The 57,671-nt window shown below is 68.8% G+C and carries 49 protein-coding genes and 1 tRNA gene (2 of these 50 cut by a window edge); 21 read left to right on the top strand and 29 right to left on the bottom strand.

Annotation, left to right across the window (positions count from 1 at the left end; genetic code table 11):
• On the bottom strand, positions 1 to 619 hold the beginning of the coding sequence (locus ABXS86_RS04615) for a hypothetical protein (RefSeq protein ID WP_353665765.1). 737 nt of this gene lie to the left of the window's left edge; the window shows 619 of its 1,356 coding nt (coding positions 1–619); its start codon is at positions 617 to 619; its stop codon lies beyond the left edge, outside the window.
• A gap of 274 nt (positions 620 to 893) precedes the next feature.
• Here ABXS86_RS04615 and ABXS86_RS04620 point away from each other — a divergent pair, with 274 nt between their 5' ends.
• The 8 genes from ABXS86_RS04620 (at position 894) to ABXS86_RS04655 (ending at position 12,506) form a co-directional block, all read left to right on the top strand.
• Positions 894 to 2,369 carry a DUF3375 domain-containing protein gene (locus ABXS86_RS04620; RefSeq protein ID WP_353665766.1) on the top strand — a complete coding sequence of 492 codons (1,476 nt, stop codon included), beginning with the start codon at positions 894 to 896 and terminating at the stop codon, positions 2,367 to 2,369.
• Entirely contained in the window at positions 2,362 to 3,063 is a 702-nt protein-coding gene (locus tag ABXS86_RS04625; protein WP_307210295.1) for a DUF4194 domain-containing protein, read from the top strand. The genes ABXS86_RS04620 and ABXS86_RS04625 overlap by 8 nt, the downstream gene beginning before the upstream one ends.
• Positions 3,060 to 6,407: an ATP-binding protein gene (locus tag ABXS86_RS04630; RefSeq protein WP_353665767.1), complete on the top strand. Its 3,348-nt coding sequence runs from the start codon at positions 3,060 to 3,062 to the stop codon at positions 6,405 to 6,407. The genes ABXS86_RS04625 and ABXS86_RS04630 overlap by 4 nt, the downstream gene beginning before the upstream one ends.
• 273 nt (positions 6,408 to 6,680) lie before the next feature.
• Complete coding sequence (locus ABXS86_RS04635; protein WP_353665768.1) at positions 6,681 to 8,456, top strand: Na+/H+ antiporter; 1,776 nt, start codon at positions 6,681 to 6,683, stop codon at positions 8,454 to 8,456.
• A 244-nt stretch (positions 8,457 to 8,700) separates the two neighbouring features.
• Positions 8,701 to 9,621 carry an iron-siderophore ABC transporter substrate-binding protein gene (locus tag ABXS86_RS04640; protein WP_353665769.1) on the top strand — a complete coding sequence of 307 codons (921 nt, stop codon included), beginning with the start codon at positions 8,701 to 8,703 and terminating at the stop codon, positions 9,619 to 9,621.
• The gene (locus ABXS86_RS04645) at positions 9,618 to 10,658 is read left to right on the top strand and encodes a FecCD family ABC transporter permease (RefSeq protein ID WP_353665770.1); all 1,041 of its coding nucleotides are present in this window, start codon (positions 9,618 to 9,620) and stop codon (positions 10,656 to 10,658) included. Before ABXS86_RS04640 ends, ABXS86_RS04645 begins: the two co-directional genes overlap by 4 nt.
• Positions 10,655 to 11,686 (top strand): FecCD family ABC transporter permease, encoded by a 1,032-nt coding sequence (locus tag ABXS86_RS04650; RefSeq protein ID WP_353665771.1) that lies wholly within the window; start codon positions 10,655 to 10,657, stop codon positions 11,684 to 11,686. Before ABXS86_RS04645 ends, ABXS86_RS04650 begins: the two co-directional genes overlap by 4 nt.
• A complete protein-coding gene (locus tag ABXS86_RS04655; protein WP_353665772.1) occupies positions 11,679 to 12,506 on the top strand; it encodes a siderophore-interacting protein in 828 nt (275 codons plus the stop codon). The genes ABXS86_RS04650 and ABXS86_RS04655 overlap by 8 nt, the downstream gene beginning before the upstream one ends.
• Before the next feature lie 12 nt (positions 12,507 to 12,518).
• Here the strand turns inward: ABXS86_RS04655 and ABXS86_RS04660 are convergent, their stop codons facing one another.
• Both ABXS86_RS04660 and ABXS86_RS04665 read right to left on the bottom strand, forming a co-directional pair.
• On the bottom strand, positions 12,519 to 12,914 hold the full coding sequence (locus ABXS86_RS04660; RefSeq protein ID WP_353665773.1) for a ribonuclease inhibitor: 396 nt from the start codon (positions 12,912 to 12,914) through the stop codon (positions 12,519 to 12,521).
• Complete coding sequence (locus ABXS86_RS04665) at positions 12,911 to 13,702, bottom strand: helix-turn-helix transcriptional regulator (protein WP_353665774.1); 792 nt, start codon at positions 13,700 to 13,702, stop codon at positions 12,911 to 12,913. The genes ABXS86_RS04660 and ABXS86_RS04665 overlap by 4 nt, the downstream gene beginning before the upstream one ends.
• A 97-nt stretch (positions 13,703 to 13,799) precedes the next feature.
• On the opposite strand from ABXS86_RS04665, the gene ABXS86_RS04670 reads away from it, so the two are divergent.
• Positions 13,800 to 14,186, top strand: a complete 387-nt coding sequence (locus tag ABXS86_RS04670; RefSeq protein ID WP_144831708.1) for a DUF2000 domain-containing protein — start codon at positions 13,800 to 13,802, stop codon at positions 14,184 to 14,186.
• 7 nt (positions 14,187 to 14,193) lie between these two features.
• On the opposite strand, the gene ABXS86_RS04675 is transcribed toward ABXS86_RS04670, so the two are convergent.
• Both ABXS86_RS04675 and ABXS86_RS04680 read right to left on the bottom strand, forming a co-directional pair.
• The gene (locus tag ABXS86_RS04675; RefSeq protein ID WP_353665775.1) at positions 14,194 to 14,859 is read right to left on the bottom strand and encodes a response regulator transcription factor; all 666 of its coding nucleotides are present in this window, start codon (positions 14,857 to 14,859) and stop codon (positions 14,194 to 14,196) included.
• Positions 14,856 to 16,049, bottom strand: coding sequence for a histidine kinase (locus ABXS86_RS04680; RefSeq protein WP_353665776.1), 1,194 nt, complete (start codon positions 16,047 to 16,049; stop codon positions 14,856 to 14,858). Before ABXS86_RS04680 ends, ABXS86_RS04675 begins: the two co-directional genes overlap by 4 nt.
• 132 nt (positions 16,050 to 16,181) lie before the next feature.
• Between ABXS86_RS04680 and ABXS86_RS04685 the strand changes: the two genes are divergently transcribed.
• The 3 genes from ABXS86_RS04685 to ABXS86_RS04695 all read left to right on the top strand — a co-directional run bounded on the left by ABXS86_RS04685 (position 16,182) and on the right by ABXS86_RS04695 (position 18,803).
• Positions 16,182 to 16,889, top strand: coding sequence for an ABC transporter ATP-binding protein (locus ABXS86_RS04685; RefSeq protein WP_353665777.1), 708 nt, complete (start codon positions 16,182 to 16,184; stop codon positions 16,887 to 16,889).
• Positions 16,886 to 18,190 (top strand): ABC transporter permease, encoded by a 1,305-nt coding sequence (locus ABXS86_RS04690; RefSeq protein ID WP_353665778.1) that lies wholly within the window; start codon positions 16,886 to 16,888, stop codon positions 18,188 to 18,190. The genes ABXS86_RS04685 and ABXS86_RS04690 overlap by 4 nt, the downstream gene beginning before the upstream one ends.
• A gap of 400 nt (positions 18,191 to 18,590) precedes the next feature.
• On the top strand, positions 18,591 to 18,803 hold the full coding sequence (locus ABXS86_RS04695) for an alternative tryptophan synthase beta-subunit (protein ID WP_307210268.1): 213 nt from the start codon (positions 18,591 to 18,593) through the stop codon (positions 18,801 to 18,803).
• Between the two features lie 19 nt (positions 18,804 to 18,822).
• Here the strand turns inward: ABXS86_RS04695 and ABXS86_RS04700 are convergent, their stop codons facing one another.
• Positions 18,823 to 19,170, bottom strand: coding sequence for a YnfA family protein (locus tag ABXS86_RS04700; protein ID WP_307210265.1), 348 nt, complete (start codon positions 19,168 to 19,170; stop codon positions 18,823 to 18,825).
• Between the two features lie 135 nt (positions 19,171 to 19,305).
• Here ABXS86_RS04700 and ABXS86_RS04705 point away from each other — a divergent pair, with 135 nt between their 5' ends.
• On the top strand, positions 19,306 to 19,545 hold the full coding sequence (locus tag ABXS86_RS04705) for an alternative tryptophan synthase beta-subunit (protein ID WP_307210263.1): 240 nt from the start codon (positions 19,306 to 19,308) through the stop codon (positions 19,543 to 19,545).
• Here ABXS86_RS04705 and ABXS86_RS04710 read toward each other — a convergent pair.
• The 3 genes from ABXS86_RS04710 to ABXS86_RS04720 all read right to left on the bottom strand — a co-directional run bounded on the left by ABXS86_RS04710 (position 19,542) and on the right by ABXS86_RS04720 (position 22,278).
• Positions 19,542 to 20,483, bottom strand: a complete 942-nt coding sequence (locus ABXS86_RS04710) for an alpha/beta fold hydrolase (RefSeq protein WP_353665779.1) — start codon at positions 20,481 to 20,483, stop codon at positions 19,542 to 19,544. The two genes, ABXS86_RS04705 and ABXS86_RS04710, sit on opposite strands and share 4 nt — an antisense overlap.
• A gap of 154 nt (positions 20,484 to 20,637) precedes the next feature.
• Positions 20,638 to 21,744: a fatty acid desaturase family protein gene (locus ABXS86_RS04715; protein WP_353665780.1), complete on the bottom strand. Its 1,107-nt coding sequence runs from the start codon at positions 21,742 to 21,744 to the stop codon at positions 20,638 to 20,640.
• Between the two features lie 219 nt (positions 21,745 to 21,963).
• A complete protein-coding gene (locus tag ABXS86_RS04720; RefSeq protein ID WP_353665781.1) occupies positions 21,964 to 22,278 on the bottom strand; it encodes a hypothetical protein in 315 nt (104 codons plus the stop codon).
• A 132-nt stretch (positions 22,279 to 22,410) separates the two neighbouring features.
• Here ABXS86_RS04720 and ABXS86_RS04725 point away from each other — a divergent pair, with 132 nt between their 5' ends.
• Positions 22,411 to 23,370, top strand: a complete 960-nt coding sequence (locus ABXS86_RS04725; protein WP_353665782.1) for a hypothetical protein — start codon at positions 22,411 to 22,413, stop codon at positions 23,368 to 23,370.
• Between the two features lie 853 nt (positions 23,371 to 24,223).
• Here ABXS86_RS04725 and ABXS86_RS04730 read toward each other — a convergent pair.
• Positions 24,224 to 25,438 (bottom strand): hypothetical protein, encoded by a 1,215-nt coding sequence (locus ABXS86_RS04730; RefSeq protein ID WP_353665783.1) that lies wholly within the window; start codon positions 25,436 to 25,438, stop codon positions 24,224 to 24,226.
• A 460-nt stretch (positions 25,439 to 25,898) separates the two neighbouring features.
• Here ABXS86_RS04730 and ABXS86_RS04735 point away from each other — a divergent pair, with 460 nt between their 5' ends.
• From ABXS86_RS04735 to ABXS86_RS04750, 4 genes are all read left to right on the top strand, one after another.
• Positions 25,899 to 28,514, top strand: a complete 2,616-nt coding sequence (locus ABXS86_RS04735; RefSeq protein ID WP_353665784.1) for a hypothetical protein — start codon at positions 25,899 to 25,901, stop codon at positions 28,512 to 28,514.
• On the top strand, positions 28,511 to 29,596 hold the full coding sequence (locus ABXS86_RS04740) for a hypothetical protein (RefSeq protein WP_353665785.1): 1,086 nt from the start codon (positions 28,511 to 28,513) through the stop codon (positions 29,594 to 29,596). Before ABXS86_RS04735 ends, ABXS86_RS04740 begins: the two co-directional genes overlap by 4 nt.
• Positions 29,593 to 35,181: a DEAD/DEAH box helicase gene (locus ABXS86_RS04745; RefSeq protein WP_353665786.1), complete on the top strand. Its 5,589-nt coding sequence runs from the start codon at positions 29,593 to 29,595 to the stop codon at positions 35,179 to 35,181. Before ABXS86_RS04740 ends, ABXS86_RS04745 begins: the two co-directional genes overlap by 4 nt.
• A gap of 413 nt (positions 35,182 to 35,594) precedes the next feature.
• The gene (locus tag ABXS86_RS04750; protein WP_353665787.1) at positions 35,595 to 36,401 is read left to right on the top strand and encodes a PD-(D/E)XK nuclease family protein; all 807 of its coding nucleotides are present in this window, start codon (positions 35,595 to 35,597) and stop codon (positions 36,399 to 36,401) included.
• Here ABXS86_RS04750 and ABXS86_RS04755 read toward each other — a convergent pair whose 3' ends face one another.
• From ABXS86_RS04755 to ABXS86_RS04765, 3 genes are all read right to left on the bottom strand, one after another.
• The gene (locus tag ABXS86_RS04755; RefSeq protein WP_353665788.1) at positions 36,402 to 38,360 is read right to left on the bottom strand and encodes a Druantia anti-phage system protein DruA; all 1,959 of its coding nucleotides are present in this window, start codon (positions 38,358 to 38,360) and stop codon (positions 36,402 to 36,404) included.
• Positions 38,357 to 39,814 carry an ATP-binding protein gene (locus tag ABXS86_RS04760; protein ID WP_353665789.1) on the bottom strand — a complete coding sequence of 486 codons (1,458 nt, stop codon included), beginning with the start codon at positions 39,812 to 39,814 and terminating at the stop codon, positions 38,357 to 38,359. The genes ABXS86_RS04755 and ABXS86_RS04760 overlap by 4 nt, the downstream gene beginning before the upstream one ends.
• A gap of 486 nt (positions 39,815 to 40,300) precedes the next feature.
• Positions 40,301 to 40,374: transfer RNA gene (locus tag ABXS86_RS04765), tRNA-Pro, on the bottom strand.
• A 123-nt stretch (positions 40,375 to 40,497) separates the two neighbouring features.
• On the opposite strand from ABXS86_RS04765, the gene ABXS86_RS04770 reads away from it, so the two are divergent.
• Both ABXS86_RS04770 and ABXS86_RS04775 read left to right on the top strand, forming a co-directional pair.
• Positions 40,498 to 41,076, top strand: coding sequence for a GNAT family N-acetyltransferase (locus ABXS86_RS04770; RefSeq protein WP_353665790.1), 579 nt, complete (start codon positions 40,498 to 40,500; stop codon positions 41,074 to 41,076).
• 42 nt (positions 41,077 to 41,118) lie between these two features.
• Positions 41,119 to 41,502, top strand: a complete 384-nt coding sequence (locus tag ABXS86_RS04775) for an RNA-binding S4 domain-containing protein (RefSeq protein ID WP_307210226.1) — start codon at positions 41,119 to 41,121, stop codon at positions 41,500 to 41,502.
• 426 nt (positions 41,503 to 41,928) lie between these two features.
• On the opposite strand, the gene ABXS86_RS04780 is transcribed toward ABXS86_RS04775, so the two are convergent.
• Complete coding sequence (locus ABXS86_RS04780) at positions 41,929 to 42,831, bottom strand: NUDIX domain-containing protein (RefSeq protein WP_353665791.1); 903 nt, start codon at positions 42,829 to 42,831, stop codon at positions 41,929 to 41,931.
• An 86-nt stretch (positions 42,832 to 42,917) separates the two neighbouring features.
• On the opposite strand from ABXS86_RS04780, the gene ABXS86_RS04785 reads away from it, so the two are divergent.
• Positions 42,918 to 43,331: a GNAT family N-acetyltransferase gene (locus ABXS86_RS04785; RefSeq protein ID WP_353665792.1), complete on the top strand. Its 414-nt coding sequence runs from the start codon at positions 42,918 to 42,920 to the stop codon at positions 43,329 to 43,331.
• A gap of 315 nt (positions 43,332 to 43,646) precedes the next feature.
• On the opposite strand, the gene ABXS86_RS04790 is transcribed toward ABXS86_RS04785, so the two are convergent.
• From ABXS86_RS04790 to argH, 15 genes are all read right to left on the bottom strand, one after another.
• Positions 43,647 to 44,093, bottom strand: coding sequence for a DUF805 domain-containing protein (locus tag ABXS86_RS04790; protein ID WP_353665793.1), 447 nt, complete (start codon positions 44,091 to 44,093; stop codon positions 43,647 to 43,649).
• Between the two features lie 105 nt (positions 44,094 to 44,198).
• Positions 44,199 to 44,636, bottom strand: a complete 438-nt coding sequence (locus ABXS86_RS04795) for a DUF805 domain-containing protein (RefSeq protein ID WP_353665794.1) — start codon at positions 44,634 to 44,636, stop codon at positions 44,199 to 44,201.
• 338 nt (positions 44,637 to 44,974) lie between these two features.
• Positions 44,975 to 46,498: a ribosome biogenesis GTPase Der gene (gene der / locus ABXS86_RS04800; protein ID WP_144828164.1), complete on the bottom strand. Its 1,524-nt coding sequence runs from the start codon at positions 46,496 to 46,498 to the stop codon at positions 44,975 to 44,977.
• Positions 46,488 to 47,246: a (d)CMP kinase gene (gene cmk, locus ABXS86_RS04805; protein WP_353665795.1), complete on the bottom strand. Its 759-nt coding sequence runs from the start codon at positions 47,244 to 47,246 to the stop codon at positions 46,488 to 46,490. Before cmk ends, der begins: the two co-directional genes overlap by 11 nt.
• Positions 47,239 to 48,372, bottom strand: coding sequence for a prephenate dehydrogenase (locus ABXS86_RS04810; RefSeq protein ID WP_353665796.1), 1,134 nt, complete (start codon positions 48,370 to 48,372; stop codon positions 47,239 to 47,241). Before ABXS86_RS04810 ends, cmk begins: the two co-directional genes overlap by 8 nt.
• A gap of 54 nt (positions 48,373 to 48,426) precedes the next feature.
• Complete coding sequence (locus tag ABXS86_RS04815; RefSeq protein ID WP_307210210.1) at positions 48,427 to 49,263, bottom strand: pseudouridine synthase; 837 nt, start codon at positions 49,261 to 49,263, stop codon at positions 48,427 to 48,429.
• Complete coding sequence (gene scpB, locus ABXS86_RS04820; protein WP_353665797.1) at positions 49,260 to 49,886, bottom strand: SMC-Scp complex subunit ScpB; 627 nt, start codon at positions 49,884 to 49,886, stop codon at positions 49,260 to 49,262. Before scpB ends, ABXS86_RS04815 begins: the two co-directional genes overlap by 4 nt.
• The gene (locus ABXS86_RS04825; protein WP_409988241.1) at positions 49,876 to 50,808 is read right to left on the bottom strand and encodes a segregation and condensation protein A; all 933 of its coding nucleotides are present in this window, start codon (positions 50,806 to 50,808) and stop codon (positions 49,876 to 49,878) included. Before ABXS86_RS04825 ends, scpB begins: the two co-directional genes overlap by 11 nt.
• Positions 50,792 to 51,694, bottom strand: coding sequence for a ParA family protein (locus ABXS86_RS04830; protein ID WP_230704418.1), 903 nt, complete (start codon positions 51,692 to 51,694; stop codon positions 50,792 to 50,794). Before ABXS86_RS04830 ends, ABXS86_RS04825 begins: the two co-directional genes overlap by 17 nt.
• A gap of 299 nt (positions 51,695 to 51,993) precedes the next feature.
• A complete protein-coding gene (locus ABXS86_RS04835) occupies positions 51,994 to 52,785 on the bottom strand; it encodes a DUF4184 family protein (RefSeq protein ID WP_353665798.1) in 792 nt (263 codons plus the stop codon).
• A gap of 1 nt (position 52,786) precedes the next feature.
• Complete coding sequence (gene tyrS / locus ABXS86_RS04840) at positions 52,787 to 54,100, bottom strand: tyrosine--tRNA ligase (RefSeq protein ID WP_353665799.1); 1,314 nt, start codon at positions 54,098 to 54,100, stop codon at positions 52,787 to 52,789.
• A 53-nt stretch (positions 54,101 to 54,153) separates the two neighbouring features.
• The gene (locus ABXS86_RS04845) at positions 54,154 to 55,104 is read right to left on the bottom strand and encodes a DUF2510 domain-containing protein (protein WP_353665800.1); all 951 of its coding nucleotides are present in this window, start codon (positions 55,102 to 55,104) and stop codon (positions 54,154 to 54,156) included.
• Between the two features lie 63 nt (positions 55,105 to 55,167).
• Entirely contained in the window at positions 55,168 to 55,932 is a 765-nt protein-coding gene (locus tag ABXS86_RS04850) for a hypothetical protein (protein ID WP_353665801.1), read from the bottom strand.
• On the bottom strand, positions 55,929 to 56,576 hold the full coding sequence (locus tag ABXS86_RS04855) for a SatD family protein (RefSeq protein ID WP_307210195.1): 648 nt from the start codon (positions 56,574 to 56,576) through the stop codon (positions 55,929 to 55,931). The genes ABXS86_RS04850 and ABXS86_RS04855 overlap by 4 nt, the downstream gene beginning before the upstream one ends.
• 51 nt (positions 56,577 to 56,627) lie before the next feature.
• On the bottom strand, positions 56,628 to 57,671 hold the 3' portion of the coding sequence (gene argH, locus ABXS86_RS04860) for an argininosuccinate lyase (protein WP_307210193.1). 387 nt of this gene lie beyond the right edge of the window; 1,044 of the gene's 1,431 nt are visible here — the last part of the coding sequence; the start codon falls outside the window, past its right edge; the stop codon is at positions 56,628 to 56,630.

Raw genomic sequence — 57,671 nt, forward strand, 5'->3', positions numbered from 1 at the left:
GCAGCAGGAAGGTCGCGTTGCCCGAGGGCGACTCGACCAGCCGGCCCACGGCCGCGATTCCGGTGGCCACGGCCCCGGTTCCCGACTTGTAGAGCACGCCGCCCGCGAGGAAGTAGTCCTGGCCGACGGGGGTCGATCCGACCGGGATGCTGGTCGCGTTGGCGACGCCGCTCGGCGAGGTGAGGATACGGGCATCGGATGCCGTCAGCGTGGCCGCCGCGCCGGTGGCGCCCGACGACGAGGCCGACAGCGTGCCGGTCGCGCCGGTGCCGGGCACATGGATCGTGCCGCACGACACCGAGCCGTCGGAGCCGGTGACCACGGTCGCGGAGGTGCCGCCTCCGTCGAAGGTGTAGCCGCCGGACAGCTGCAGGGCGATGCTGACCCCGGCCGCGGCCGCTGCCCCGTTCGCCGCCTTCACGACGGCGGTGGTGATCGTGCTGCACGTGAGGCCGGAGTACGACGCCGCGGAGAACGACAGGGTCTTGCCCGAGGCGGCGAAGGCGGGGGTCGCGGCGACGAGGGCCACCGCCGGCACCGCCCAGGCGGCACCGTGCAGGATGACGCGGCGGGTGGGGTGGGCGGGGAGGTGGAGCGGGCGATCGACGGAGTGTCGCACAGGTCGTCCTTCCTGACGGGCCGGTGGGCGTCACGGCTGAGGACCCACAACGTGCGGGTGACATTTCCGTATGCGTCGGCGAGGTGCGCGCTGGGAGCGCGGTCCTCGAAGGGGGTGAAGGCCGGGGGCGGCGGCATCCGGTCGCCGTTCTGTGCGGATCGGATCGCGCAGACGACCGCGCGGGCGATCCGCGTGCGGGGCTCGTGCTCACCCGTGCTCTCACCTGCCCGGTGCTCGCCGGGGCACGCCGCGCGCCCCCGGTAGACTTCAGCCAGTGACCAGAACCCGAGCCGAAGCCGCGTATCTGCGCTCGGCGACCGCGTTCAAGAACCCCACGCTCGACCTGCTGCACGGGCGATTCGCCCCCTTCGTCGTCGCGGTGCTGTCGGTCGTCTTCACCCCCGACCGCCCCGCCGTCGCGGTCGCCGACGCGCACGTCGAGGTCGCCGAGGCGATGGACGAGCTGCGCGCCGCGGGCATCGACAGCGACGACGATCGGCGCATCCCCGCCGGCACCGCGCGCGAGATCTGCCGCGGATGGGTGCGCGTGGGCTGGCTCGGCCTGCAGATCGAAGACGACGTCGAGGTCTACCGCCTCTCCGCCCACGCCGTGGGCGCCCTCGAGATCGCCGGGCGCGCCGGTGGCGGCCGTGCCCGCGTCTCGCGCTCGCGCGTGCGGACCCTGCTCGACGCCGTCGATCGCCTCGCCCGCGACGCCGAGAGCGACCCCGCCCGCCGCCGAGAGGCCCTGCTCGAGGAGCGGGCCGCCCTCGACGCCGAGATCGCGGCGCTCGACGAGGGCGTGGTCGAGCCTCTCGACGACGACCACCTGCTCGAAGAGGCCGAGAACGTCATCCACCTCGCACGCGAACTGCCCGCCGACTTCTCGCGCGTCGCCGAGTCGATCGCCGCGATGCAGCGCGACGTGGTCGCCGAGCTGCGACGCGACGTGCGCCCCACCGGCGAAGTGCTGCGCGAATACCTCGAGCGCGGCCGGCAGGTGATGCAGGCGACCCCCGAGGGCCGCGCGTTCCAGGGAGCCCTGCGCCTGATCGGCGACCCCGAGAACATCGACGACCTCACCGACCAGCTGCACGCCGTGCTCACCCAGCCGTTCTCGCGCCTGATGACGCCCGAGCAGCGCGGCGAGCTCGACGCGATCGCGAGGCGCGTCGAGGCCGGTGTGCAGGAGGTGCTCACCGCCCAGCGGCGCGCCTCGCACGTCATCACCGCGCAGGTGCGCACGCACGACCCGATCCGCGACCGACAGGTCGACGACCTGCTGCGCGGCGTCATGGCGGGCCTTCACCGCTGGAGCCAGACCCGTTCCCCCGGCCGCGTCGAGCCCGTGCGCACGCTGCCCCTCGCCGACATCGGGCACCTGCGTCGATCCCTCAGCGACGTGCGTCCTCCCGGGGCGCCGGAGCCCTTGGCATCCGGAGACGTCGAGGCCGAGTTCGTCGACGCCGACACGCGTGCGTGGGGCGGCCCGCACTACGCCGAGCTCGAGCAGTACGTCGCATCGCTCGGCGACGGGTTCGACCTCGCGACCGCCTTCGCGGGAGCGGATGCCGAGACGCGCCGCCCCGTCGACCTCGTGGGTCTGCTCGAGATCGTGCACCGGGCCGGCCTCGTCGAGCACGACGACGTCTCGATCGTCGAGGCCGTGCGCCCCGACGGCACGACCCGGCGCTTCGCCTTCGGGGCGGTCTCCGCCCAGCTCCACACAGAAACGGATGCCGATGACTGACGTCGACGCTCCCTCCGGCGGGGACGACAGCCCCGCGTTCATCGCCCCGGTCGCCATGGAGAACGACCCCGACGCGCTGTTCGCGGGCGACCGCGGCACGCTCGACGCCGACGTGCGGCGCGTGCTCGTGCGCATTCTGCAGCGGCGCTTCCTCGTCGCCGAGAACTCCCCCGCCGAGTGGAAACTGCTTCTCGAGCACCAGCAGATGATCGAGTCGCGCCTGAACGACCTGTTCGTGCGGCTCGTCGTCGACCACGCCCGCGGCGTCGCCTACAAGGAGCAGGTGCGCAGCGACGAACTCGACGTGCCGATCCTCCTGAAGGACGAGGCGTATTCGCGCGCCGAGACGCTGGTGCTCGTCTACCTGCGCACGGTGTTCCAGCGCGAGACGACCGCCGGCACGGCATCCGCCCGCGTCGACGTCGAAGAGGTCGAGCAGACCGTGCTCACCTACTTCAGCGAGACCGACGGCACCCGCGCGAGCCAGCAGCGGGCCGTCCGCACCGCGATCGCGCGCCTCGACCGCGAGGGCATCATCGAGGAGGAATCCGAGGGGCGCTACCGCATCGGGCCGCTCATCGAGATCGTGCTCAGCGCCGAGGTGCTGCGCGATCTGCAGCGGTGGTTGGAGGAGCAGGTGACGGATGCCGCGGCATCCGCCCCCGCCGACACTCTCGAGGAGGAACTCGTATGACCATGCTCGAGACGCTGTTCGGGCTGATCCCCGCCGCCTCCCGCGGGCAGCAGTGGGTCGCCGAAGACCTGCAGCTGATCAACTGGGGCGGTTACGACGGCACGCACCGCGTGCGCTTCGCGCCGACCGCGACGCTGCTGTGCGGCGGATCGGGCTCGGGCAAGTCCACGCTCATGGACGCGTACGTCGCGCTGATGATGCCGCACACGACCCCCTTCAACGGCGCCTCGAACGGCGCGGTCGTCGGGCGCCCGCGCGGGCAGGAGCAGCGCAACATCCTCTCGTACGGCCGCGGCAAGCTCGACGAGTCGCGCACCGACGAGGGCACGAAGGTGCGGGTGCTGCGCGGCGACGGCGTCGACACGTGGACCGCGATCGGCATGACCTGGGCCGACCACGACGGCGCCCGGTTCACCGCAGTGCGGGCCTGGTACTTCCCCGCCGCCGCCCGCACGCTCGACGACGCCGTCAAGGTGCGCGCGACCGTGCACGGGGCGTTCGACCTGCGCCAACTCGAGCGGGCGGCGCAGAGCCACCTCTCCGACTCCGCGGTGCGGGCGACAGGCCTCGACACCCTCGCAACCGACCGCGAGTTCTCGGCGCGACTGCACACGGTGCTCGGCATCGGAGCGGCGGGAGCGGGCGCGAAGGCGATGAGCCTGCTCGCGCGCATCCAGGCCGGGCAGCAGATCACCACCGTCGACGACCTGTACAAGCGCATGGTGCTCGAAGAGCCCGAGACGCTCTCCGTCGCCGACGCGGTCGTCACGCACTTCGACGGGCTCGAGTCGACGCGTACGCGCATGCTCGAGGCCCGCCAGCAGGTGCGGGCCCTGCAGCCGATCCGCGGCATGAAGACGCGCATCGACGACGCCGCCGAGCGCCTACGCCTGATCGATGCGCTCGGACGCTTCGGCGACCCCGAGTCGCGCGCCTCGCTCTGGCGCGCGCAGCGCCGGGTCGACCTGCTCGAAGCGGTCGAGGCCGAGCTGCGCGACCGCACGCACGCCACCGACGCGCTGGTGCGCGAGCGCCAGGCCCTCGCCGACGCGGCCGAGGCCGAACGCGAGGGCCTCGGCGACGTGCTGCGCGCGGCCGGCGGCGACCGGCTCGACGCGGCGCAGCGCGAGCTGCGGACCCTCGAGCGGCGCCTGGCCGGCATGCAGCGCGACCGCGAGCGGTTCGAGGCGGCCCTCGCCGTGCTCTCGGTCGAGGTCGCCACCGAGAAGCAGTTCACCGCGCTCGTCGCCGAGGCGCGTCGCACCCTCGCCGACACGGATGCCAAGAGCGCGGTGCGCGACGCCTTCGTCGCCGCCAGCAGTCGGCACACCGACCTGCGCCAACAGCTCGCCGCCCTCGAGGCTGAGCACCGGCGCACGCAGACCCGCGACGACAACATCCCCCCGCGCCTCCACGAAGCGCGCGAGGCGCTGGCCGAGGCCGCGGGACTCACCGCCGCCGAGCTGCCCTTCGTCGCCGAGCTCGTCGACGTGCGCACCGAGTTCGAGCCGTGGCGCGGGGCGTTCACCCTCGCCCTGGGCGGATTCGCGACGACGCTGCTCGTCGACGCCGCGCACCTGGCCTCCTTCCGCTCCGCGATCGACGGCGTGCGCCTCGGCGAGCGGCTGCGCTTCGAGGGCGTGCCGACCGACCTGCCCGAGCGCGGGGCACTGGACCCGGCGACCCTGCCCGGACGCCTGGAGTTCCGCTCCTCGCCCTTCACCGGCTGGTTGCAGGACCGCCTCGAGCAGCAGTTCGCCTTCGTGTGCGTGGATGCCGCGTCGGAGCTCGCGCAGCACCGCATGGCCCTCACGATCTCGGGCCAGACGAGCCAGGGCTCCCGCGGTGCCCACGGCGGCTCGGCGCGACAGAGCATCCTCGGCTTCTCGTCGCGTGTGCGCCTGACCGAGCTCGGCGAGCAGATCGTCACCGTGCGACGCGGCCTGACGTCCGCCAAGGCCGCGGTCGACGAGGCCGCCGCCGCCCTCGACGCCTTCGACGACCGACGCGGCGCCCTCGAGAAGATCGCGGATCTGTCGTGGGACCAGGTCGACGTGGCATCCGTCGAACGCGATCTCGACCGCTGGAACGAAACGGTCGTCGAGGTCACCGCGGGGAACCCCCGCATCGCCGAGCTGCAGGAGCAGATCTCGGGCGCGAAGGCCCGCGTCGCGCGCCTGCGCGAAGAGATCGGCGGGGCCAAGACCGAGCAGCAGGCGCTCGCCGCCCGTTGGGCCGAGATCACCGACGACGTGGATGCCGCGCAGATCCTGCTCGAACGGGCCGAAGACCGCGAGATGACCCTCACCCCCGACGAGGTCGCGTACCTCGACGGGTTGTTCGTGGCGCCCTCCGGCGATGACGTCTCGCCCTCGCAGCGGCTCGCGCGGTTCGACGCGGCCCTCGAGTCGGCGTCGAAGCGCCTGCTCGAGGAGCAGCGCGCGGCGCAGGAGACGTGGATCGACCAGCGCGAGAGCCTCCGCCGTACGATGAGCGCGTTCACCGACCGGTGGCCCAGCCCCAACCTGCTCGCCGACCCCGACGAGGCGCTCGGCGACTTCGAGCGGATCCTCAGCGAGCTCGAGGCCAGCGGCCTGCACGAGCTCGAAGCCGAGTGGCGCGACTCCTTGCTGCGCCTGTCGGGCAACGACCTCACGAGCCTCGACTCCGCGCTCACGCGCGCGCTGCGCGAGATCCGCGAGCGCATCGCCCCGATCAACAACATCATGCAGGACCTGCCGTTCTACGACGACGAGCACCGCCTGCAGATCGTGCCGCGCGAGAGCCAGTCGGAGGTGCGAAAGCGCTTCCGCCGCGAGCTGCGCGACGTGCGCGCGGCGATCGACGCAGCCTCCTCCGACGAGGAGCGCGAGGCCGTGTACGGGCGCATGGCGCGGTTGATCAACCGCATCCGCCCCACCGCCCCCGACTTCGCCGACCTCGTCGACGTGCGCAACCACGTACGGGTCAGCGCCGAGCGCTTCCGCGCCGACACCGGCGAGCACGTGGCGCTGTACGACCATATCGGCGAGAAGTCGGGCGGCGAATCGCAGGAGCTGATCGCCTTCATCGTCGGTGCCGCCCTGCGCTACCAGCTCGGTGACGCCGGGTCGGAGCGCCCGCGCTACGCCCCCGTCTTCCTCGACGAGGCGCTCATCAAGGCCGACGCGCACTTCACCAAGCGCGCGATCGGCGCCTGGCGCGGCCTCGGATTCCAACTCGTCATCGGCGCGCCGAACGACAAGTACAGCGCGATCGAGCCGCACGTCGACGTCGAATACGACATCCTCAAGGACACCCGCGGGCGCTCGTGGGCGAAGGCGAAGGTGGCGCTGCCGGCGTGAGCCGTGGCGCAACCTCAGCGGATCGGACAACCTCCGTCGGGTTGGGGGTATCGCGGCTGAGGTTGCGCGGATCGCGGAGGTTGTGATGGGTGCACTTTTTGGCGGGCCTCGGTAACCTCCGCAATCAGCACCACCTCAGCGGAAATTCGAGGGTCGCGGCTGAAGATGCGCGGATCTCGGAGGGTGTGAATCGGGCCGGCGGAAATGCCACCCTCGGGAATGTCCGCGACCCTCTCTACGCTGTGCTCAGGGGCACGGCGGAAGGCGGCAGGCATGCAGGGACTCGAGATCACGGTTCTGCTGGGATTGGCGATGCTCGTGGGCACCGTCTTGGCTCCCCGATTGCGCGTCGCGACACCGCTCGTGCTGCTCGTCATCGGCCTCGCTCTCGGCTTCATCCCCGAGCTCCGCCAGATCGAGCTGCCGCCCGAGACGGTGCTGCTGCTGTTCCTCCCCGTCATGCTGTTCCGCGAGGCGTGGACCACGTCGCTGCGGTCGGTGCGTCGCTCGCTGCGCTACATCATCCCGATGAGCACGCTGCTCGTGGTGGCATCCGCCTTCGCCGTCGCCGGGGTCGCGACGTTGATGGGCGTGCCGTGGGAGGCCGCGCTCGTGCTGGGCGCTGCGGTCGCCCCGCCCGACGCCACGGCCGTCGCCGCCCTCGGACGCCTCCTGCCCGCCAAGACCTTCATGAAGCTCAAAGCCGAGAGCCTGACGAACGACGGCACCGCCCTCGTGCTCTACGCGATCGCCGTCGCGTTGCTGCTCGGCGACCAGATCACCCCGCTGCAGATCACCGGCATGGTGCTGCTGTCGTACCTCGGCGGAGCCGCCGCGGGCATCGCCGTGGCCGCCGCGGCGTTCTTCGCCCTGCGGCGCATGCAGTCGACCCTGACGATCAACCTCACGATGGTGCTGGTGCCGTTCGTGTCGTTCCTCATCGCCGAGATCATCGACGCCTCGGGCGTGCTCGCCGTCGTGTTCGCCGGCCTCATCATGGCGTGGGTGTCGCCGCGCATCACCACCGCCATGTCGAGAAGGGCGGCGGATGCCACCTGGCCCTTCGGCGTCTACCTCCTCAACGGCGCCCTCTTCGTGCTCATCGGGCTCGAGGTGCAACTCGTGCTGCACGAGATCTCGGGGTCGGAGATCGGCATCCTGCTGCTGGTCACCGTGGCCGCCTGGATCGCTCTGTTCGTCGTGCGCTACCTGTTCCAGTGGCTGTTCTCGCCGTTCTCGCGTCCCGCCGCCGGGTCGTCGCGGTCGCTGCGGCATCGATCGCGCATCGTGAGCACCGTGGCCGGGTTCCGCGGAGCCGTGTCGCTCGCCATCGCCCTGTCGGTGCCGGTCACCACGGCCGCGGGCGACCCGGTGGCCGGACGCGACGCGATCGTGTTCGTCACGGCGGGTGTCATCGTGCTCACCCTGCTCGTGCAGGGACCGCTGCTGCCGGCGGTCATCAAGTGGGCCAAGCTCCCCAACGACGACGCCGCGATCGAGGAGTACGAACTCGCCGAGCGCGCGATCTCGGGAGCCGCGCTGTCTGCGCTCGACGACCTCGCGGTCGAGCACGGCATCAGCGACCGGGTACGCGACCGCGCCCGCCGCGAGGGGTACGAACGTCTGGAGCTCGCCAACGCGCGCGCCGTCGCCAGGCAGCGGGCCATCGAGGAGCGCGACCTCGCCGAGCTCGACGCCTCGTTCGATGACGACAGCTCGGCGACGGGGCCGCTCCCGCCCGAGGCGCCCGAGTCCGACAAGCGCAACGCCGACCGTGCCTCGTCGGGCTCCGACGACGAGGGCACGGCCTTCACCGGTCCCCTGCAGATGATCGCCGTGAGCGACGACATCGACGTGACACAGCGGTCGCCCCTGCTGCGGCACAAAGAGGCGCAGCGGCTGCGGCTCGCGATCCTCGACCGCAAGCGCGAGGTGCTGCTGCGCCTGCGCCGCGAGGGCACGATCGACGACCTCGTCGCGCGCAAGATCCTCGCCGGTCTCGACCTGGAGGAGATCCGTACGCGGGGGCTCGAGAAGGCGAGCGAGTAGCCGCGGCAGGCCCCCGCGGGCGGCCCCCGCTTCCTGGCCGCGCACGTGCTGCAGCGGCTGACTGAGGCACCACCGCGGCGACGCCCTCGCCGGGTCGCCTTCGCGACGCCCCGACCGGGCGCGCGTGAAGGCCGTGGCGCACGCCTGTCGGGGAGCGGGAGACGGGCGCGGTTCTGCGGGTCTAGTAAGGTAACCCTTGCCTAACTAGAAGCCACGGCGTCCCCTCCCGAAAGGACATCTCGCCATGCCCTCGCGCCCCTCCTCCCGCCTCGCCCTCGCCACCGTCACCGGGCTCGCCCTCGTGCTCTCCGGATGCGCCGGTGGCGCGGCATCCGCCCCCGGTTCCACCGCCGCCACGCACGACGTCGCGCACGCCCGCGGCACCACGACGGTGACCGATGCTCCCCAGCGCGTCGTCACGCTCGAGCCGCTCGAACTCGACACCGCGGTCGCCGTCGGCATCACCCCGGTCGGCACGGCCGTGGCGAACATGGTCAACGGGGTGCCCAGCTACCTCGGCGTCGAGGGGGTCGCTCCCGTCGGCACCGTCAGCGAGCCCGACCTGGAGGCGATCGCGGCACTGCAGCCCGACCTGATCCTCGGCACCGAGTCCCGCCACTCCGCCCTCTACGACCAGCTCAGCGCGATCGCCCCGACGGTGTTCATCGCCACGCAGGCAGACCCCTGGCGCGACAACGCGGCACTCATCGGCGAGGCTCTCGGCCGCGAAGACGAGGTGGAGAAGGCGGTGGATGCCGTGGACACCCGCTGCGACGAGATCGAGGCCGCGCACCAGCTCGCGGGGAAGACCGCCGAGATGATCCGCCCGCGCGATGAGACGACCCTGAGCCTGTACGGTCCGGTCTCGTTCGCCGGCAGCCTGCTGGAGTGCGTCGGCTACGCGATCCCCGACCACGAGTGGAAGGACGGACTGCAGGCCGACATCTCGCCCGAGAACATCGCGAGCGCCACCGCCGACGCCGTCTTCGTGACCACCACCGACGTGACCGACCGCTCGACGATCCCGGTGGCCATCGCCCAGAACGCGGCGGCCTTCCCCGTCGTGACGCTGGTCGACAACAGCACCTGGGTCGCGGGCGTCGGACCCAAGGGCGCGCAGTCGGTGCTCGACGACATCGAGACCTTCCTCGCCTCGGCGAAATGACGTCTGCGCCCGTGCAGGCGGCGGCCCCCGCCCGTCCCGCGCGCCTCGGCAGGACCGCCGCCGGCACCCTCGTGTTGGCAGCGGTCCTCGCCGTCGCCGTCGCCCTGTCGCTCACGATGGGCGCCAACCCGCTCCCCCTGTCGGCGGTCTGGGCCTCGCTCACGGGCGCCGGCACCCCCGACACCGACTTCGTGGTGCAGGGACTCCGCGTCCCGCGGACGATCGCGGGGGTCGTCGCGGGAGCGGCCCTGGGCGTGGCGGGAGCGCTCATGCAGTCGTTCTCGCGCAATCCGCTCGCCGACCCGGGCATTCTGGGCGTCAACGCGGGGGCGGCGTTCGCCGTCGCCCTCACCGTCGCGGTCTTCGGCATCCAGAACTCGCTCCTGCTGGTGTGGCCGGCGTTCCTCGGGGCGCTGGTCGTCACCGTCGCGGTCGCCCTCGTCGGATCGGCCGGGCGCGGTCGGGCCGACCCGATCCGCCTGGTGCTCGCGGGAGTCGCCGTGGGCGCCGTGCTCTCGGGCATCACCTCGGGCCTCATGCTGAGCGACCCCGACGCCTTCGACACGATGCGCGGCTGGAATGCCGGATCGCTCCTCGGCCGGGGGCTCGAGGTCATCCTGCCGGTCGCGCCCTTCGTCGCGCTCGGTCTGCTCGTGGCCTTCGGCCTCGGTCGCGGGCTCAACGCGATCGCCCTGGGCGATGATCTGGCGCAGGCGCAGGGCGTGCGCGTCGGCCGAGTGCGCGTGGCATCCGTCGCCGCCGTCACCGTTCTCGCGGGGGCCGCGACCGCCCTGGTCGGACCCCTGTCGTTCGTGGGACTGATGGTGCCGCACGTCGCCCGGTGGATCGCCGGGCCCGACCAGCGCCTCATCCTGCCGCTGAGCGCCCTCGCCGCCCCGATCGTCGTGTTGCTGGCCGACGTCCTCGGGCGGGTGATCATCGCGCCGGCCGAGGTTCCCGCCGGGATCGTCACGGCGTTCGTCGGCGCCCCCGTGCTCATCGCCCTCGCGCGTCGACGCAAGGCGGCCACGCTGTGAGCGTCGTCGCTCTTCCCCCGCGTCTCGCGCTGGGCGGCGTCCGCCTGCGCCCGCGCAGCGTCGTGGTGGGAGCCGCCACCCTGGCCGCGACCCTGACCCTCGCGGTGCTGTCGCTGGGGTGGGGCACCTACCCCGTGGCTCCGGATGCCGTGGTCCGCGCGCTCCTCGGAGGCGGAACGCCCCTCGACACCACCGTCGTCGTCGGGTGGCGACTCCCGCGCGTGCTCGCGGCGGTCGCCCTCGGCGCGCTGCTGGCGATCGCGGGGGCGCTGTTCCAGACGGTGACGCGCAATCCCCTCGCGAGCCCCGACATCCTGGGCCTGTCGAACGGCGCGTTCACCGGCATGCTGATCGCCCTGGTGTTCGTGTCGCCGTCGTGGCCCGCGCGGGCCGCGGGATCGCTGGTCGGCTGCCTCGCGGCATCCGTCGTCATCTGGCTGCTGTCGTATCGCGGAGGGCTCCAGGGATTCCGTCTGATCGTCGTCGGCATCGGCGTCTCGGCGATGCTGGCCTCGCTCAACACGTGGATGCTGCTGCAGGTCGAGCTCGAGACCGCGATGTTCGCCTCAGCCTGGGGACACGGCTCGCTCAACGGCGTCACCGGCGACGCTCTCGGCGGTGTGCTGCTGATCGCCGCGCCCGTCGCCCTCGCCGCCTTTGCGCTCGTGCCCGCCCTACGCCAACTCGAGCTCGGCGACGACCTCGCCACTGCCACGGGCGTGCGCCCGCACCTCGTGCGCAGCCTCGCCCTGCTGATCGGTGTGGTGCTGGTCGCGGCCGCCACCGCGATCGCCGGCCCGATCGCGTTCGTGGCGCTCGCCGCTCCGCAGGTCGCCCGACGCCTCGCGCGCTCGCCCTCGTTGTCGCTCACGCTCTCGGGACTCGTCGGGGCGCTGCTGCTCCTGGCCTCCGACGCCGTCGCGCAGCATCTGCTGCCGGTCACCCTTCCCGTCGGCGTCGTCACCGTCTCGGTCGGCGGCGCCTACCTCATCGTCATGATCGTCTCGGAGATCCGCCGCCGTGCCTGATACCCCCGACCTGCTCCCGCGCCCCTGGGCCTACAGCGCGTTCCCCGTGACGGTGCGCGCGCGCCGAGCGCTCTCGCCGCACTTCCTGCGCCTCACCCTCGGCGGCGAGACGTTGCGGCACTTCGCCCCGTGGGGTGTGGACCAGCGCATCAAACTCGTGCTCCCCCTGCCCGGCGGCCGCCTCGCCGACTTCGGTCTGCTCGCCGAGCCGACGCCCCACCCCTCCGACTGGTACACGCGCTGGAAGGCCCTGCCGGTCGACGAGCGCAACGTCCTGCGCACGTACACCCCCGCCGCGATCCGGCCCGAGGCCGGCGAGATCGACGTCGACTTCTACCTGCACTCCCCCGACGGCCCGGCCTCACGCTGGGCGCGCACCGCGGAGATCGGCGAGACGCTCGTGATCACGGGGCCCGATGCGCGCAACGGGTGGACGGGGTACGGCATCCACTGGCAGCCGCCCGCACTCGGCACCTTTCTGCTCGTCGTCGACGAGACCGCGATCCCCGCGGTCCGCAACATCGCCGCCGCCCTCCCGGCGCAGGCGCAGGGGGTCGCGATCGTCGAGATCGGCGATGCCGCCGACGACGTCACCGTGTCGGCGCTGGGCGACCAGGTCGACGTGCGCGTCGTCGGCCGCGGCGAGACCGAGGCGGCCGTCCGCGCGTGGGGCTCGACGGAGGTCGATTACGCCTGGCTGGCCGGGGAGTCGGGTGTGGTGACCGCGGCGCGGCGCGTGCTGGTCCGCGAGCTCGGCGTCGCGCGCGAGCGGGTGTCGTTCCTCGGGTACTGGCGCGAGGGCGGAGCGCTCGTCGACTGAGGCCCGTTGCGCTCAGGCGAGCACGAGCTCGATGTTGCGATGGTCGCGGAACACCCGCAGCACCAGCTCGAAGTACGTCTCGCCGCGACCGGCGTCGAGGGCGTCGAGCGCGCGCTGCGCGGGAGGTGCGGCGTACACCTCGGGGCGTTCCAGCTTCGCGCGGTAGTACTCCCGCGTGACCTCGACGCCGAGCGCGTCGCGCGCGACCTCGGCGTCGCGCCACACCACCCGCACCGGCTCGGCCCCGCGCAGAAGGCCGAAACCGCCGTACAGCAGGTCGTCGAGCGCGTCGAGGCTCTCGCCGAGGGTCCAGTCCTCGTCGGTCATGAAGACGCGGTTCAGCTCGACGTAGAGCGACGGGATGCCGTGCACCGCCGCTCCGTCGATCTCGAAGGTCGGCCGGGTCATGGCATCCGTCCACCCGACGTCGCGAAGGCCGCGGGGGTCACGCCCAGCACCCGCCGGAAGTGTCGCGTCAGGTGCGACTGATCGTGGAAGCCGGCGCGCACGGCCGCCTCGGCGGGGCGCACGCCGTCGACGAGCAATCGGCGTGCCGTGTCGACGCGACGCGTCACGAGGTAGCGATGCGGAGCGATGCCGTAGGTCTGGGAGAACACCCGGACGAGATGGCTCGGGTGCGCATTCAGTTCGCGCGCCGCGTCGGCGAGGGTGAACGACTCGGTGGTGCGGTCGTCGAGCAGCGCGCGCAGGCGGCGGGCGAGCGGGGCGTCCGCGGCCGCAGCGATCCCCGACCCAGCGTGGGCGAGCACGGCCTCGCGCACCGCGAGCAGCCAGTGCTCGGCGGCGAGTTCGTCTCCCGGATGCCGCAGGGCGGCGTGCACGCGCCGTGCCGCGGTCATGGCCTGCGGGTCGGCCAGGGTCGGGCGCCGCGCGATCCGCGCCGCCGTCTCACTCGAGAGCCACTCCCCACCGAGGTACAGCACGCGCTTGCGGTAGCCCTCGCCCGCGCGGGCGGAGCGTCCGTCGTGCGGGATGCCCGGCGGCAGCACCGTCACCGCGGACGGAGCCGCGTAATAGGCGCCTCCGTCGAGCGCGTACGAGACGACTCCGCGGTCGACGAGCATGACGGCCCAGTCGTCGTGCGTGTGCACCGGGTAGGCGTGGTCGAGCTCGGCGTGGTAGCTCTCACGAAGCAGCGGCACCTCGGGATGCCATGCCCGCACGCGATCGACCATGTGAGAAACGTACAAGATCCCACCGACACCGCCGCCCGATGCTGAAGGGGTGAGTGAAGAGAACACCGTCCCCCTGTTCGACACCAAGGTGATCGTGATGCTGCGCGACGACCTCGCCCCCTGGCAGGAGCTGAACGTCACCGCGTTCCTCATGTCGGGGATCGCCACGAGCGCGCCAGATCTGGTCGGCGACCCGTATCTCGACGCCGACGGCACGACGTACCTGCCGATGCTGCGGCAGCCGGTGATCGTCTTGAGCGGTGACGCCGAGACGCTGACGAGGGCGCGAGCCAAGGCGGCCGCGCGCGACGACGTCGCCCTCGCCGTCTACACGCGCGAGCTCTTCGCCACGTCCCACGATGCGGCGAACCGCGCGGCCGTGGCCGCGGTCGCGGCATCCGATCTCGATCTCGTCGGCATCGCGATGCGCGGCCCGCGCAACGCCGTCGACCGCATGGCGAAAGGCGCCACCGCCCACGCGTGACGGGAGTTCACTCGCCCGGAACGAGCAATCCGCTCTCGTAGGCCGCGATCACCAGCTGCGCGCGGTCGTGAGCACCGAGCTTGAGCATCGTGTTCTTCACGTGGGTCTTCGCGGTGTGGGGCGAGATGAACAGCGCGGCCGCGACCTCGTCGTTCGACCGACCGCGCGCGACATGCACCAGCACCTCGCGCTCGCGCTCGGTGAGCATGGCCAGCGACGGCGCGTCCCGCGGAGCCGCCGGCTCGACGCGGCGCACGTACCTCTCGATCATCGCCCGGGTCGCCACCGGCGACAGCAGGGCGCCGCCGTCGTCGACGGCCAGCACCGCGTGCACGATCTCGTCGGGCTCGGCTCCCTTGCCGATGAAGCCGCTGGCCCCCGCCCGCAGGGCCGCGACGACGTAGTCGTCCTCCTCGAACGTGGTGAGGATGAGCACGCGCGTCTCGGCGAGGGCGGGGTCGGCGCAGATGAGACGAGTAGCCTCGATGCCGTCCAAGCGCGGCATGCGGATGTCGCACACCACCACGTCGGGCCGCAGCGATGCGGCGAGCGCGACCGCTTCTACTCCGTCGACGGCTTCGCCCACCACCTCGATGCCGGGCGCGGCATCGAGAAGGTCGCGCACGGCCGTGCGGATGAGGGCTTGGTCGTCGACCACGAGCACGCGGGTCATCGGACACCTCCGGGGGTGACGGCGAGGGGAAGGCGCGCGGCGAGACGATAGCCGCCCGGGGCGAGCCCGGCATCGAGGTGACCGCCGACCGACTCGACGCGTTCGCGCAGACCGACGAGGCCGAAGCCGGAGGGAGACTCGGTCTCGGGCGTGCGGTCGAGGGGGTTCGTGACCACGATCTCGATCTCGTCGCCGTCGCGGCGCAGCAGCACGTGCGCGCGACGCGCGGTTCCGTGCTTGAGGGCGTTGGTCAGTCCCTCCTGCACGACGCGGTAGGCGACGATGTCGACCGAGAGGGGCAGCGCGTCGGCCGGGTCGTCGCGGTCGAGCTCGTCGCGCACGACGACGTCCCACCCCGCGACGCGCACCGACTCCACGACATCGGCCAGGCGCGCGAGGCCGGGCTGCTCGCGCGGAGCGGATTCGTCGGGCGCGCGCAGCACGGTGAGCAGGGATCCGATCTCACTGAGCACGTCGCGCGAGGCGGTGCGGATCGTCGCCAGCGCCTCGCGGGCGCGCTCGGGCCGCGTCTCGAGCGTCGACGACGCCACTCCCGCGTTCAGACTGATGACCGAGATGCGGTGCGCGACGGCGTCGTGCAGGTCGCGCGCGATGCGCAGCCGCTCCTCGGTGACCCGCCGTCGGGCCTCGGCCTCGCGCGTCTGCTCGGCGCGACGGGCGCGTTCGATCACGGCCTCGACGTAGGCGCGGCGGGAGCGGGCGGCGTCGCCCAGCGCGCCCGCGAGCGTCACCAAGAGCCCGACCTGCAGGAACCGGGTGTCGAGCCCCGTCGTGAGCTCGAGCACGATGCTCACCCCGACCAGGCCCACCACCGCCGGGATCGCCACCGGGGCGGCCTCGCGCCGAGTGAGCCGGTCGGCCATGCCGTAGGAGGCGATCACCATCGACAGCGCGACCCCGGGCAGCAGCGTGCCGAGCACGAGCGCCGTGACGTAGAGCGCGATGCACGCCAGCAGCACCGTTCGCGGCCAGCGACGCCGTAACGGCAGCAGCAGCGCGGGCACGATCGCGATCGCGTAGACGAGCGGGCTCGACGGGCGCAGCTCGGGAAACGGCACGGGCGCGAAGACCGGCGCGACCACGAGGATCGCGGCGACGACGTCGAGCAACCACGCGCGACCGGCGGGGATCAGACGCGGCGCGGAGTCCGTCGTCGGGTCGGGTCGCATCGTCCCAGTCTGACGCGCGCGCGAGCGTCTGACCATCGCCCGCTCGGGGCAGACGAGATCTCCCCCCACCGGGGTATGCCCGCACCCCCGCGGAGCGACGCGGCAGCGGGCCCGCGCGACGACAGTGGAGCCATGACCACCGAACCCCCTCCCCCGCTCTTCTCCGTCGTGGACCTGCACAAGTCGTACAGCCGCGGCTCGGCGCGCTTCGACGCGCTGCGCGGAGTGTCACTCGACATCCGACGCGGTGAGAGCATCGCGATCGTCGGCAAGAGCGGCTCGGGCAAATCCACCCTCATGCACCTGCTCGCCCTCATGGACGCCCCCACCACCGGCTCGGTGGTCTTGGAGGGCACGGATGCCGCGACCCTCCGCGGTCGCCGGCTGAACCGCACCCGCAACAAGACGTTCGGCTTCGTCTTCCAGCAGTTCTTCCTCACCCCGAACGCCTCCGTGCTCGACAACGTCGTGCTGCCGCTGAAGATCGCCGGGGTCGGCCGGGCTGAGCGCAAGCGCCGCGGACTCGCAGCCCTGGCCGAGCTCGACATGCAGGACAAGGCGAAGAACAAGGCCACGGCCCTCTCGGGCGGCCAGAAGCAGCGCGCGGTCATCGCCCGCGCCCTGGTCAACGACCCGCAGGTGATCTTCGCCGACGAGCCCACGGGCAACCTCGACACCGCCACCGGCGCCGTGGTCGAGGACATCTTGTTCCGCCTCAACCGCGAGCACGGCATCACCCTCATCGTCGTCACGCACGACGAAGACCTCGCCGCGCGCTGCGATCGCCGCGTGCAGATTCGCGACGGCGTGATCGTCGCCGAAGAACGGAGCGCGGCATGAAGACCACCGACCTCGTCGCCACCGCGGCGGCCAACACGTTCCGCTCGAAGACCCGCACAATTTTGACCGTCCTCGCGATCTTCGTGGGTGCGTTCACCCTCACCCTGACCAACGGGCTCGGCACGGGCATCAACCGCTTCATCGACGACACGGTCTCTTCGATCGGCGCCGGCGACGTGCTCACGGTGACCAAGACGAGCACGAGCGATGCGGCATCCGGAGCCCCTCAGAAATACGATCCCGACTCTGTCGCCGGCGGCACCACGAGCCCCGGTCGACCGGGCGCGAGCACGGCCGTCTCGGCGCTGACGGATGCCGACATCTCGACCATCGAGGGCCTGTCGGGCATCGAGCGGGTCGTCCCCGCGAAGGCCGTGAAGATCGACTTCGTGCAGTACGACGGCGGGCAGCCCTACGTCGCGTCGGCGGGCTCGCTCATCGGCGGACAGACCCCGCAGCTGGCGGCCGGGACGGCGCCCGACGGTGCGAGCACGACCCTGCAGACGGCGATCCCCGAGTCGCTCGTCACACCGCTCGGGTTCTCGAGCGCCGACGACGCAGTCGGGGCCACCCTCACCGTCGCCGTGTCGGATCCCGTGCGCACCCAGCACCTGGTCGAGGCGACGATCACCGGCGTGACCGAGGGCGCCTTCGCCAACGCCACCTCTCTCACCACCAATCCCGCCCTCGAAGACGCGCTGTTCGCCGCGCAGAACACCGGCGTGCCCTCCGACCAGCTCGACCGGTACGCCAGCGCGAGCGCCTTCGTGTCGCCGACGGCCACCGCGGCGCAGATCGACGAGATCAAGACGACGCTCACGGATGCCGGCTACACCGGCCAGACCGTCTCGGACCAGCTGGGCACCTTCAAGGCCGTGATCGACGGCATCGTGCTCGTGCTGAACGCGTTCGCCGTGATCGCGTTGCTGGCGGCGAGCTTCGGCATCGTCAACACCCTGCTGATGTCGGTGCAGGAGCGCACTCGCGAGATCGGGCTGATGAAGGCTATGGGCATGGGCAGCGGGCGGGTGTTCTCGCTCTTCAGCCTCGAGGCGGTGTTCCTCGGATTGCTCGGCAGCCTCATCGGAGCCGCGGTGGCGATCGCGGTCGGCACCGCGGTCAGCGCACAGCTCGGTCAGAGTCTGTTCAGCGACCTACCGGGGCTGCAGCTGATCGCCTTCGATCCGACGTCGATCCTGGTCACGACGGTGGCGATCATGGCCATCGCGTTCCTGGCCGGCAGTCTCCCCGCGGCACGGGCTGCCCGGGCGGATCCGGTCGAATCACTCCGATACGAGTGAGGCGCACGACGTCTCGACTCGCGTGAGAACGCACGAAGGGCCGGATGCCAATGGCATCCGGCCCTCTCGTTTCGAACCCCGCGGTGGAGGTTCCGGACGACTACTCGCCGCCGTTGATCACCGACAGATACGACCCGAAGGGACGTGCGGTGTCGGAGGCGGCGAAGTCGTCGGCGATGCCCTCGTGAGGCGCGTTCTCGTTCTGCATGGATCGAGTGTGGCTGACCTGCCCGGAGCGAGGACGGTCCTTGACAGGAACCGGAAAGTACGCCTAGCTAACTACTCGCCGGTCGAGACGTCGGATGCCTGCGTCCGGCAATGGATACGCAGATTACGCATAGGGAAAATATCGGTACTACTGGTCTTTCGCGGGCTACGGTTCCCTCGAAGGGGGTAGACCGTGACTCGACCTCGCACTGTGACACATGTGTACTCGCTCGGCGGCGGCTGGGAGAAGACCTCCCACGAGACCCTGACCCCGGAGGTGGCCGAAGAACTGCGCCATCAGGGGTTCACGATGGTGCGCGCGCGGCGCGGCATGTTCGACACCCGCGAGATCTCGCTCCGTGACTACCCGCCGCAGCGCGCGGGCGCACCGATCCTCCCGAGCTGACCGCGCGTCGGTCGCGGGGTCAGGTCCCCGCAGCGTCCGCCGACGGGGCGAACACGATGATCGCCGCCCCCACCAGGGCGACGGCCGAGCCGACGTAATCCCACGTCGTCGGCTTGAACCCGTCGACGACGATGCCCCACGCCAGCGATCCCGCGACGAACACGCCGCCGTAGGCGGCGAGCACCCGACCGAAGTGCGCGTCGGGCTGCAGCGCCGCGATGAATCCGTACGCCCCGAGGGCGACGATCCCCAGCAGCGCGAGCCACCACCCGCGGTTCTCGCGCACGGCCTGCCAGATCAGCCACGCTCCCCCGATCTCCGCCACGGCGGCGAGCAGGAAGAGGACGATGATGCGCGCGGTGGTCACCCGACCATTGTCGGCGACGCGGCATGCTCGAACGCACCCCTGACAAGGGGTACAGACAAGGAACCGGCCGCGGCGTAGTGTGGGCCACCCCGCTCCGATGAGGTAGCCCCCAGGGGTTTTCATCAGGAGGACACCATGACTCGACCGCGTACCGCCACACACGCCTATCGGATTCCGGGCGGCTGGCAGAAGGTCCCGCACCACGCGCTCACCGCGGACTTCGCGCGTGACCTCCGCGGTCAGGGCTTCACCATCGTGCGGGCCCGGCGCGGGTGGAACGACTCGCGGGAGCTGTCGCTGGCGCAGTTCGCCGCGGAGCCGGCATCCGGCACCTCCACCTGGGGGGACTCCGAGCTGAAGCCGTTCAGCGGCTAGTCGCTCGCCCCCAGGAATTCTCGGGCGCCCTCGGCGATCTCGCGCGCGTGCGTGTGATGCAGGTAGTGCGAGCCGGGTAGCAGGATCACCTCGCCTCGATCGACGGATGCCGCTTGGGCTCGGTGCAACGCGACCCAGTCCTCGACATCGTCGTCGACGTCGCGGACGAACAGCAGCACCGGAAGGTCTGCGGGGAAACGGCGGCCGCTCGCCTCGGCGAACGTGTTCGATGCGTGGGCCATCTCGTCGATCACCGTGGGGGCGGCGGAGTTCTTGTTCGTGAGCAGGCGCATCTGCTCTTTCGCGCGAGCGCCGTAGGGAAGACCCTCGTACGGATCGGGGCCGAGCGCGCGCAGGGCGCGGGCGACGCCCAGGTCGTCGAGCACCACGAGGGCATCGGTCGCGATGGGCTCCTCGCCGCCGGGTTGATCGGGCACGCTGCTGTCGATGCCGATGAACGCGGTCACCTCGTCGCGGTAGGCCTCGACGTAGGTCAGCGCGTACACGCCCGAGATCGAGTGCCCCATCAGCGCGTACCGCTCGATGCCGAGCGAAGACAGGGCTGAGTGCACCTCGCTCGAGATGTTCGCGGCGGTGCGCGGAACATCGGTCTGATCGCTCAACCCGGTGCCGAACGGCTCCACCGCGACCACGCGATAGGTGTCGTCGAGCTCGTCGATCAGCGGAGCGAAATCGAGACCGGGAGCGGCCGTGCCGAGCCCGGGCAGCAGCACGATCGTGTCGGGGTGGTCTCCGCTGACGACGACGTTCATCGAACGATCGCCGACGCCGACCCGCTCGCCGTACGAGACGATCTCCGACGCCTCGGCGCGGGTGGCGACGACGTTCACTGCCGCCGTGGCGCCCAGGGTCAGTGCCACCACCGCGACGAGGGCGACGGGCGGGAGCAGCAGGGCGAGCCGGGTGGATTTCTTCATGGAGGGTCCTCAGGGTCGGGGTCCCTCCAGTCGATCAGCGACGTCGAGCGAGCGGCAGAGCCGTCCGTCATCGGTGTCGGTGACATTTGTCATCGAAACGCCGAAGGGGCCCCGCTTTATGCGGGGCCCCTCCGGGGTGGTGGATCAGAGAACGTCAGGCGCGAGCGGCCGCCGAGGTCATCGGGCACTCGAACGGATCGCGGGCCGCGAGACCCACCCGGTTGAGGTACTGGATGACGATGCCGTACGACTGCAGCAGCGTGGTCTCGACGTAGGGGACGTTGAGCGTCTGGCTGTGCTCCTTGACGATGGCGCGGGCCTTGCTGAGGTGCGGGCGCGGCATGTTCGGGAACAGGTGGTGCTCGATCTGGTAGTTCAGGCCGCCCATGAGCCACGTCGCCCACCAGCCGCCGGTGATGTTGCGCGAGGTGCGCACCTGCTTGCTGAAGAAGTCGAGCTTGGCGTCGGGAGCGATGACGGCCATGCCCTTGTGGTTCGGGGCGAACGAGGCGCCCATGTACAGGCCGAACACGGCGAGCTGCACGCCGACGAAGGCGAAGGCCATTCCGAGCGGCAGGAAGACGAACACCGGAGCCACGAAGATCGCGAAGCGGAGGGCGATGAGGCCGAGCTCGGTCCAGCGACCCTTGACCGGCTCCTTCGAGAGCAGGTGGCGCAGACCGATGAAGTGAAGGTTGGCACCCTCGAGTGTGAGGAGGGGGAAGAACGCCCAGCCCTGGCGCTGGGTGATCCAGCGCTGCAGGCCGCGCGCCTTGGCGGCATCGACCTCGATGAACGAGATCGTGTCGATCTCGATGTCGGGGTCTTTACCCACGCGGTTGGGGTTGGCGTGGTGGCGGGTGTGCTTCGAAGTCCACCACGACAGGCTCATGCCGACGACGCCGGCCGCGAGCCACAGCGCCAGACGGTCATTGGCCTTGCCCGAGGCGAAGATCTGCTTGTGCGCGGCCTCGTGGGCGAGGAACGCCACCTGGGTGAGCAGGATGCCGAGCGCCGCGGCGATGAGCAGCTGGAACCAGCTGTCGCCGAGCAGGATGAAACCGGTGACGCAGCCGGCGAAGCCGAGGGTGAGCACGGCCCCGACCATCGCATAGAAGCGGCGGGCGCGGACCAGCAGGCCCGTTTCGCGCACGACCTGCGAGAGCTCGGTGTAGGCCTTCGCCATGGGCGGGAAGTCCGTCGTCCCCTTGTAGGTCTGACGGATCGGCCCCATCCGGGACTCGACGACGGGTGCAGCCATTGCGTGCTCCTCGGGTGGGGGTGACCGTAACGGCCCGAAGCCGAAGGCGGATGCCGAGGACTTGTTCGCGACGCTACTGGGGGCGTATGCACGATCGCGCATACCTAGCGGCGTCGAGCCCCGGAATCACGCGGGTCGCGGCTGTGAAGAGGGGCGATTGCCCAGGCGATTGCCAGGCTGGGGCCGCCCGGGGGTCGTATTCCGGGGCGGCGACGCTCATCACCCGAGCAGTGCGCGGACGCGCTGGCGAAGCGCCTCGGTCGCCTCTTGGCGCGAGCGTCCGCCCCCGTTGTCGACGAGAAGGTCGACGGCGACCTCGACGAGGATCGCGGTGCTGAGGAAGAGGTCGGCCGCGACGACGGCCTGCCCGTCATCACACGGCTGTCGCGCGACGCGGATGGCCGCCGCGGGAGTGCCGAAGCGCTCACGCACGGCCGCACGCTCTTCGGGCGTCGCGTCCCAGAAAGGTCGTCCTGTTGCCGCGGCCCGATCGATCACGTTGATCAGGAACTCACGAGCGTCTGTCTGTGCCACGTCGATGGTTCGTGGCGGCGGGGCGGGCGGATGGCGGGGTGGGCTACTGGGTTCGGGCCACGGGCATCGCCGGCCACGCGGCTCGGCGCCCGGCCAAGGATTGGGGAGCACCGCGACCGCCTGTCAGGCGGGATGACCCCTGTCGCCAAGATCACGGTCAGCCTCGCCGCGCTTGCGCTTCTCGCGGGCATAACAGCGTGCGCCCCGACCCCCGCGTCCGCTCCAGCCGCCGTCGAAACGTCCACACCCACGCCCGAGAAGACGCCAAGCTTGGCTGAGCGCTCTCTCCCGCAATATGTGCCGGACGGCTCGCTGTGGCTGGTCTACCCCCATGGCTTCCAATGCGAGAGCACCGAGGGGTGCCCGAACAACTTCGTCGCAGCCTACGGCACGCCGAGCTATCCGCTACCGGAGGGTGTCGAGTACTACGAGCCGGCCAAGCATGATTACGACCGCGCCACCAACAGCGGCATGGTATTCTCCGCCGATCCGGGCACCCGATACTGCAACTCCAATCACATGCCTCCCCTCGGGACGAAGCCATTCGACCAGGGAGCGCAGAAGGGCGCTATGGGCAAAGTCGAGCTCGTCGACGGGGTTCCGACGTCCTACACCGTCGCGGATAACGACAGCGCACCGTCGCGATCGGCGAACGCTTCTGCATCGACTACGTCACGCTCGGCACGCTCAACGGCGGCGACCTCCGCCAGATTCATCTCGGGGACATGCTCGCACTACGCCTGTAGCACGCTCGCCCCGCTTCAGGGGATGCTGCTCCCGGGCCGGAGCATCGAGTCTGACGACGTCATCGTGCCCGCGTCATGTCTGACGCTCCGCACCCGGCAACGACGAGAGGTCCGGATCCCGCATTTCTGCGAGATTCGGACCTCTGCTGTCGGGATGCTGCGAAACTACTGCCAACAAGAGCGCCGAACCACCGAACTGACCCACATCCACGAGCCCTCGCGGGTATCGACTCGGGAGCCGGGCGACCGCCCACTCCTCCAGCAGAACGGCCTGCATCGCTCGGTCGTGAAGCTCATGATCGAGGACTACGTAGTCGGAACGTCGACATACGAGCTCGCCGATTGATACAAGGTGCGGCGATACACCGTCCGCGACACGATCCGCCGCGCAGGATTCAACGACAGCGGTAGAGCGAACCGCTCGATCATGAGCGAACAGCAGAAGGCGGAGAGCACGAGAACCGTTTACCGCAGGCGCGACTCGACGTGACCTATCGGCACGTTATGGAGTCAGCGAGTCCACTATCAAGCGGGCCGTGGCACAACAGTGAATTTGCCGGGACAATGAGCGCCAGCCGTGAGTCCGCCCAAAGAACCTTGGAGTTCCAAAGTCCGCGAGGCAGGGTTTGGAATGTCGACGCCGTCGCGCGCGTCCACATCGACTCGTGGCGAGAGCCATACTCTAGCCCGACCCCGGGCTGGTTTCTCGATGAAACGTCGTTGGCGGGGCGGTGAGGGATGCGATGCTGGCCCCGCCAGTCCAGTCCCGGCTCCGCGTGCGTGGTCGTGGACCGTGCGCGACGAACTCGTCGCCGACTTCGCGTTCACCGGAAGGTTCACACCACCCCGATGCGCGAACAGGGCCAAGCCCTGCACCCAAGTTAGTCCGGTTATCGATATCTCCATGCGGCCGAGCAGAGTAACGGAACAGGCTTCCCACTACTGAACGCCGCGTTAGGGAACTAACCGGCTCAAGTCGGGGATACGGTGGCGAACGAGCATGCCCGCTCCTTCTACGGACGTCATGGCTTCCAGGATGGCTGGGCATGATCCAGTGGCCTCGGCATCGAAGGCCTCGAGAAGCTACGGATGGTGCCTCGAGCAATTCGGGCCGTTCACGGTTCCCTCCCACCATCCCGTTTCTCAACGAAACAGGACCCTGAGACCGGTACACTGGGACTCAACCCTCTCGACGATTTCTAAGCGCCGGGCTTGGAGCCGTTCTTGGACAATGCCACCGCTGCCGGTAGCACGACGGCGCCAGCAACACCGAATCCGATGAGCGCCTTCTGTCCGACCTCCTTACCCGCCGCTTTACGCTGTTGAGGATCACGGACCGCCTCTCGCCAAGGCGTCGCGCGAAGGACGTCACGAGCAGACTCGACACCGAATAGGGCCCGGAAGTCATCGACGACCTCCGCTGTGCAGTTGAGTGAGTCGACCACGGATTGTGCGGCCCGAGCGTGGAGGATGATGTTCTCGTTGGCGATGCCTCCGGCTGCATCCATTTGAACCATCAACCGGCTCGTGTGGTTGAGCACGCCCGCTCGCCGCTCATCCCGCGCCGCCGCAAGCCCCCGCCGGTGGCCTTCGAGATTCTGTGGTGCGGTCGCGAGCACGTGGTCGAGTTCGACGACTCTGAACTCGTCGAGGAGTTCAAAGCAGCGAGCGAGGACCGCAAGATGGACTGAGACTTCACGCTCGATCCCTTTCGCCACCTTCTTGAGCTCTCCAGTTGTGCGCTTGCCGTCGACCTTGTCGGCAAGCGCACGAAGCGCGAGCAACGCCTCTTCCTGCACGTTCAGGATCGTCGAGGATTCACCGTTCACCTTGTCCCACAGTGTTCTCGGGTCGCCGCCGTGCTCACGCAGTGTCATGGCTTCCTTGATAGCCTCCCCGGCGCGCTTCATCCTGGCGAGTACGGTGTCTCGTTGCGCACGGCGCACATCGTCGAGCTTCTCATCGATGTTGATAAGCAGCGCTCGAAGCTCCTGCGCCTCCGCCTGCTGGGCGAATTGGCTCAAGAGGCCGCCCACAACGGAAAGCACCGCCGGGTTTGTGAGCAGCGACGCAGTGCCATCTTCGACCTGGAGCCACTTGAGCGACGTCTGGCCCGTTTCCCCGAGCATCGCGTGGCTGACCCCCTTGGTCTTGGTCTTCATCAGACCGCCTGCATCTTTGAGTCTCTTCGCGGACTCGGGCGTCAGTTTGAGATACATCGCCGACTGCTCCACGACACCAGAAACGGTCGTCAGGACATCGGCACCCGCGTTCACGGCGTTGCTGAGCTTGCCCAGATCGAAATCACGTGCCCGTGTCAGTAGGCCCGCGTGATCAAGAAAGCGCTCGATCGCTGAGCGGTCGCCGACCACAACCACACCATCGTCATCGCCGACCAGTTCGATGTCTGCCACTCTCGCTCCTCCGTGCTCTGCGGAAAACCTATCGAGGCTTGCTGACCCCTGCCACGCCGTCAGGCCGGAAAGGGCGCTTAGGTATGCCAGCAAATGCACTGCGGCAAGTGGGTACTGGCAGACACGCAAGCTTTCGCACCATGGAGTGTCGGTGGGCTCGGGCAGACTAAGGCACATTCATCGTTTGAGACGGTGATTAAAGCAGCGAAGGGGGCACATCGCGTTGGAGAACGTTACGCGCGCGAGCCCGATTGAGCTGATCGAGCACCTACATACGAACCTTGACGCGCACTTCAACGAATTGGCTGCGCGCCGCCGGAGTCTCCGGCCGCCAGCGCCCGTCTTCGCGCTCGAACACGGCCTGAGCGTCAATGACCGCGAGCTCCTAATGAGGACGGTAGGCGACGCGCATCGACTGGGCTTGATGCCAGCCGCTAGCCGAAGCTCCTGGCTCCCCTTCGTGGTGCATGCCGCCGAGGTTGGCTATTCCTACGACGGAGTCGAGTACTGGCCGATCTACGCCTCGAAGACTCCCCTTTGGGGCGACAGCGACTATGAGAGGGATCGCGTCCGCAACTGGTTCGTGGAATTCTCACAGCAGTATGGAGGTGCGATCCCGCAGGGTGCTTGGGCGCACACCTTCCGCAAGATTGCGTGGCCGATTACCCATGCAGTCCTGCCCCGGTATCTCCAGGTGCAGCTCGCGCGAATGCTGTCCGACTACCGAACGAGCTGGCCGAGTTTGCTCGACGACCCGGCGGCTCTCGGGACTCGATTGCATGCTTGGTCCCGGCACTACAGCGATCGCCTCGAGAAGTTCTGCCAGAACACGGAGATCGTTGGACGCCTCGCCGTTGCCCTGCTCATCACCGACGAACACGCAGATACGCCGCTGATCGAGTCGACTGCCCTCGCGCGCATCGTCGAGAGCCTCAATTCAGAGCGCCAGTCACGGCGGTGGCTGTCAGAAGCTCGACGCTCCGCCAGCAGCATCCGCACCCACAACTTCAGACCTCCGGAAGGCCGGAGTGACCCGGACCGTCTTCACACCCCGCGCCAGGGAGGAAATGATCCTCAACTTCAGCTGCGCGAAGACGCCGGCGGCGTCTGGCGAGCATTCGCGATCCTGCCGGATCTCAAACCACTTCAGCATGCCATGCCCCAGTTGTATGAGGCGCTACGCAATTCACGCGCGGTCGTTGCGGGCGCTCGTCAGGAGATCCCCACCGGTGGACTCCTCTATGCCACGCCACCTACCGAACTCACCCGCTGGCCCGCACCGCCTCAGCCTTTCCTGCAGTTGCGGCGCGCATCCGACGGGGTTAACCTGCTGCTCGCCGAGCAATGCCGGATCACCCGGGGGCCATGGTGGGTCTTTCGCCAGAGACCGGGAACACCCGCGGGCGAGGTGAAGGGCAAGTTCGTTCGGCCCGGAGCCAGCTACTGCATCGTCGGCGACCAGACACTTTCCCCGCCGACGGTCGACTGGTGTGTCAAGGTGGAGATCGCTCTTGAAGGCATGAGTGCCTATGTTCTGAGCGTGCCGGCCACTCTCAGTGAGGCGGACTCCTCTGCGCTGCTCGAAGCTGGCATCTCGGTCGTCTCCGACGTGCGCGTGCGCCCGGTGGGGGTAGTGGCGGGCCGCTGGGACGGCGACGGCGTCGCCGAGTGGCTGTCAGGCGAGCCGGTGCTGATCGCTATCCATGCCGAGCACTCCCCCAAGAAGCTCGGCCTGCGCATCAACGGAGATCCCTACTTCCTCGACTGGCCGGAGGGCGAGTCCGACCTTTTCCTCTCGCTTGCGGAGTTGGCCTCGGGGACACACGAGATCGTTGTGACAGTTGACCCGAACGGCGAGAACCTCAAGACCGAGGGATCACTGCTCGCGATCATCCGCGATTCGGATGTGCACAACGAAGCTGGCCTCGCAGGCGAAGGTATTCGGTTGCGCAGCTTCCCCGCGCAGCCGAGTCTCCCCGAGCTGTGGGACGGTCGAGCGCTCCTCGAGATCGATGGGCCGAGTGACACGGCCGCCGAGTTCGCGCTCTCCCTTCGCGATGGCAGCGGTGCCCAGTTGGCAATCCACCGCCAGAGTCTCCGACTCCCGGTCACGAGCAGTGACTGGCAACGTATAGTTTCTCGGTTGCGCGAGCAGCCGCAGATTGCCCGCCACTACGACGCAGCGGACACGGCCGAGTTGGCCATCAGTAAGGCGGGCGTGGGGTTCGCCACCATCCGATGTGAACGCGGTTTCCATGGGCTGCGGTGGGTTCTCTCAACACGCCATCGCGACTACGGCTACGTCGCGCGTCTCATAGACCGCACCGATGGCGACACGGTCGAAGTCGTCTTCTATCCAGTCGAACGTCCTCTCAGCGGCCAGCCGCAGCCGGCCGACCAGGAGTTCTCGGGCCCGCCACGCGGCGGCCTGCTCGTGGCCAGCAACGATCAAGATAGAGCTGCGCAGATCGTTCCCCCGGACGTGAACCAAATGATCGGCATTGGGCACGCAACGCCATCCATCCCCACCGCCCAGAAGTCACTGGTCGAATGCACGAGACTCATGAAGGGTCACCAGTTGTGGAAGAGCGCCCAACTCCCTGCCCATCCATTTGGAGTCCGCGAGCGTCGTCGGGTTCTCGACTCGATCAGTGGAGCGCTTGTGGGATTGCTCACGCCGGGCAAATGGGCGAGCTTTGAGAGCCAAATTGCAACTCAGGCGGCGGCTGATGTCGACCTCGACCGAGCCCAGGCACTCGTCGGTGGGAGTCTTGCCCATCGTGCCGCCGCGGAGGCGATCGCGAACCACCTGTGGGAGTGGGACACCCCAGCGCTCCTCATCGAAGGCTTCAGCGAGGCAGCGGGGGCGCTCATCTCGTCATCGGGCATGCCGAACATACTCGAGGGTGCGCGGTTCCTCCTTCAGCTCGCGAGTTCCCCAAGCGAGCTTCTCGAATGGGAAACGGCGGAACGCAATGAGTACCTCCGCGCGGTCATGACTAACCCTGTGCTCGTGCGCGCTGCGCGATTCGCTGTGCTCGGTACCGTCGAAGAAGTCGCAGGAGGCGTCGGATGAGCATCCAGCGACTGACTCAGACCGACCTCGAGGCGACGGCGGTCGAGTTGCTCGGTCTTGACCACGAAGCGACCGGACTGCTCTCCGTAGAGGGGCTGTGCGCGTCCATCCGCCGTGCAGCGTCGTTGCTGTGTCCCGCGACGCCACGTCATCTCGTCGATGCGGTGCTCGAAGTGCTCCGTCCGCTCTCACCTGACCTAAAGCGCGACGTAGTCGCCGAGGCACTTGATCTGGTTGTCGGCGTTGGCGATCTTCTCGAACTGCGATCAGCGGAGTTAGGCGTGCGCCAGCTTTACCTCGCCCCACCGTCATATGTGACAGTTCGACCGGGCCGGCACCTGCTCCTCGGCGTCAGGCCAAACGCAAGTCCGATCGTCGATGAGTCCGTCGTCGGCGCCTCGGTGGAGCATGAAGCCCACACTCGGTTCCTGACGCTAGAGACGGACGACGCCGCAGCTACATTGGCGGACGCCGGGCTTCATCGAGTGACCGCCGAGCAATGGGCACGTGTCCCCCGCGAAGAGCCTGCCTCAGCACTCATTGAGCGAACGGCCCACCTACTAAGCCAGCATCAGATGCCCGGCGATATACGGGGTCTTGAGATCATCGACCCAACGACACAGGTGCAGTACTACATCGGCCGCTGGCGGGAACTCACATCCCGCGATGAAGGCATGCTCGTTGGCCGGCGCCCGCAGGCATTTGGCGCACCGGTGTGGTGCGTCGTTCATGTCGCGGCCGGGATTCCGCGCGCTGTTCTTGACTTCCCAATTGACTCGTCAGTCATGCCGGGGTGGGACGAGGCTCGCCGCCTCCAAGCAGCCATTGATCGTCATCGTGGCCAACCGCAGGTCTTCAGAGTCCGCTCGACCGGAATGCCCGATGGCAGTCGACTCCTCGACCTCTTCGCTCCGCTACCGTCATGGGCAGAGCGATACATCGCGCTTGTCGGAATTCCGATGGGCCGGTCAAAGGGTGCGCTCCTCACATATCGGGTTCCGTTCGATGCTGAGGATTCGCTCAGAGGGCTTCTCTCGAAATCGCTGTGGATGACGGGAATGAAGGAAGTGCAAGAACAATGACACGACAATCACTCACGATCGCCCAGACGGCGGACGAAATTAGGAACGCCCTGCGCGAGTACATCGAAGCGACGTATCACGTCGGCCATCCTTCGTTGATCCGTCAGCGGCAGGTGCTCCTCGATCAGCAGGGCAATACCTTCCAGACCCCGTTCCTTGAGAGCACGCCCCGCTACACCCCGGGCACGCGGTTCACCCAGCTCACGCTCGACAAGGCCGCCCTAGAGTTGTTCGCTCGACTGACGTCGACCGAGCAAGACCACGCGCCGCTGCTCTTCGATCCTCCGTACACGCACCAGGCGTCCGCGCTCGAGGCTGCGGCGTCCGGGCGGAGTCTCGTGGTCACGACCGGTACGGGCTCGGGCAAGACAGAGACCTTCTTGCTCCCTATGCTGGCGAAGCTTGCCGAGGAAGCCGCCAATCGACCACAGTCGTTCGCGGCGCCCGGAGTCCGAGCCCTCGTGCTCTATCCCATGAACGCGCTCGTGAACGATCAACTTGGCCGCCTTCGGTTGCTTCTAGGCGACGAGCGGGTAGCGAGTCAGTTCACAACGTGGGCTGATCGACCTGCACGTTTTGCGCGCTACACCAGTAGGACCCTGTATCCCGGGGTGCGAACAGCGGAGAAGGACAGAACCAGACTCAAGTCGCTGGAGAAGTACTACATCGCGCTCCTCGACGAAGCGGCAAAGCCGACTTCGCCCCGGCAACAGCGCGCATCGCAGCTCATTGGAGAGCTGAAAGCGCGCGGCAAGTGGCCGGCGAAGCCGGACTTGAAGGCCTGGTACGGCTCTAGCGGACAACACTGGGTGAACTCGAAGACCGGTGCCTTCCAGCGCGCGGTCATGCTCCCGGGAGACGTTGAACTCCTCACGCGCCACGAGGTGCTGGCATCGCCGCCCGATGTCCTCATCACCAACTACTCGATGCTTGAATACATGCTGATGCGGCCACTTGAGCGTCCCATCTTCGATGCGACGCGGCAGTGGCTAAGAAACTACCCGGAGGAAAAGTTCCTCCTAATCATCGACGAGGCTCACCTCTACCGTGGCGCGGCAGGTGCCGAAGTTGCGCTCCTGATGAGACGTCTGCGAGCCAGGCTCGATATCCCCGCTGATCGCCTTCAGGTCATCGCCACCAGTGCGAGCTTCTCGGGATCAGAAAAGGCGCAGGCGTTCGCCGCGCAGTTGACAGGCAAGGACGTGAGCGACTTTGACGCGGTCACGGGTACCCTCGACCTGCGGGTTCCAGCGGCATCTGGGTCGCTTGAAGACGCTAAAGTGCTGGCCTCAGTTTCCATGGACGCCTACTACAAGGCGGAGACGGACGAGGCGCGAGCGCAGGCTCTGGCTCCCCTGCTGAAGTACCGCGGAGTCGCTCACGACGCCGAGACCTCTTCAAGCGCCCTGCTGTACCGCGCACTGAATGGATACGCTCCACTCGGGCTTCTGGTCAACAACACGATGAAGCGAGCGCTGCCTGTCCATACGCTGGGCGCGCGCGCGTTCCCGGGAATCGACGCAACGCTGGCGGAGCGCGCCGCCTCCACTTTGATCGCGCTCGCGAGCGCCGCTCGCCTCAAGCCTGACGATGCAGGGCTGCTCCCCTGCCGCGTACACGCGTTCTTCCGGGGCCTTCCTGGCATCTGGGTATGCCTCGACGAGGATTGCTCGGTAGACCGCTGCGGAATCCCGAAGGGTCCAGTCGGTGCGATGTATGGTCAGCCCCGAAGTACCTGCGACTGCGGTGCGCGTGTCTTTGAGCTTTTCACGTGTCGCGAATGCGGCGCCACGTATGCACGGGCGTACACGGATGACGTCGCCAACCCATCGTTCTTGTGGCAGGAGCCTGGCAGTGCCTTCCAGACAGCCTCGGGTCCCATCGCAGCGCTCGAACCGATCGATCTGCTTCTTGAAGAGCCGTCCGAGGATGTCGGAAACTCAGTTCTCAAGGAACTTGACCTCGTCACTGGTCGCCTCAACCCGCACGATCTCGGTGATCGCTGGCGCAGGGTCTGGGTGCGACTCCAGCAGGACGATGAGCACAAACAAGATGACGACTCGAGGGACGGACAGAAGCAACCCGGAGAGTTCAACCCATGTGGCGTGTGTGGCGACCACGCATTGTTCGGTCGCACCAGCGTTCAGGACCATCAAACCAAGGGTGACGAGCCCTTCCGAGCCGTCGTAAGTCGTCAGATCGAGGTTCAGCCCCCCGGGCCGAAGCCAGCCGACGACTTCGCTCCGCTCCGAGGCCGCAAGGTGCTCGCCTTCTCTGACTCGCGACAGGTTGCGGCTCGCCTTGCGCCAAATGTTCAAGAGTACTCACTCCGCGACGCCGTGCGGCCGATCATCCTCAAAGGCTGGAGCGAGCTATCGAAGCACCCTGTCGCGCCGACCATGAGCCTGGAGGATCTCTATCTGGTTGCGATGGTCGGGGCCAAGCTGCTGGGAGTTCGCCTTCGCCCCGAGCTCACCGGAACGGAAAACTTTGAGGCCTTCACACAGGTGTCGGAGTCGCTCGAGCGCGGCGCCCTGAGCGATCCAGCGGAGTTCATGCAGTTGTACGCCATCAAGGATCCACCGCCGCAGTCACTTCTGCGCAGCCTGGTCCCCGCGCTCACGAGCCGCTACTACGGATTCACGTCCCTTGGCCTCGCTTCCCTCCGCGAGCGGGGCAACCTGAAGAACTCTGTGCTCGCCGAACTGGCAGACATTCCCGGTATCGCGGCGACCGAGGATGAGAAGCTCGCACTGGTCCGAATGTGGCTGTCGCTGTGGATTCGCCCCGGCATCTGGTTCTCCGCGATGAGTGCGGACTGGAAAGGAACCAAGGTCCAGGCCGTGAGCGGCAAGTTCGCGAAGTTGACGACCTGGCTCGGTACCCGTGAGGCTAAGCGCATCTTCGATGCTGAGTGGCTACCCGTGCTGCAGAGCAAGTTTTGCCAGAAAGTCGGCGACAAGTATCAGCTCGCCGCGCGCACGGTGGCGCTCGACCTCGACACCGCTTGGGGCTACTGCGAGCGGTGCCGCTCCACGCAGCGCCACTTCCCCGGTCGGACCACCTGCATCTTCTGTGGTGCCGACAAGGTGAGGTCACTTGATCCTGAGACCGACGAAGTCTTCCAAGCTCGCAAGGGCTACTACCGCGCGAGTTCGCGCCGCGCCCTTGCGACGCCACCTGGCGAGGTGATGAGCGTCGTCGCAGCTGAGCACACCGCCCAACTGAACTCGTCTCAAAGCGACGACGTGTTCTCGAAGGCAGAGATGTACGAGCTTCTGTTCCAGGACGTGAACATCGCGGTACCTACACCAGGAGAACAACCCGAGGTCGCGATCGACCTCCTGTCCTGCACCACCACGATGGAGGTCGGCATCGATATCGGGTCGCTGAGCGGGGTCGCACTCCGCAACATGCCCCCATCACGAGCCAACTATCAGCAGCGTGCCGGTCGGGCGGGGCGCCGTGGGAACGCGGTGGCAACCGTGATCGCGTTCGGCAGCGCCGACACACACGACGACCACTACTTCCATGAGCCAGCCGAGATGGTCAGCGGAGAAGTCGCCGACCCCGTCCTCACTATCGACAACGTAGAAATCGCCAAGCGCCACATCACCGCCTATCTGCTGCAGCGGTATCACCAAGACCGGGTCCCGCACGTCGACCCGACCACCATGCCCGCCAACCTCTTCGAAGTGCTTGGCTCGGTGGGGGACTTCCTATCGGACTCAGCGACGCTCAGCCGGACCGATTTCGAGAGTTGGCTCTTGACCAACGAATCCGCGCTTCGTGCCGAAGTCGACGGCTGGCTTCCGAGCGAGATCAGCGGTGATCGTCGATACGAAGTACTGGCCGACCTGGTCGCCGCAACGCTTCACGGCATCGATGACGCGTTAGACATCCGCCCCGCGCCGGCAATTGTCGAGCTGACACCGGGCCAGCCTTCCCAAGCCGATGACGCCGAAACTTCGGCGGACGAGAGCACGGGAGCGACAGGAGCGGACTTAGAGGATGAAGCTGCTGTTGCTGAGGACAGCGGGGAGGAGCTAAGTTCCCAGCGCGCCCGAGACAAGCTTCTCGATCGTCTGCTCTACAGGGGGGTGCTTCCGCGCTACGCCTTCCCGACCGATGTCGTCAGCTTCCACGTATTCGACGAGGATCGGTCTACCCCGTACCGTCCGGCATTTCATTACTCGCCAAGCCAGGGCCTAACCGTCGCCCTGAGCCAATACGCGCCCGGCAAGGTGGTGTGGGTAGACAAGCGTGAGTGGACTTCGGGCGCCCTCTACTCCCCCATGCGCAAGGAACTCTCGGAGGCCTGGAGGGATCGTCGCATTTACTTCGAGTGCCAGGACTGCCACTACGCGACCCACGTCCCGTGGGAGCAGGCGGAGCGTGGGCGCACGGGCTCCTGCCCTGCCTGCGAGGGCGACCGTTTCGGGCCTGGCATGAACTGGCTTCGTCCGCCAGGGTTTGCGCATCGAATCGGCCAGCCGCCGGGCACAAGCCCTGACGACGCGCCAGCCGTGAGCTACGCGACCCGCGCCAAACTCATCGCCGACGGCCCCGGGAACGCCCAACTCTGGGAGCAGGTGAACGATCGTATTCAACTCAACTTCGATCACCAGAAACTTCTGGTGTCCAATACGGGTCCGAACAACGAGGGCTACACGTTGTGCACATGGTGCGGGCTCATTGAGCCGACCGCGATGCCAACGCCAGTGCTCGCGGGTACGCATGCCAAGCCGTTCCCTGACAAGGATCCGATGTGTCCAGGCGGTCGAGCCTCCCGAGGTCTGGTGCTCGGCACGGACTTCTTCTCGGATGTGTTGCTCATCCGCCTGACGGTCTCCGACCCGGTGACACTCCGACCGTCGTATCTGTCCTCCCAAGTTGCGCTCCGCACCGTCGCCGAGGCTCTCACCATCGCGGCGGCCAAGCACCTCCAGATCGAAGCCAGCGAACTGCAAGCGGAGTTCCGGCCGGCGCTCACCCAATGGGGTGGGCGCGGGCGTGAGGCCGAGATCTACGTCTACGACACCTTGTCCGGCGGCGCTGGCTTCACTCAGCAGGTGAGCCAGCTGGGACGGAAGATCTTTGAGCTCGCGCTGGAGCGACTGGTCGACTGCCCGGCTCAGTGCGAGGAATCCTGCTACAGGTGCCTTCGGAGCTTCCGCAACCGGTTCGAGCATACACAACTCGACCGCCATGTCGGCGCCAGCCTGCTGCGCTACCTGCTCGACGGCACGCTTCCTGAGCTTTCGCCCGCCCGTGTCGACCGCTCCGCGCAACGTCTCTTCGAGGACCTCTATCGATCGGGAGCGGATGACGTTCAATTCGAACGCGACGCGCAGATCGACATCGACGGTATCGGTCCGGTGCTCGTTCCCATCCTTGCGACGAAGTCGAGCGGAGAGCGAGCGCTGATCGGTGTTCATGGCCCATTGACCCCTGAGGTAGCTCCCACACCGGAACTGCACCGTGTCGCAGAAGAGACCTTCGAGCGCGTCAAGCTCATAGACGACCTGATTATCGCCCGCAGCCTCCCGAACGCCTCTCGCGAGGTGTTGGAATTCCTTCAGTGACTACACCAAGCGGACAATTTGACACCGTGATCGAGGGCTCTCAGGGCTGCGGCCAGAGGTTCCCGCGCTGTGGAGCTACTCATCTCTGGCAACGATCGAGGCCTGCCCTCGTCGTCGGGTGCTGGAGCGAGCCGACTATCCCGCGCTCTGGGGTCGGCGCGGCTATCCCGTCGTACCAGTTCGCGCTGCAGTTTTGGAAGCGTTGTTCACCTGATTATCGAACGCCTCTCGCACGCAATGGGGACGACGGACGATGCCGTGGCACGCCTCACCGTTGTTGACGTTCTACGGGCGCTCGGGGGCTGGGCACAGATTGCCGAGGCCGCCGTCAACAAGGCGTTGGCCGACCTTGACGACAACCCTCGTGTCAGTCGTGCCGCGCTTGACCGGCTGCGAGATGACCTCGTCAGGCGGTGCCCGAGGCAGTAGATCGGGTAAAATCGTTTCTACAAGACCGGCCGTCAACCACGACCCGCGTCCGACCCGTTCCTGCCGTCGACTCGGCTCCTCGAGATGCGCCCCGCGGCCCCGCCACACCGGGTATTCACATCGAGCGCACTGTCACGGTCGAGGATCTCCGCCTTTCCGCGCGCCTCGACCTGTTGTCGATTAACGAAGTCGGTGTCACGATCACCGACTTCAAAACAGGGGCAGAACGCGAAGAGCATGACGATCAAGTCCGCCTATACTCCTTGCTCTGGCGCTTCGACGCATTCACGAATCCGGCGGGCCGACCTGCATCCAAGCTGATCATCGCCTACCCGTCGCATGAACGCGCGGTAGCTGCCCCTGATGTGCAGCAGATGCTCGCTTTACACGCATTGACGAGGGCGCGCATTGCTGCAGCCGATGCGACCGTGATCAGTGCCTCGCCGCCAGCGTTGCCGAGACCGGAGGCGTGTCAGTTCTGTCAGGTCAAACATCTGTGCGACGCCTACTGGGTGAGCGTCCCCCGGCGCATCACGAGAGCGCCGCTTGATGAACGGTTCGACATGGAGGGCCGAGTCGCGCGGCGCAACGGGTCCCGCAGTTGGGTGTTCGAGACCTTCGACCAACCGGCGCTTGAAGTGCTCGTGCGGACTCTCGAGACGGACGTGCCGTTTCCCGTCGGCCGACGCGTCCGCCTTCTCGGCGTCCGTCGAAGCGTCGACCCTGATGCGCCTGAGCGCCCGGTGATCTCGCTCTCGGCGGCCTCTGAGTGGTACCCCCTTCGGGCGTAGTCAATTCTCGCTTGCATCCAGCGGCAGCCAGCCTTCTTCCTCAGGAGGCAGGGGCACCCGCGCACCATGCATGACAGGACGTGTGAGGCGATGGCGCGCCATCGCCTCACGAACCTCGGGCTGGCCCGCTCGCCGGAGCGCCCAACGGTCCAACCACCATCCGGCAATTCGCTGGTCGCCGTCTGGCAGGGACGGGTCAAGGAAGTAATCGGGATCATCGTCGATCCCGAGCGAGTAGTCGCGAAGGTTCCGGACGAGCGGCACGCCGTAGAGAATTCGCTGACGACCGTGCTTCAAGAGTTCATTCGTCGGCCAGCCGAGCGCAGCCAGACCGAGGCGCACCTTCCGGAGCCGTGGGCTAACTCCCTCACCGAACAGACTGTTTACCCGCACTGACGAGTCGCGGAGAGACGAAAGGCGAAGCAATGCTTCGACCGTCTCGTCCGTGAAGTGCGATGTTCCAAAGGATCGCGACCGTCCGAGTTCGTGGAAGCCCATGCGCGTGCCAGCTTCACCGCCCACAACCTCAGCCGGCCAGAACAGCCGATTGTACTGACTCGAACCCGTTCCATATAGCGACGTGGTACTGATGAAAGACAAACGAGCCTCGCGCACGATGGGCCGACCCGCCATGGCAGACGCGATCTCGCTTGGCCGATTGTACTTCTCCTTGTAGGCCGCCAGTACAGCCGGCGATGCCGCAAGCGCCCCTACGAGTTTGCCCGCCGTGAGGCCGTTATACGGTGCGACCGCACCACACACCGTGAGGTCTGCGATGACCGTTCCAACCCGCTCGCCGCGTGCGCGGCGGATCAGCCGACGAAGCTGGGCATGGGCTCGCCGATCTGCCAGTGCCGCACCGAGCCCTCCGGCCGAGGGCGCGGGGCGAAGAAATGAGCCCAACCCCATCTGGATATCCAGCGCTTCAGCCAAGGCCGCCGACCGCTTGCTCCGGAAGAGGTCGGTCTCGGCGCGGGTCACCCATGCATCACGCTCGATGTTGCGAACTTCGCGAATGGTGGCTGACCGGTGATGACGTTGCCGATATCGTTCCGCGTCGGCCTTGAGGCGCCCGACGAGTTCCTGTGTTGGCTTGGCGATGTCTGTGGGTTGCAGCACGCCACCCCGGAGCAAATCCTCCACATAGATTGCGTCGATCTGGACAGAGATCCGTCGGTCTACCCAACGGGCGAGTGCATCGGTGGGCTCCTCCCGGATCGATTGGAGGAACTCGTCTGTCTCCCAGCCCATCCAACTGTCGCGTTCGGCGATCTGAACGACGGGGCTTGAGATAGCTGCCAGCCCAATCACGGCGTGGTGAGGAGTAGCCGCATCGCGAACGAGGATTGGCATCGAGCGGCCCGGCACCGTCGCGTAGGCGTTTGACCAAGTATGGCGAAAGTAGCGCCACATGTCATGGAGGCGGAAGCCAGTCAAGGAGCAGGCCGAGTCATCAACCACCTGCACGTAGGGCTGGATCGCGGTCCGCCCGGTCGGGTCGCGGCGGAGCGCGTCCGTCAGTTCTCGCCCATCGCGCATTAGGTCGAAAACCGAGACCAGCGATTCGCCGAACTGGTGTGGTCTCTCCATCCCCTGGACGAAGCGCCGCACGCTTGGCCGCAGGAGTTGTTCGTCGCGCCTGAGATGCTCCTGGGCCCGGATACGCGACTTCTCAGCGTCACGGTCTCCTTGGACGGCTGGCGGTGAGAACAGTGGGCCGAGTCGGTCGACCTGGACAACCCACCCCTGATCCACAAGGTCGATCGCAGTGTGCACCGCGGCGGCGAGCGCTGGCTGGGCGTAGATGTCCCCCAGTCCTGCGTGCTCCAGCCGCTGCGCGTGCGTCGACCCAGAGCCAGCCGGTTCAGATAACGCACGGCAGAGCCGGAGAAACTTCGCCCGCTCGGCGGAACTCGACCCGGCAGGGAGGTTGAGCGGCAGATACTTCGACTCGGTCATGCCTTCTGGAGCATCCGTCCAAAGGTTGAACCCCACTGGACTAGGAGTTGGTTGGCCCCGTCGCCGCTGGCGAGGCTTGCTCGCGCCATTGAGAGAAGGAGCAATTCGACTGTGGTGCGCAATTGAGTGCCCGCACCGTCGGACAGTGCCTGCAGCGGCGCATAGAGCGCGGCAAAGGCAGGGTGGTCGACGTTGAGTTGCACCTCGAGCGTACTTGCGTGGAGCGACGTCGCGAAGAGCAAGTCGGGCGTGAGTTGTGCGGTGCTGATCCGGTATCCGAGTGGGCCTCGTCCATTCCCGCGGCTGTCCGTAACCACTGGGAGGTCTGGGTCAGCGGTCGCGGCCACTCGGCAGGAGATCTCGGCGGCGGCCTCGAACTTCACGTCTTCGAACGATTGTCGGACCCGGGCGTTGAGCATGCGAGCGATCGACTCGAGTTCAGGTTCGAGCGCTTCGCGTAGTTCAGTCGACGGACGGATGCCTTGCTTGTTGATAGTGATTCCAAAGTGGTCGTCAAGTGTCGGCTCGAACTCGATCTCGCAACGCCACCAGTCATCGTAGTTCTCTCGGCGCTTGCCTCCCATGAGGTGCCAGCCGTGAGCAATCTCTCGTCCTGCGCGAAGCACAGAGACGCCACCACCGCCAACGATCCCAACGCGTCGCTTCGTTACGTTGTCGAGATGATGCCAGCGGTGCACCGGAAGGCTCGCGAAGCGGACGTGCACCCAGCCGGAGCCGCCGTCAGGCGTTCGAAGCTCATACGCGAGCGGCGTGAAGGCAAGCGTTGCCGCCTCACCGTCAATGCCCGTGGACATCATCATTGGATCCTCGGGCTCGATCAGCCGCTCATTGAGCGAAACCTTCAATCCCTCGGACAAGAATCGCCGATACATACGTCCGAGATCACGGCGGAGTGATCGCTCTAGCCATCCGAGGCGCCGGTATTCGATGCGATCACAGTTTCGCCACGTGACCCGGCAGCCAGATGGCGTTGACGGCGAGGTCGTCGGCCATGCTCTCAGTGCGGGAGGCTCTCCAGCGACGATCGCATCCACATCGATGGTCACCGCGAGAGCGCCGCTGCAGTCTTGCCATGCGGCGACCTCGACGTGACGCGCCTGGCTGAGGGATGCGGCAGGCAGGCCCATTCCGAAACGACCAAACGACTCACGCCGGTCGAAGCGAGATGATCCGCCGAACTTGAGGCAAAGTTCGAGTTCTCGGCGACTCATTCCGGCGCCGTTGTCGAGCACCTCGATCTGCGGGTGCAGTGCCCCATCCGGTCGTGCGATGGTGAGTTCGATCTCGGTCGCCCCTGCTTGGATCGAGTTGTCGATGAGTTCCGCGAGCGCCGTCGCGAGGCTGACGTAGCCGGATTCTCGCACGGCCCTGATGAAATTGGACGATACGACGAGTTCTTCCGTCCGCCGGGTGGAATTGATCTTGCCGCTCATCGAAGCCCTCTCACTGGATACCGGGGTACCTCCAGAGTAGCTCGGCGAAGCCGTTGTGACGACCAACCTGTGGGGCCAATTCTTCTAGGATCGCGACGACCCTTTGGGGCGAACTTGCGGGTTCGACGAAGTTTCAACAGTGTGGGAGATGATGGGCAGCGCGGTGGCGTGACCGCATTGCATGCGAACGAGGATGACCTCCCGACCGTCGCCTTCGCGCTCCAGTCAAATCCCGGCGCCTACGGGCTACTGCTAGGCGCCGGTGTCTATGCTCCCAGCGACATTCCGACAGCCTGGGGCGTTCTGGCCAGTCTCATCGCTCGGTCAGCAGGTCTCGCTGGCGACCCGAGGATGTAGGCGCCGGGTATAAGGCGCATTTTGAACGCGGCCCCGGTGTCATGTAAGACCCATGTTGGACGGCGACCCGCACCCGGAAACGACAAGAGGTCCGAATCCCGCATTTCTGCGAGATTCGGACCTCTGCTGTCGGGATGACAGGATTTGAACCTGCGACCCCTTGACCCCCAGTCAAGTGCGCTACCAAGCTGCGCCACATCCCGTTACCCGCGAGCGGGCAACTCCCCTATATTAGCCCCTCGCCGACAGTGCCGCGAACCAGCGCACGGCCCGGGCGTGTGGCCGCACCCTTGTCGATGTCGGACCCCCTCGCTACGGTCGCCGACATGACGATCGAGATCCTGCCCGCGACCTCCGACCGCTCCGACGACGCCGAGGTCGCGCTCGACAGCGGCGATGGTCCCGGATGCCAGTGCCAATGGTGGCTGCTGACCAACGCGGAGTTCGAGAAGAACTCCCGCGAGCAGCTCACCGAACGGTTCCGCACCGAGATGCAGGGCGAGCGGCCCCCTGGGCTCATCGCCTATGCCGACGGAGAGCCGGCGGGATGGGTGCGCGTCGGCCCCCGCACCGATCAAGCGCGACTTCTGCGTACCCGCGACGTGACGACCGCCACGGCCGAGCCGCTCGACGCCGACGACGTGTGGGCGGTGTCGTGCTTCGTCATCCGCACGGCCCACCGAGGTCAGGGGTTGATGAAGAAGCTGCTGGATGCCGCGGTCACGACCGCCCGCGACGCCGGGGCACGAGTCGTCGAGGCGTACCCCCTCGACCCCGCCGTCTCGAAAAGGTCGGCGAATCAGCTGTACCGCGGCACGGTGTCCGTCTTCGAGGACGCCGGCTTCGACGTCGTCGATCGGCCCAAGCCCGATCGCGCCCTCGTCTCATTGACGCTGCGCGACTGACCGCCCGACCTACGATGGAGGTTCGCCCACCGAGGACTTGACATGACCGATGCCCCCACCACCGCGCGCGTCGACGCGTGGCTCTGGGCCGTGCGCGTCTACAAGACCCGGTCCGCGGCGACGACCGCGTGCCGCGCCGGTCATGTGCGCGTCAACGGCGAGCGGGCGAAGGCCGCGCAGCCGATACGGCCGGGTGACGAGTTGCGGGTGCGCATCCAGGGGTTCGACCGCATCCTCGTGGTCAAGAAGACGATCGCGAAACGCGTCGGCGCGGCCCTGGTCGCGGAATCCGTGGACGACCGCACTCCCCCGCCGCCGTCGAAGGAGAGCATGCCGTTCGTGCCCGTCCGCGACCGCGGCGCCGGACGCCCCACGAAGCGCGACCGGCGCGACATCGAGAAGCTGCGTGGCCGCGAGCTCGACTGATCGCACGGACCGGGGCTTCGACAAGCTCAGCCACCTCCCCACCTGCCCGCGGTAACCCAGGTCCCTGAGCCTGTCGAAGGGACCGGAGGCTTCGACAAGCTCAGCCACCTCACCAACCCACGTCTCTGACCCCGTCGAAGGGACCGGAGGCTTCGACAAGCTCAGCCACCTCACCAACCCAGGTCCCTGAGCTTGCCGAGGGGACCGGAGGCTTCGACAAGCTCAGCCACCTCACCAACCCAGGTCCCTGAGCTTGCCGAGGGGACCGGAGGCTTCGACAAGCTCAGCCACCTCACCAACCCAGGTCCCTGAGCCTGTCGAAGGGACCGGAGGCTTCGACAGGCTCAGCCACCTCCCGACCCGCGCGCGGTAACCCACGTCCCTGAGCCTGTCGAAGGGCAGCCCCCTCACCAACCCGCGCGCGGGTCAGTCGAGCTGATCCAGCAACCAGCGCGCGCCGTGGACGACCGCGCCGAGCTCCTCGACGCGCGTCGCGAGCTCGCGGTCGCTCGTCACGACGACGACCGGTCGGTGCTGAGCGACCAGCTCGCGAGCGACCGCCACGATCTCGTCGTCGCCCTCGCCCGGCGCGTGCCGCACCTCGATGGCGGGGGCGGCGGGCGCCGCCGAGCGGGCCTGTCCTTCGAGCACGGCCGTGACCGACGGAAACCAGCGCGTCGCTGAAAGCCCGAGTGCCTCGGCATCCACTCCCCGCTCGGCGAGTCGCGAGACCTTGGTGACGATGCGGGTGGCAGCGCCGGCACGGTCTTTCCACCAGCCGTCGGGCACCGCGCCCATCACGTTCGCGACGTCGACGACGATCGCGGGTCGCGAGGCGAGGGCCGCGCGCAGAGCCGGCCACGAATCCGCGAAGCCCGGATGCAGCGGCAGGTCGTCGACCCGGTCGACGGGAACCCACTCGAGCGCGACGCTCTCGGGGTCGCTGATCACCGGTTCGAACGGCGTCGTCACGTCGGCGACAAGCGTGGAGTACGACCAGATGCCGAGGTCGAGCACGCTCTCGAAGCGCGGGCTCACGGCATCCGCCGGAACTCCCGCCTCTTCACCCGACTCACGCAGCGCGCCGTCACGGGCGGACTCGCCCTCGTGACGGGCACCGCCGGGCAGCGCCCAGGTGTCGCCGAAGTGACTCCACGACACGCGGTGCTGCAGCAGCACGCCGCGGACGGGATCGAGGGCCAGCAGACCCGCGGCACCGAAGCGGCCCCAGTACTTCTCGCCGGTAGGCGCGACGACCCACGCATCGCCGGGGTCACGGGGCCCGTGCGGACGCCGCGGTTCGCCCGGGGCGGGAGGCTGGATCGTCATCCCCTCCAGCCTGGCACACCCGCCGCGCCGCAGCTCCGCCGCGCGTCACATCGCGCCTCGAACGCCGACCCGACGACACTGGAGGCGTGGACTACGACCTCGACGACGACCCCGAACGCATCGACCGGGAGGCGGTGTGGACCTGGCTGAGCACCCAGGCCTACTGGGGCCGCTGGCGCACGCGAGCCGACGTCGAGGCGCAGCTCGACAGCGCGTGGCGCGTCGTCGCCGCCTACCACCGCGAGAGCGGTCGGCTCGTGGGCTTCGCGCGCGCGGTCTCCGACGGAGTCGGCTTCGCCTACCTCGCCGACGTCTTCGTGGTCGACGGGCACCGCGGTCACGGCCTGGGCAAGGCGATCGTCTCGCGCATGATCGACGAAGGGCCCGGCCCGCACTTCCGCTGGACGCTGTTCACCAGCGACGCTCACGGCCTCTACCGTCAGTTCGGTTTCGCCGAGCCCGACCGCACGGCACTGGTGCGCCCCGCGGCTCCCGCCTGAGCCTGCCGGGACTCCGGTGCGGCCGCACAGGACGCACGAGACTGCATCTCGCTGACAAACCCGCGACAACCTGCAACGGTTTCGTCAGCGAGATGCAGTCTCGGCGAACCCCGGCGGGCGAACCCCGCGCCTGCGACACCCCGGCCCGCGAACCCCGCACCCGCGACGGCCCGGCCACCGAAGGCCGCACCCTCGACACCCGGGCACCGGGCGCCGCGACCCCGTGACAGCCCGCCGCCACGGCATCCGCCCCGCCCCTCCCCAAAGACGAACGCCCCGACTCCACACGGGAGACGGGGCGTTCGGTCGACGGGCTCAGGCGTCGAAACGCGCGCCCTGCGGGTCGGACGGCAGGAGCTCGAACACCAGCAGGATGATCCCGCCGACGAACGGAACGAAGGCGATGAGGATCCACAACGCGCTGCGGTTGGTGTCGTGCAGGCGACGGGCGATCAGGGCGAGGTGCGGCACGATCGTCGCGAGGCCCCAGAGGAACAGCACGATCAGGAACACGAGGCCCAGGCCGCTCGGCGGCACCGGGTTGCCTGCGGCGTCGACGCCGCCGCCACCGCCCGTGATCAGCGCAAGCATGCTGAGCACGAACGAGATCACGGCGTTGGCGAGGATCCACCACCAGAACTCGCTGCGGCTGGCCCGCCCGGTGAAGGTGGCGTACTTCTTGAAGAAGCGCTGGACGGCGGCTCCGATCGGCGCGCCGTAGTACGGCTGGCTGAGCGGAACGGCGGAAGAAGCAGTGGTCATGTGTGTCCCCCTGACACGATGGCGAGTGCAATGCACGCCGGTGACGTCACCGGCGCGAGTGAACCTTATCGACTCGGTCGGTCGCGCGAGGGCACCTTGCGCCGGTCAGCGGTCGAAACGCGCTCCCCCGGGGCGCGATGCCTGCACGGTGAAGACGAGCAGGATCAGCGGCCCGACGAGCGGGATCAGCCCGATGAAGATCCAGAATCCGCTGCGATCCGTGTCATGCAGGCGCCGCACCAGCACCGCCAGCGTCGGCACGATGGTCGCGAGGGCCCACACCAGCCAGATCAATCCGAGGATCACCCCGAGCGGACCGGTGACGGTCATCGAGCCGTCGGCTTCGACGCGGATGCCGTCGGTCAGCGTGGGCAGCGCGTTCAGCACCGTGCCCACGACGGCGGCGGTCAGCACCCACCACCAGTACTCGCTGCGGCTCGCGCGCCCGCGGAAGGTCGCGTATTTCGCGAAGACGCGGCGGATGGCGGCGCCCAACGGAGCGCCGTAGTACGGCTGGTCGAGCGGCGGCGCGACGGTGGTCATGGGGTCTCCCGGCGAAGCAGAGGGCGGATGCCACGGCGGCGCCGTCGCGAGAGCACTGTATCGACCGCCCGGTCGGGTGCGGGCCCGCTTGCGTCGCCGCCGCGCGCCGGCTCCACGGCCCGGCGCGCGTCGGCTCCACGGCCCGGCGCGCGCTCGAGACTGCATCTCGCTGACGAACCGGTGTCAGGCTGCACCCGGCTTGTCAGCGAGATGCAGTCTCGCGAGAAGTCCCGGCCCGCAGACCCGCCCGCACGCGGGGCCACGACGGCGAGACCGGCATCCCGCCACACGCGAAAGCGCCCCGCCCCACGACGGGGACGGGGCGCTCGCGACGCGACTCAGCGCTGGCGCTTCTCGCGGATGCGCATGTTGAGCACGATCGGGGTGCCCTCGAAGCCGTAGATCTCGCGCAGGCGTCGCTGGATGAACCGGCGGTAGCCCGGGTCGAGGAACCCGGTCGTGAACAGCACGAATGTCGGCGGGCGCGTGGCCGCCTGCGTGCCGAACAGGATGCGGGGCTGCTTGCCTCCGCGCAGGGGGTGCGGGTGCTCGGCGACGAGCTCCGACAGGAAGGCGTTGAACTTTCCGGTCGGAATGCGGGTGTCCCACGACTCGAGCGCCTGCTCGAGGGCGGGCACGAGCTTGTCGAGGTGACGACCGGTACGGGCCGAGATGTTCACGCGCGGGGCCCACGCGACGTGCGCGAGGTCCTGCTCGATCTCGCGCTCGAGGTAACGGCGACGGTCCTGGTTCTCCATGTCGTCGTCGCTCAGGCGATCCCACTTGTTGAACGCCAGCACGAGCGCGCGACCCGACTCGAGCACGAGGTCGATGATGTTGAGGTCCTGCACGCTGATCGGCTGCGACACGTCGAGCACGACGACAGCGACCTCCGACTTCTCCAGCGCGGTCGAGGTGCGCAGCGACGCGTAGAAGTCGGCGCCCTGCGACAGGTGCACACGGCGACGGATGCCGGCGGTGTCGACGAGCGTCCAGAGCTTGCCACCGAGCTCCACGACCTCGTCGACCGGGTCGCGGGTGGTGCCCGCAAGCTCGTTGACGACGACGCGCTCTTCACCGGCGGCCTTGTTCAGCAGCGACGACTTGCCCACGTTCGGACGGCCGAGGATCGCGACGCGGCGGGGGCCGCCGATCTCGTACTTGGCGACGGCCGAGACCTCGGGCAGCACCTTCATGATCTCGTCGAGCAGGTCGGCGACACCGCGACCGTGGATCGCCGAGACGGGGTGCGGCTCGCCGAGTCCGAGGTTCCACAGGGCCGTGGCCTCGGGCTCCTGCCGCGCGTCGTCGACCTTGTTGGCGATGAGGAACACCGGCTTGCCGCTCTTGCGGAGCAGCTTCACGACGTGCTCGTCGGTCGAGGTCGCCCCCACCGTGGCATCCACCACGAACAGCACGATGTCGGCGAGGTCGATCGCAACCTCGGCCTGTGCGGCCACCGAGCGGTCGATGCCCTTCGCGTCGGGCTCCCACCCGCCGGTGTCGACCAGCGAGAAGCGGCGGTCGAGCCACTCGGCCTTGTAGGTCACGCGGTCGCGGGTGACACCGGGGGTGTCCTCGACGACGGCCTCGCGGCGGCCCAGGATGCGGTTCACCAGCGCCGACTTGCCGACGTTCGGGCGCCCGACGATCGCGACCACCGGCAGCGCCGGCAGGAACTCGATCTCTCCGTCACCCGAGGCCAGGCCCGCGAGCAGCTCGGCATCGTCCTCATCGAGGTCGAAGTCGGCCAAGCCCGCGCGCAGCGCTTCGGCCCGCTGTTCGGCGAGCACCTCGTCGAGATTCTCCATCTTTTCGGCGAGCTGGTCGGGCCCGCCTTCGTACTCGTCTTCAACGCCCATCGCGGGCTCCCATCGTGGAGTCGACGACGTTCAACACGGCGTCGACGGTCTGTTCGAAATCGAGGTGGGTCGAATCGACGACCTCGACGCCGGGGGCGGCGGTGAGGAAGTCGACGACCGTGGAATCGGCGGCGTCGCGCTTGTGCAGCGCAGCGGCCACCTTGGCGGCGTCCTGGTCGGTGAGCTCGGCGCTGCGGCGCGCGGCGCGCACCTCGGGGGCGGCCGTCAGCAGAATGCGCACGGGGGCGTCGGGGAAGACCACCGTGGTGATGTCGCGGCCCTCGACGACGACACCCCGAACAGCGGCGGATGCCACAAGCCGGCGGAACAGCTGGTTCACGGCCTGGCGCACGGCGCCCACGCGTGCGACACCGCTGACGGCGTCGGTCACGCGCGGCTCGCGGATCGCGGTCGTCACGTCGACGCCGCCGACGCGCACCCAACGGTCGGTGGTGTCGAGCGAGATCGCGTAGTCGAAGTCGCCGAACACCTCGAGCACCGCGGTGGAGTCGGAGGTGTCGACCCCGTGCTCGAGGGCGTGCCAGGCGAGGGCGCGGTAGGCGGCGCCGGTGTCGAGGAATCCGTAGCCGAGGCGGGCCGCCGTCGCCTTCGAGACGCTCGACTTGCCGCTGCCGGCGGGACCGTCGATCGCGACGATGACGGGGGCGGATGCCGAGCCCTCGGCGGGGGCCGGGAAGCCCGGCGCGGCGAGGCCGGGGCGGAAGAGGGCGGGGGTCGGATCAGTCATTGGTGGTGCTCGCAATCCGCCATCCGCGCTGCTCGAGCCCGTCGACGGCTCGGCGGACGGCGTCGGGGACGACGCTGATCTCGGCCAGACCGAAGGGAGCCCCCGGTGAGTGCTCGAGACGCAGGTCTTCGACGTTCACGTCGAGGTCGCCGAGTTCGCCGAACAGGCGTCCCAGCTGGCCGGAGGTGTCGTCGATCATGACGACGAAAGTATCGAAGCGGCGGTTCTGACCGTGCTTGCCGGGCAGGCGCTCGACGCCCTCGTTGCCGCGACGGATGGTGTCGGCCACCGCGCGACGGGCGCCGGGGGCGTCGGGGTCGCGCAGCGCTGCGGCCACCTCGGTGAGGTCGGACGCGAGCTCGTCGAGCACGGCGACCACGGGGGCCGCGTTCGCTCCGAGGATCTGCACCCAGAGTTCGGGGGCGGATGCCGCGATGCGCGTCGTGTCGCGCACGCCCTGGCCCGCGAGACGGAGCGATCCGTCGGGGGCCGTGACGAAGCGACCGGCGAGCAGGCTCGCCACCAACTGCGGCACGTGCGACATGAGCGCCACGGACTCGTCGTGCTCTTCGGGCGTCATCTCGAGGAGCGTCGCCCCGAGGTCGAGGGCGAGGCCTTCGACGAGCGAGAGGTCGTAGGCCGAGGTCTCGCCGTCGCGGCAGACGACCCACGGGCGGCCGACGAAGATGTCGGCGCGGGCCGAGATCGCTCCCCCGCGCTCGCGCCCGGCCATGGGGTGCGAACCGATGTAGTGCGTGAGATCGACCCCTCGTTCGCGAAGGGTGCGCAACGGTTCGAGCTTCACGCTCGCGACGTCGGTGACCACGGCATCCGGATGCGATTCGAGCTCGCGCTGCACGACGCCGGCCGTCACGTCGGGCGGCACGGCCACCACGATCAGCGAGGGCTCGTCGTCGGGGCGTTCGGCGCGGCCGGCGCCGTAGTCGATGGCCAGGCGCAGCTGCGAGGGAGACGCGTCGACCAGCACGACGTCGACGCCGCGGGCGGTCAACGCGTGGCCGATGCTGGCACCGAGCAGACCCGAGCCGACGATGCGGACGGTGCCGCTCGTGCGGGTCGCCAAAGGCCCGGCCGCGCGCGCGGACGTTCCGTTCGGTTCGCTCATCGGGTCTCCTGCTGCCCTGGGCGACGCCTCACGCGCCGCGGGCGCCCGCGAGACTCACTCGGCCGGATCGGCCGGAGCGCTGTCGGACGTGCGCGACAGCGTGAGAAGGGCACCGCGTTCTACTGTAGTCAATTCGCGCGCCTTCCCCACCGGGAGAGTTCCCAGGTGCAGCGGCCCGAACTGCCGGCGCACGAGCTCGACGACCGGGTGACCGACCTCGGCGAGCATGCGCCGCACGATGCGGTTCTTGCCCGAGTGCAGGGTCAGCTCGACCAGGCTCTCTCCCCGCGAGGCGTCGAGCAGGCGCGCCTTGTCGGCCGCGATGCGTCCGTCTTCGAGGTCGACGCCCCTGATCAGGCGCTGGATGGTCTGCGGCAGCACCTGCCCCTCGACCTTGGCGATGTACACCTTCGTCACCCCGAACGAGGGGTGCGCGAGGACGTGGGCGAGGTCGCCGTCGTTGGTCAGCACGAGCAGGCCGCTCGTGTCGGCATCCAGTCGACCGACGTTGTAGAGCCGCTCGTCCCACTCCTGCGTGAACTGACGCAGGTCGGGGCGGCCGCGGTCGTCGTTCATCGAGCTGACGACCCCGGTGGGCTTGTTGAGGATGACGTAGCGCTTCGACTCGTCGAGCTGGATGGCCGTGCCGTCGACGTCGACCAGGTCGGTCTCGGGGTGGATGCGGCGACCGAGCTCGGTGACGACGAGGCCGTTCACGCGCACACGGCCCTCGACGATCATCTGCTCGGCGACGCGGCGCGAGGCCACACCGCGGTTGGCCAGCACCTTCTGCAGGCGGATGCCGTCATCGCTCGCGGAACCCGCGCCCTCGGTCGCCGCGCCCTCACTCAGTGAGCCCCCGGTCGCTGAGCCTGTCGAAGCGTCGCTCATTTCAGTACCTCTCCGTCGAATCCGTCTGAGCCATCGTCGAGCAACGGCGAGATGTGCGGCAGCTCGTCGAGCGAGTTGATGCCGAGGTTGACCAGCAGCTGGTCGGTGGTTCCGTAGTGGATCGCGCCCGTGTCGGGGTCGGTGAACACCTCGGTGATCAATCCGCGGGCGAGCAGCGTGCGAACGACCGAGTCGACGTTGACCGCGCGGATCGACGCCACCTGCCCCCGCGTCACGGGCTGCTTGTAGGCGATCACGGCGAGCGTCTCGAGCGCTGCCTGCGACAGTCGCGACGGCGCCTGGGTGTTGACGAACTCCCCCACCACGTCGTCGTACTCCTCGCGCACGTAGAGGCGCCACCCGCCGCCCACTTCGCGCAGCTCGAAACCGCGCACCGGTCCCCCGGTCTGACCGTCGTAGTCGGCCACGAGCGTCTCGACGGCCTGTCGAACGGCCGGCACGGGCGCACCGACGGCGGCGGCAAGGCTCACGAGGCTCTGCGGTTCGTCGAGGATCAGCAGGATCGCCTCGAGGCGACGGGCGACGGATGCCGTGTCGCTCGGGCGCTGTGCGGGGATCGGGGCCTGCGCGGGGGTGGTGTCGATCACGGTGTCATCGGTCATAGTCGGCTCCCAGGGCGGCGAGGTTCTCTTCCGACCACCTCTCGGCGGTCCAGCGCAGCGTCAGTTCGCCGAGCGGTTCGAGCTGCTCGAACGACAGGGCGGCGTGGCGGTACAGCTCGAGGATCGCCAAGAATCGCGCGACGACGACCCCCGTCTCGGTGACGCCGGCGACGAGGTCGCGGAAGTTCAGCGTGCCCGCCGAGCGCAGCAGCGTCACCACGATCGCCGCCTGTTCGCGGATGCTGATCAGGGGCGCATGCAGGTGGTCGAGCCCCACCGTCGGGATCTCCTTCGGTGCGAAGGCGACCACCGCGAGCGCGGCGAAATCGTGGGCGCTGAGCGTCCACTTCAGCTCGGGCACGGCGCTGCGGTACTTCTCGTCGAGCCGCACGTTGCGCGTGTGCCGCTTGTCTTCGCGCTGCAGGCAGCGGGCGAACCACGCCGAGACCTCCTTGAAGGCGCGGTACTGCAGCAGACGCGCGAAGAGCAGGTCGCGCGCTTCGAGCAACGCCACCGACTCGGCATCCACCAGCTCACCCTGGGGCAGCAGACCCGCGATCTTCATGTCGAGCAGAGTCGCAGCCACGACGAGGAACTCCGACGCTTCGTCGAGGTCGCCGTCGGGTCCCATGGCGCGCAGGTACGAGATGAACTCGTCGGTCACGCGGCTGAGCGACACCTCGGTCACGTCGAGCTCGGCGCGCGAGATGAGGGTCAGCAGCAGGTCGAACGGCCCGTCGAAATCGGGCAGCGAGACGCGGAAGCCGGCGGGGGCGTCATCCGCGAGGGGGCTGAGCTCGTCGAAGCCACCGGGCGCGCGGGTGCCGGGCCCTTCGACAGGCTCAGGGACCTCCGTTGCGAGGGGGCTGAGCCCGTCGAAGCCACCGGAGGGGGCGGCGGTGTCGTCAGGCGACGGCGCCACGGGCGACCAGCTCCCGCGCCAACCGCAGGTAGGCCTGGGCGGCGGCGTGCTCGGGCGCGAACTCCGTGATCGGCATGCCCGAAACCGAGGCATCCGGGAACTTCACCGTGCGACCGATGACCGTCTCGAGCACGTCGTCGCCGAACGCCTCGACCACGCGCTCGAGCACCTCACGGGAGTGCAGCGTGCGGGGGTCGTACATCGTGGCGAGCACCCCGTCGAGCTCGATCGCCGGGTTGAGGCGGTCGCGCACCTTGTCGATCGTCTCGACGAGCAGCGCGACTCCGCGCAGGGCGAAGAACTCGCACTCGAGCGGGATCAGCACGCCGTGCGCCGCGGTGAGGGCGTTGACGGTCAGCAGACCGAGCGAGGGCTGGCAGTCGATGAGGATCACGTCGTAGTCGGACGCGACCTTGCGCAGCACGCGGGCGAGAATCGTCTCGCGGGCGACCTCGTTGACGAGGTGCACCTCGGCCGCCGACAGGTCGATGTTCGCGGGGAGGATGTCGAGTCCCTCCACCCGGGTCTCGACGATCACCTCGCGCGGATCGCGCTTCGTGTCGAGCAGCAGGTCGTAGATCGTCTCCACGTCGTGCGTCTGAATGCCGAGGCCGGCCGACAGCGCGCCCTGCGGGTCGAAGTCGATGGCCAGCACACGGCGGCCGTAGCCCGCGAGCGAGGCTGCGAGGTTGATCGTGGTCGTCGTCTTGCCGACGCCGCCCTTCTGGTTGCAGAGGGCGATGATGCGGGCGGGGCCGTGACTGTCGAGCGGCTTCGGGGTGGGGAACCCCTGGTAGGGGCGACCGGTGGGTCCGAGGATGACCTCGTCTGCGCCCGTCTTCTTGCCCTTTGTGCTCGCCGACACCGAGTCTCCCGCCTTCGTCATAACGTCCCCGAGTCTAGCCGCCGCCCGTCGCCGCGCCCGTGTGACCCGCGGGCGGCGCCGAGGTCGCGCACCCCGGTGGCTTCGACAGGCTCAGCCACCTCCCGACCGAGGTCGCCGAGCCTCGCAACGAGGTCCCTGAGCCTGTCGAAGGGACCGGCCCCCGCCGCACACCGCTCCCCCGGTGGCTTCGACAGGCTCAGCCACCTCCGTCACCCAGGTCCCTGAGCCTGTCGAAGGGACCGGACCCCGCGCCCGCCCGGTGGCTTCGACAGGCTCAGCCACCTCCCGACCGCGCAGCGCTAGGCCGCGCGCACGATCGCCCGCGCGCGTCGCGTCTGCACGAACAGCGCCAGAGCGAGCGTCAGCGCCGCCCAGGCGGCGGCGACTTTCGTCAGCACGCCGTAGATGAGGTGGGTAGTCGTGTACTCCTCGTCGAACCCGCCGTTGAGACCGAGTGCCACGGCGGATGCCACGACCAACGCGACCGGGAGCGAGAGCCACCACGCCCAGCGGGCGGCATCCGGAAGCACCCTCCGCAGGGGCTCGGGCGCGTGCCGCGACAGCCACACCAGCGCGAAGATCCCCAGCACGAGCAGCCCGAACACCCCCGACCCGTACTGCAGCCACTTCGTCACCGAGAAGGGGCCCCAGCGATCGGCGAGGGCGGGGACGAGCTGTTCGCCCGTCCGCCCTTCGTGCGTGAACAGGTCCCACGCGATGTGCGAGGCGACTCCCAGCGCGAGCGAGAGGACGAGCCACACGATGCCGACGACTCCCCCGCCGACGCTCTCGCGCAGGGCCGCGCGGGCACCGGCATCCCACTGCGTCGGCAACCGCTCCGCCACCGGTCGCGGCAGCAGCTCGCGCGTCGCCGGACGCAGCACGCACCGCCAGACCAGCAGCAGCACGAAACCGACGACGACCGTGAGCGGCAGCCACGCGAAGTCATGCGTCAGGCCGTAGTCGGGCCACATCCCCCGCACGAACAGCGGCAGGTCGGGGGTCATCGCCCCGATCGCGATCGCCGCCGGAACCAGCCGTGTGCGCAGGAACGGAAGCGCGACGACGGCGTGGCTCGGCGTGAACGGCATGTCAGCTGAGGAAGAGTCCCGCGAGCGTCTTCTTGCCGCGGCGCAGCACCGACACCCCGCCGGGGAGGGTCCCCCGCACGACCGTGTCGTCGCCCGCGACCTTCTCGCCGTCGAGCGAGACGCCGCCCTGCGCGATCGCGCGGCGCGCGTCGCTCAGGCTCGACGAGAGGCCCGTGGCGGTGAGCGCCTCGGCGACCGGTGTACCGGCCGCGACGGTCGCGTGCGGCAGCTCGCTCAGGGCGCTGCGGAGCACATCGGCATCGAGCGCGGTCAGGTCGCCCTGCCCGAACAGCGCCTCGGTCGCGGCGATGACGCTCTCGGTGGTCTCCGCCCCGTGCACGGTCGTCAGCACCTCGCGGGCGAGACGCTTCTGCGCCGCGCGGCGGAAGGGCTCCGCTTCGACGAGCGCCGCGTACTCCTCGATCTCGGCGCGCGTGAGGAAGGTGAACACCTTCAGGCGCTCGATGACGTCGCGATCGTCGGTGTTGAGCCAGAACTGGTACATCGTCCACGGGCTGCACATCTCGGCATCCAGCCAGATCGCATTGCCCTCGCTCTTGCCGAACTTCGTGCCGTCGCTGTTGGTGATCAGCGGCGTGCCGATCGCGTGCACCGAAACGCCCTCGACCTTGCGCACCAGATCGGTGCCGCTGGTGAGATTGCCCCACTGGTCGCTGCCGCCGGTCTGCAGCACGCAGCCGTACGAGCGGTGCAGCTCGAGGTAGTCGAGGCCCTGCAGGATCTGGTAGCTGAACTCGGTGTAGCTGATGCCGGCCTCGGAGTTGAGGCGCGCGCTGACCGCGTCTTTCTTCAGCATCGTGCCGACGCGGAAGTGCTTGCCGATCTCGCGGAGGAAGTCGATCGCGCTGAGCGGTGCCGTCCAGTCGAGGTTGTTGACGATGCGCGCGGCGTTCTCGCCCTCGAAGCTCAAGAAGCGCTCGACCTGCGCGCGCAGGATCGCGACCCACTCGGCGACCGTCTCGCGCGTGTTGAGCGTGCGCTCGGCCGTGGGCCGCGGGTCGCCGACGAGGCCGGTGGAACCGCCGACGAGACCGAGCGGGCGGTGCCCGGCCAGCTGCAGGCGGCGCATGAGCAGCAACTGCACGAGGTTGCCGAGGTGCAGGCTCGGGGCGGTCGGGTCGAACCCGCAGTAATAGACGATCGGGTCCCCCGACAGCAGTTCGCGCAGTTCGGCCTGGTCGGTCGAGACGTGGACCAGGCCGCGCCACAGCAGCTCGTCCCAGACGTTGTCGAACGTCGGGTCGTTGGCGGGTGCGAGGGCGCTCAGCGGCGCCGCATCGGTGGAGGTGGACACCGGTTCAGGGTACCAGCGGGGCGGGACGGCTCCGGATGCCGCGACCCGGGCGATCAGGCGGGCCGGGCCCGGTCTGCGGTGGGTACGCCGGCGGGCGGGTCGGTCGGCAGCAGGAGCACGCGGGTCTGCGCGCGGGCCATCGCGAGCACCACCGCGGTCAGGCCCGCGAACAGCACCGCGCCGATGACGAGGACCCACCCGATGGCGGTCCGCACGGTCTCGCCGCCGGCGACGGCGAGCACCACGATCCCCGCGACGAGCACGAAGACGTCGAGAGCGGCGGTCGCGAACGCGACGATTCGCAGCGTCAGCAGCGCCTGCGCCGCGTGGAAGGTCGGTCGCACGCCGAAGCGCGAGGTGACGTAGTCGGCCCATCGTGTGCCGGTCCACCACCTGCCGGCCTGGCGGCTGATCGGGTACCAGCCGGCGCCGGGTCCGTCGGCCTCGCCGGGGAGCGGTCGCACGACCGCGGGCGCCTCGGGACTGCCTGTCGGGGTGGGGATGCGCCGCACACGGGTCGCCTGAATGGCCATCGCGAACCACAGTCCCGACAGCACGAGCCACAGCACGGGCATGAGCGACATCCCCCCGAACGCGATGCTCGAGACCGTCTGCATCATCGCGAGGGTGAAGAAGACCGCCCCCATGGCCCAGGCGAGCGCCGGCTGCTCGATGGTGGCCCAGTCGATCCCCGGCCGTCCGTCGCGCACGCGCGAGCCCGTCCAGACGCGCCCGTCCCACCAGCGCAGCTCTCCCGCTCGGGTCGGATACCACCCGGGTTGCGCAAAAGCCTGCTCCTGCGGAACCGCGGCGGTCTGCGCGGTCGCGGCCTGGGCAGCCGCGGGATGGGCGTCCGCAGGCTGGGCACCCGTGGATGGCGGCGCCGCAGGCCGAGCACCCGACGTCGGGACCGGCGCCTCGTGCGCCGTCCACTGCGCTGCGTCCCACCAGCGGACGCGCCCCGGCGTCCCTGCGTCGTACCAGCCCGGTCGTGCGTTGCTCATCTCGACTCCCCCGTGTCTCTGTCGACCGTACTCGGCGCCCGCGAGGCCCCGTGCGGGGGCTTGTCAGCCGGCGCGCACGCCCCACCACACGAGAAACGCCGCAGCCAGCGCCGTGACCCAGCTGACGAGGCTCCCGATGAGGAAGTACTCGGCGCGGTCGCCGTCGTCTCGATCGCGCGAGATCTCGGGGAAGCGCACGATGCCCTTCGCCGCGAGCACCGCGGCCAGCAGCGTGTAGGCGCCGGTGAGGGTGAGCACGAACACGAGGATGCGCTCGAGGGGGCCGATCAGGCGACCGCCCTTGAGGCCCGGCGCGGGGGCGACGGGGGCCGCCGCGTCGACTCCGACGGGGGCGGTTCCGGATGCCACGGGCCGGGTGTTCAGCTCGACCCGGCCGCCCATCTCGGAGCGCAGGGCGATCCGCACCACGGCGTTGCCCGATTCGAGCAGGAACACCAGGCACCCGATCACCAGCACGACGACGTCGATCGACACGGCGTTGCCGGGGCTGTACGTCGCCCAGGCCGCTCCGAGCAGGCCCGGTCGCGCGCGCCCGGGGGCGATCACGACGCACGCCGCGGCGGCGAGCGCGAGCAACGCGACGGGCCAGAGTCCCGCGCGCGCGGGTCCGTCTTCGGGCACGACCCAGGTCCAGATCGCGGCGACCGCCACCGCGAGCAGACCGGCGATGACCGCGTCGAGCGCCGCCGAGACGAGCACGAGCGCCACGGCCGCCGCGGCGAAGGCGATCCATCGTCGCGAGCGGACCATCTGCCGCAGCAGATCGACCACGCCGACCGCGACCAGCAGCAGGCCCGCGGCGATCACGCCGACCTCCGCGCGGTCAGCGCGAGGAAGCCCTCGACCAGCGCGGTCGACCCGGCGGCGGCGAGCGCCTGCGACACGGCCGACTGGCTGACGTCTTCGGCGGAGGCGAGCTCGCGCTGCGATCTGCCGAGGCACCGGCCGTAGGTGAGCCGGCGGGTGCGCTCGCTCATGGTCGAGACCTGCTGGTCGCGGCTCAGGGCGTAGGCCGCGGCCAGCGCGATGGTCTCGGACATGGTCGCATCCTCCCCTTCGGCCCCCACGATCCACGTGCGCGCGTGCGGCGCGGCGCGTTGCTGCAGGCGTTCGACGTGTTCGATCGCCTCGCGCGCCGCCCACCAGGCAGGACCTTCGGGAACCACGCGCTCTGCGAGGGCGATGGGACGCACCTCTCCGACGCCGATGCCGAAGCGGCAGTCGATCTCATCGGGGAGGGCGAGGCGCACGAGCAGCAGCGAGGCGAGCGCGTCGGACAGGGTCGGGTACTCCCCCTGCAGCTCGTCGCCGACGACCGCCGCCAGGGGGCTCGACGCCACGGGCAGATCGTGCTGGACTCGGTCGACCGTCTCGGCGATCGTGCGTTGCGCCCCGGCGCGGTCGCGCAGGCGTCGCGAGGCGACGATATCGGCGATGACGGTGACGGTCATGGGATAAGTCTCTCACTTATTCTTCGCGAAAGATAAGCAAAAGACTGATATTCAGTCGATGATCGGCCGCGCGGCCGCCTGAGCGCGCGACACGAGCTCTTCGCGCTGCTCCCCCACGCGTGCGGGGGCGGTGCCGCCGACCCCGGTGCGGCTCGAGACGGAGCCCTCGATGGTGAGCACCTCGCGCACCTGCGGCGTGAGCTGCGGCGACACCGAGGCGAGCAGGGCGTCGTCGGCGTCTTCGAGGCCGATGCCGCGCTGCTCGCACGCCCGCACGAGTGCGCCCGAGATCTCGTGCGCGTCGCGGAAGGCCACGCCCTGGCGCACGAGCCACTCGGCCACGTCGGTCGCGAGCGAGAAGCCCTGGGGCGCGAGCTCGGCCATGCGGTCGGTGTGGAAGACGAGGGTCGCGATCATGCCCGAGAACGCCGGCAGCACGAGCTCGAGCGTGCGGACCGAGTCGAACACCGGCTCTTTGTCTTCTTGCAGGTCGCGGTTGTACGCGAGGGGCAGGCCCTTCAGCGTCGCCAGCAGACCCGACAGGTTGCCGATCAGGCGGCCGGCCTTGCCGCGCGCGAGCTCGGCGATGTCGGGATTCTTCTTCTGCGGCATGATGCTCGACCCGGTCGAGTACGAGTCGTCGAGGGTGACGAAGCCGAACTCGCGCGTGTTCCAGAGGATGACGTCTTCGGCCAGGCGCGACAGGTCGACGCCGATCATCGCGGTGATGAAGGCGAACTCGGCCACGACGTCGCGCGAGGCGGTGCCGTCGAGCGAGTTCTCGGCCGGACGGGCGAGACCCAGGCGGTCGGCCACGAGCTGCGGGTCGAGCCCGAGCGTCGCTCCGGCGAGCGCCCCGCCGCCGTACGGCGACACCGACGCGCGCACCGACCAGTCGCGCAGGCGCTCGATGCCGCGCACGAAGGCCCAGCCGTAGGCCTGCAGGTGGTGCGCGAGAAGCACGGGCTGCGCGTGCTGCAGGTGCGTGCGCCCCGGCATGATGGCGCTCTCGTGCGCTTCGGCCTGAGCGACCAGGGCGTCGATCAGACGCAGCAGTTCGCGGGTGAGGGTGCGCGAGTGATCGAGCAGATACAA

Origin of the sequence: Microbacterium sp. che218, assembly GCF_040436305.1 — a bacterium.
GTDB classification, from domain to species: domain Bacteria; phylum Actinomycetota; class Actinomycetes; order Actinomycetales; family Microbacteriaceae; genus Microbacterium; species Microbacterium algihabitans.

Coding starts and splice junctions, on each gene's coding strand:
- ABXS86_RS04830 (WP_230704418.1), bottom strand. CDS start 51,694: ATGACGAAGGCGGGAGACTCGGTGTCGGCGAGCACAAAGGGCAAGAAG.
- ABXS86_RS04760 (WP_353665789.1), bottom strand. CDS start 39,814: ATGAGCGGCAAGATCAATTCCACCCGGCGGACGGAAGAACTCGTCGTA.
- ABXS86_RS04795 (WP_353665794.1), bottom strand. CDS start 44,636: ATGACCACCGTCGCGCCGCCGCTCGACCAGCCGTACTACGGCGCTCCG.
- ABXS86_RS04835 (WP_353665798.1), bottom strand. CDS start 52,785: ATGCCGTTCACGCCGAGCCACGCCGTCGTCGCGCTTCCGTTCCTGCGC.
- ABXS86_RS04745 (WP_353665786.1), top strand. CDS start 29,593: ATGACACGACAATCACTCACGATCGCCCAGACGGCGGACGAAATTAGG.
- ABXS86_RS04645 (WP_353665770.1), top strand. CDS start 9,618: ATGACGTCTGCGCCCGTGCAGGCGGCGGCCCCCGCCCGTCCCGCGCGC.
- ABXS86_RS04705 (WP_307210263.1), top strand. CDS start 19,306: ATGACTCGACCGCGTACCGCCACACACGCCTATCGGATTCCGGGCGGC.
- ABXS86_RS04680 (WP_353665776.1), bottom strand. CDS start 16,049: ATGCGACCCGACCCGACGACGGACTCCGCGCCGCGTCTGATCCCCGCC.
- ABXS86_RS04790 (WP_353665793.1), bottom strand. CDS start 44,093: ATGACCACTGCTTCTTCCGCCGTTCCGCTCAGCCAGCCGTACTACGGC.
- ABXS86_RS04670 (WP_144831708.1), top strand. CDS start 13,800: ATGCTGCGCGACGACCTCGCCCCCTGGCAGGAGCTGAACGTCACCGCG.
- ABXS86_RS04775 (WP_307210226.1), top strand. CDS start 41,119: ATGACCGATGCCCCCACCACCGCGCGCGTCGACGCGTGGCTCTGGGCC.
- ABXS86_RS04810 (WP_353665796.1), bottom strand. CDS start 48,372: ATGAGCGAACCGAACGGAACGTCCGCGCGCGCGGCCGGGCCTTTGGCG.
- ABXS86_RS04660 (WP_353665773.1), bottom strand. CDS start 12,914: ATGACCCGGCCGACCTTCGAGATCGACGGAGCGGCGGTGCACGGCATC.
- ABXS86_RS04855 (WP_307210195.1), bottom strand. CDS start 56,576: ATGACCGTCACCGTCATCGCCGATATCGTCGCCTCGCGACGCCTGCGC.
- scpB (WP_353665797.1), bottom strand. CDS start 49,886: ATGACCGATGACACCGTGATCGACACCACCCCCGCGCAGGCCCCGATC.
- cmk (WP_353665795.1), bottom strand. CDS start 47,246: ATGACTGATCCGACCCCCGCCCTCTTCCGCCCCGGCCTCGCCGCGCCG.
- der (WP_144828164.1), bottom strand. CDS start 46,498: ATGGGCGTTGAAGACGAGTACGAAGGCGGGCCCGACCAGCTCGCCGAA.
- ABXS86_RS04690 (WP_353665778.1), top strand. CDS start 16,886: ATGAAGACCACCGACCTCGTCGCCACCGCGGCGGCCAACACGTTCCGC.
- ABXS86_RS04755 (WP_353665788.1), bottom strand. CDS start 38,360: ATGACCGAGTCGAAGTATCTGCCGCTCAACCTCCCTGCCGGGTCGAGT.
- ABXS86_RS04770 (WP_353665790.1), top strand. CDS start 40,498: ATGACGATCGAGATCCTGCCCGCGACCTCCGACCGCTCCGACGACGCC.
- ABXS86_RS04725 (WP_353665782.1), top strand. CDS start 22,411: ATGACCCCTGTCGCCAAGATCACGGTCAGCCTCGCCGCGCTTGCGCTT.
- ABXS86_RS04780 (WP_353665791.1), bottom strand. CDS start 42,831: ATGACGATCCAGCCTCCCGCCCCGGGCGAACCGCGGCGTCCGCACGGG.
- ABXS86_RS04640 (WP_353665769.1), top strand. CDS start 8,701: ATGCCCTCGCGCCCCTCCTCCCGCCTCGCCCTCGCCACCGTCACCGGG.
- ABXS86_RS04845 (WP_353665800.1), bottom strand. CDS start 55,104: ATGAGCAACGCACGACCGGGCTGGTACGACGCAGGGACGCCGGGGCGC.
- ABXS86_RS04665 (WP_353665774.1), bottom strand. CDS start 13,702: ATGGTCGATCGCGTGCGGGCATGGCATCCCGAGGTGCCGCTGCTTCGT.
- ABXS86_RS04740 (WP_353665785.1), top strand. CDS start 28,511: ATGAGCATCCAGCGACTGACTCAGACCGACCTCGAGGCGACGGCGGTC.
- ABXS86_RS04685 (WP_353665777.1), top strand. CDS start 16,182: ATGACCACCGAACCCCCTCCCCCGCTCTTCTCCGTCGTGGACCTGCAC.
- ABXS86_RS04815 (WP_307210210.1), bottom strand. CDS start 49,263: ATGAGCGACGCTTCGACAGGCTCAGCGACCGGGGGCTCACTGAGTGAG.
- ABXS86_RS04715 (WP_353665780.1), bottom strand. CDS start 21,744: ATGGCTGCACCCGTCGTCGAGTCCCGGATGGGGCCGATCCGTCAGACC.
- ABXS86_RS04625 (WP_307210295.1), top strand. CDS start 2,362: ATGACTGACGTCGACGCTCCCTCCGGCGGGGACGACAGCCCCGCGTTC.
- ABXS86_RS04710 (WP_353665779.1), bottom strand. CDS start 20,483: ATGAAGAAATCCACCCGGCTCGCCCTGCTGCTCCCGCCCGTCGCCCTC.
- ABXS86_RS04675 (WP_353665775.1), bottom strand. CDS start 14,859: ATGACCCGCGTGCTCGTGGTCGACGACCAAGCCCTCATCCGCACGGCC.
- ABXS86_RS04635 (WP_353665768.1), top strand. CDS start 6,681: ATGCAGGGACTCGAGATCACGGTTCTGCTGGGATTGGCGATGCTCGTG.
- ABXS86_RS04630 (WP_353665767.1), top strand. CDS start 3,060: ATGACCATGCTCGAGACGCTGTTCGGGCTGATCCCCGCCGCCTCCCGC.